General features: G+C 64.3%; 55 protein-coding genes (2 of these 55 cut by a window edge). 29 read left to right on the top strand and 26 right to left on the bottom strand.

What is annotated here, in order from left to right:
• Positions 1-1,027, top strand: the 3' portion of a protein-coding gene (locus ACV1FX_RS06075; protein ID WP_473116648.1) for a PepSY domain-containing protein. It extends 422 nt beyond the left edge of the window; the window shows 1,027 of its 1,449 coding nt (coding positions 423-1,449); its start codon lies off the left edge, out of view; its stop codon occupies positions 1,025-1,027.
• Positions 1,028-1,033: 6 nt separating this feature from the next.
• On the opposite strand, the gene ACV1FX_RS06080 is transcribed toward ACV1FX_RS06075, so the two are convergent.
• Together ACV1FX_RS06080 and ACV1FX_RS06085 are read right to left on the bottom strand one after the other, a co-directional pair.
• Entirely contained in the window at positions 1,034-1,687 is a 654-nt protein-coding gene (locus ACV1FX_RS06080; RefSeq protein ID WP_473116649.1) for an alpha/beta hydrolase, read from the bottom strand.
• On the bottom strand, positions 1,687-2,625 hold the full coding sequence (locus ACV1FX_RS06085; RefSeq protein ID WP_473116650.1) for a ring-cleaving dioxygenase: 939 nt from the start codon (positions 2,623-2,625) through the stop codon (positions 1,687-1,689). The genes ACV1FX_RS06080 and ACV1FX_RS06085 overlap by 1 nt, the downstream gene beginning before the upstream one ends.
• A gap of 132 nt (positions 2,626-2,757) precedes the next feature.
• On the opposite strand from ACV1FX_RS06085, the gene ACV1FX_RS06090 reads away from it, so the two are divergent.
• Both ACV1FX_RS06090 and ACV1FX_RS06095 read left to right on the top strand, forming a co-directional pair.
• Positions 2,758-3,642 (top strand): LysR family transcriptional regulator, encoded by an 885-nt coding sequence (locus tag ACV1FX_RS06090; protein ID WP_473116651.1) that lies wholly within the window; start codon positions 2,758-2,760, stop codon positions 3,640-3,642.
• A 391-nt stretch (positions 3,643-4,033) separates the two neighbouring features.
• Positions 4,034-4,696: a response regulator transcription factor gene (locus ACV1FX_RS06095; protein WP_473116652.1), complete on the top strand. Its 663-nt coding sequence runs from the start codon at positions 4,034-4,036 to the stop codon at positions 4,694-4,696.
• 16 nt (positions 4,697-4,712) lie between these two features.
• Here ACV1FX_RS06095 and ACV1FX_RS06100 read toward each other — a convergent pair whose 3' ends face one another.
• The 6 genes from ACV1FX_RS06100 to ACV1FX_RS06125 all read right to left on the bottom strand — a co-directional run bounded on the left by ACV1FX_RS06100 (position 4,713) and on the right by ACV1FX_RS06125 (position 11,604).
• Positions 4,713-5,087: a response regulator transcription factor gene (locus ACV1FX_RS06100; protein WP_473116653.1), complete on the bottom strand. Its 375-nt coding sequence runs from the start codon at positions 5,085-5,087 to the stop codon at positions 4,713-4,715.
• A gap of 155 nt (positions 5,088-5,242) precedes the next feature.
• A complete protein-coding gene (locus ACV1FX_RS06105; protein ID WP_473116654.1) occupies positions 5,243-7,195 on the bottom strand; it encodes an alpha/beta hydrolase domain-containing protein in 1,953 nt (650 codons plus the stop codon).
• Positions 7,196-7,276: 81 nt separating this feature from the next.
• Entirely contained in the window at positions 7,277-7,960 is a 684-nt protein-coding gene (locus tag ACV1FX_RS06110; RefSeq protein WP_473116655.1) for an SDR family NAD(P)-dependent oxidoreductase, read from the bottom strand.
• Between the two features lies 1 nt (position 7,961).
• The gene (locus ACV1FX_RS06115; RefSeq protein ID WP_473116656.1) at positions 7,962-9,152 is read right to left on the bottom strand and encodes a sialidase family protein; all 1,191 of its coding nucleotides are present in this window, start codon (positions 9,150-9,152) and stop codon (positions 7,962-7,964) included.
• On the bottom strand, positions 9,149-10,585 hold the full coding sequence (locus ACV1FX_RS06120) for a sodium:solute symporter family protein (protein WP_473116657.1): 1,437 nt from the start codon (positions 10,583-10,585) through the stop codon (positions 9,149-9,151). Before ACV1FX_RS06120 ends, ACV1FX_RS06115 begins: the two co-directional genes overlap by 4 nt.
• 221 nt (positions 10,586-10,806) lie before the next feature.
• Positions 10,807-11,604 (bottom strand): IclR family transcriptional regulator, encoded by a 798-nt coding sequence (locus tag ACV1FX_RS06125; RefSeq protein ID WP_473116658.1) that lies wholly within the window; start codon positions 11,602-11,604, stop codon positions 10,807-10,809.
• A gap of 229 nt (positions 11,605-11,833) precedes the next feature.
• On the opposite strand from ACV1FX_RS06125, the gene ACV1FX_RS06130 reads away from it, so the two are divergent.
• The 10 genes from ACV1FX_RS06130 to ACV1FX_RS06175 all read left to right on the top strand — a co-directional run bounded on the left by ACV1FX_RS06130 (position 11,834) and on the right by ACV1FX_RS06175 (position 22,385).
• On the top strand, positions 11,834-12,736 hold the full coding sequence (locus ACV1FX_RS06130; protein WP_473116659.1) for a dihydrodipicolinate synthase family protein: 903 nt from the start codon (positions 11,834-11,836) through the stop codon (positions 12,734-12,736).
• Positions 12,733-13,878 (top strand): four-carbon acid sugar kinase family protein, encoded by a 1,146-nt coding sequence (locus tag ACV1FX_RS06135; protein WP_473116660.1) that lies wholly within the window; start codon positions 12,733-12,735, stop codon positions 13,876-13,878. Before ACV1FX_RS06130 ends, ACV1FX_RS06135 begins: the two co-directional genes overlap by 4 nt.
• Positions 13,875-14,906 (top strand): 4-hydroxythreonine-4-phosphate dehydrogenase PdxA, encoded by a 1,032-nt coding sequence (gene pdxA, locus ACV1FX_RS06140; protein ID WP_473116661.1) that lies wholly within the window; start codon positions 13,875-13,877, stop codon positions 14,904-14,906. The genes ACV1FX_RS06135 and pdxA overlap by 4 nt, the downstream gene beginning before the upstream one ends.
• Before the next feature lie 16 nt (positions 14,907-14,922).
• Positions 14,923-16,053 (top strand): iron-containing alcohol dehydrogenase, encoded by a 1,131-nt coding sequence (locus ACV1FX_RS06145; RefSeq protein ID WP_473116662.1) that lies wholly within the window; start codon positions 14,923-14,925, stop codon positions 16,051-16,053.
• A 147-nt stretch (positions 16,054-16,200) separates the two neighbouring features.
• A complete protein-coding gene (locus ACV1FX_RS06150) occupies positions 16,201-17,373 on the top strand; it encodes an ROK family transcriptional regulator (protein WP_473116663.1) in 1,173 nt (390 codons plus the stop codon).
• Positions 17,374-17,432: 59 nt separating this feature from the next.
• Complete coding sequence (locus ACV1FX_RS06155) at positions 17,433-18,719, top strand: ABC transporter substrate-binding protein (RefSeq protein ID WP_473116664.1); 1,287 nt, start codon at positions 17,433-17,435, stop codon at positions 18,717-18,719.
• The gene (locus ACV1FX_RS06160; RefSeq protein WP_473116665.1) at positions 18,716-19,645 is read left to right on the top strand and encodes a carbohydrate ABC transporter permease; all 930 of its coding nucleotides are present in this window, start codon (positions 18,716-18,718) and stop codon (positions 19,643-19,645) included. Before ACV1FX_RS06155 ends, ACV1FX_RS06160 begins: the two co-directional genes overlap by 4 nt.
• Positions 19,638-20,495, top strand: a complete 858-nt coding sequence (locus ACV1FX_RS06165; RefSeq protein ID WP_473116666.1) for a carbohydrate ABC transporter permease — start codon at positions 19,638-19,640, stop codon at positions 20,493-20,495. Before ACV1FX_RS06160 ends, ACV1FX_RS06165 begins: the two co-directional genes overlap by 8 nt.
• A gap of 10 nt (positions 20,496-20,505) precedes the next feature.
• Positions 20,506-21,621, top strand: coding sequence for an ABC transporter ATP-binding protein (locus ACV1FX_RS06170; RefSeq protein ID WP_473116667.1), 1,116 nt, complete (start codon positions 20,506-20,508; stop codon positions 21,619-21,621).
• Positions 21,618-22,385, top strand: a complete 768-nt coding sequence (locus tag ACV1FX_RS06175; RefSeq protein ID WP_473116668.1) for an SDR family NAD(P)-dependent oxidoreductase — start codon at positions 21,618-21,620, stop codon at positions 22,383-22,385. The genes ACV1FX_RS06170 and ACV1FX_RS06175 overlap by 4 nt, the downstream gene beginning before the upstream one ends.
• A 5-nt stretch (positions 22,386-22,390) precedes the next feature.
• Here ACV1FX_RS06175 and ACV1FX_RS06180 read toward each other — a convergent pair whose 3' ends face one another.
• From ACV1FX_RS06180 to ACV1FX_RS06235, 12 genes are all read right to left on the bottom strand, one after another.
• Positions 22,391-23,503: an ABC transporter permease gene (locus tag ACV1FX_RS06180; RefSeq protein ID WP_473116669.1), complete on the bottom strand. Its 1,113-nt coding sequence runs from the start codon at positions 23,501-23,503 to the stop codon at positions 22,391-22,393.
• A 2-nt stretch (positions 23,504-23,505) separates the two neighbouring features.
• Complete coding sequence (rbbA, locus tag ACV1FX_RS06185) at positions 23,506-26,289, bottom strand: ribosome-associated ATPase/putative transporter RbbA (protein ID WP_473116670.1); 2,784 nt, start codon at positions 26,287-26,289, stop codon at positions 23,506-23,508.
• Positions 26,286-27,356 carry an HlyD family secretion protein gene (locus ACV1FX_RS06190; RefSeq protein ID WP_473116671.1) on the bottom strand — a complete coding sequence of 357 codons (1,071 nt, stop codon included), beginning with the start codon at positions 27,354-27,356 and terminating at the stop codon, positions 26,286-26,288. Before ACV1FX_RS06190 ends, rbbA begins: the two co-directional genes overlap by 4 nt.
• 37 nt (positions 27,357-27,393) lie before the next feature.
• Positions 27,394-27,633, bottom strand: coding sequence for a hypothetical protein (locus ACV1FX_RS06195; protein ID WP_473116672.1), 240 nt, complete (start codon positions 27,631-27,633; stop codon positions 27,394-27,396).
• Positions 27,634-27,804: 171 nt separating this feature from the next.
• Positions 27,805-28,137 (bottom strand): twin-arginine translocation signal domain-containing protein, encoded by a 333-nt coding sequence (locus ACV1FX_RS06200; protein WP_473116673.1) that lies wholly within the window; start codon positions 28,135-28,137, stop codon positions 27,805-27,807.
• A 17-nt stretch (positions 28,138-28,154) separates the two neighbouring features.
• Positions 28,155-28,712, bottom strand: coding sequence for an HdeD family acid-resistance protein (locus tag ACV1FX_RS06205; RefSeq protein WP_473116674.1), 558 nt, complete (start codon positions 28,710-28,712; stop codon positions 28,155-28,157).
• A 156-nt stretch (positions 28,713-28,868) separates the two neighbouring features.
• Entirely contained in the window at positions 28,869-29,354 is a 486-nt protein-coding gene (locus ACV1FX_RS06210) for a DUF992 domain-containing protein (RefSeq protein WP_473116675.1), read from the bottom strand.
• Between the two features lies 1 nt (position 29,355).
• Positions 29,356-29,958 carry a hypothetical protein gene (locus ACV1FX_RS06215; protein WP_473116676.1) on the bottom strand — a complete coding sequence of 201 codons (603 nt, stop codon included), beginning with the start codon at positions 29,956-29,958 and terminating at the stop codon, positions 29,356-29,358.
• Positions 29,955-31,091 carry an AI-2E family transporter gene (locus ACV1FX_RS06220; protein ID WP_473116677.1) on the bottom strand — a complete coding sequence of 379 codons (1,137 nt, stop codon included), beginning with the start codon at positions 31,089-31,091 and terminating at the stop codon, positions 29,955-29,957. The genes ACV1FX_RS06215 and ACV1FX_RS06220 overlap by 4 nt, the downstream gene beginning before the upstream one ends.
• A 36-nt stretch (positions 31,092-31,127) precedes the next feature.
• Positions 31,128-31,361: a hypothetical protein gene (locus ACV1FX_RS06225; RefSeq protein ID WP_473116678.1), complete on the bottom strand. Its 234-nt coding sequence runs from the start codon at positions 31,359-31,361 to the stop codon at positions 31,128-31,130.
• 33 nt (positions 31,362-31,394) lie between these two features.
• Positions 31,395-32,834 carry a basic amino acid/polyamine antiporter gene (locus ACV1FX_RS06230; RefSeq protein ID WP_473116679.1) on the bottom strand — a complete coding sequence of 480 codons (1,440 nt, stop codon included), beginning with the start codon at positions 32,832-32,834 and terminating at the stop codon, positions 31,395-31,397.
• Positions 32,835-33,015: 181 nt separating this feature from the next.
• The gene (locus ACV1FX_RS06235) at positions 33,016-33,246 is read right to left on the bottom strand and encodes a DUF6894 family protein (protein ID WP_473116680.1); all 231 of its coding nucleotides are present in this window, start codon (positions 33,244-33,246) and stop codon (positions 33,016-33,018) included.
• A gap of 229 nt (positions 33,247-33,475) precedes the next feature.
• On the opposite strand from ACV1FX_RS06235, the gene ACV1FX_RS06240 reads away from it, so the two are divergent.
• Complete coding sequence (locus tag ACV1FX_RS06240) at positions 33,476-34,189, top strand: Bax inhibitor-1/YccA family protein (RefSeq protein WP_473116681.1); 714 nt, start codon at positions 33,476-33,478, stop codon at positions 34,187-34,189.
• Between the two features lie 13 nt (positions 34,190-34,202).
• Here ACV1FX_RS06240 and ACV1FX_RS06245 read toward each other — a convergent pair whose 3' ends face one another.
• Complete coding sequence (locus ACV1FX_RS06245; protein ID WP_473116682.1) at positions 34,203-34,706, bottom strand: DUF1269 domain-containing protein; 504 nt, start codon at positions 34,704-34,706, stop codon at positions 34,203-34,205.
• A gap of 295 nt (positions 34,707-35,001) precedes the next feature.
• Between ACV1FX_RS06245 and ACV1FX_RS06250 the strand changes: the two genes are divergently transcribed.
• From ACV1FX_RS06250 to ACV1FX_RS06270, 5 genes are all read left to right on the top strand, one after another.
• Entirely contained in the window at positions 35,002-36,435 is a 1,434-nt protein-coding gene (locus ACV1FX_RS06250; RefSeq protein ID WP_473116683.1) for a basic amino acid/polyamine antiporter, read from the top strand.
• A gap of 41 nt (positions 36,436-36,476) precedes the next feature.
• Positions 36,477-37,739: an arginine deiminase gene (arcA, locus tag ACV1FX_RS06255; RefSeq protein WP_473116684.1), complete on the top strand. Its 1,263-nt coding sequence runs from the start codon at positions 36,477-36,479 to the stop codon at positions 37,737-37,739.
• A 351-nt stretch (positions 37,740-38,090) separates the two neighbouring features.
• Positions 38,091-38,900, top strand: a complete 810-nt coding sequence (locus ACV1FX_RS06260; RefSeq protein ID WP_473116685.1) for a sensor histidine kinase — start codon at positions 38,091-38,093, stop codon at positions 38,898-38,900.
• A 92-nt stretch (positions 38,901-38,992) separates the two neighbouring features.
• Complete coding sequence (locus tag ACV1FX_RS06265; RefSeq protein ID WP_473116686.1) at positions 38,993-39,622, top strand: response regulator; 630 nt, start codon at positions 38,993-38,995, stop codon at positions 39,620-39,622.
• Between the two features lie 159 nt (positions 39,623-39,781).
• On the top strand, positions 39,782-40,417 hold the full coding sequence (locus ACV1FX_RS06270; RefSeq protein ID WP_473116687.1) for a response regulator: 636 nt from the start codon (positions 39,782-39,784) through the stop codon (positions 40,415-40,417).
• 10 nt (positions 40,418-40,427) lie between these two features.
• Here the strand turns inward: ACV1FX_RS06270 and ACV1FX_RS06275 are convergent, their stop codons facing one another.
• On the bottom strand, positions 40,428-40,709 hold the full coding sequence (locus ACV1FX_RS06275; protein WP_473116688.1) for a hypothetical protein: 282 nt from the start codon (positions 40,707-40,709) through the stop codon (positions 40,428-40,430).
• Positions 40,710-40,890: 181 nt separating this feature from the next.
• Entirely contained in the window at positions 40,891-41,184 is a 294-nt protein-coding gene (locus ACV1FX_RS06280) for a hypothetical protein (RefSeq protein WP_473116689.1), read from the bottom strand.
• Here ACV1FX_RS06280 and amaB point away from each other — a divergent pair.
• The 3 genes from amaB to lhpI all read left to right on the top strand — a co-directional run bounded on the left by amaB (position 41,174) and on the right by lhpI (position 45,161).
• Positions 41,174-42,739, top strand: a complete 1,566-nt coding sequence (amaB, locus tag ACV1FX_RS06285) for an L-piperidine-6-carboxylate dehydrogenase (protein ID WP_473116690.1) — start codon at positions 41,174-41,176, stop codon at positions 42,737-42,739. The two genes, ACV1FX_RS06280 and amaB, sit on opposite strands and share 11 nt — an antisense overlap.
• 6 nt (positions 42,740-42,745) lie before the next feature.
• On the top strand, positions 42,746-44,029 hold the full coding sequence (locus ACV1FX_RS06290) for an NAD(P)/FAD-dependent oxidoreductase (protein ID WP_473116691.1): 1,284 nt from the start codon (positions 42,746-42,748) through the stop codon (positions 44,027-44,029).
• Positions 44,030-44,207: 178 nt separating this feature from the next.
• Positions 44,208-45,161, top strand: coding sequence for a bifunctional Delta(1)-pyrroline-2-carboxylate/Delta(1)-piperideine-2-carboxylate reductase (gene lhpI, locus ACV1FX_RS06295; protein WP_473116835.1), 954 nt, complete (start codon positions 44,208-44,210; stop codon positions 45,159-45,161).
• 5 nt (positions 45,162-45,166) lie between these two features.
• On the opposite strand, the gene ACV1FX_RS06300 is transcribed toward lhpI, so the two are convergent.
• From ACV1FX_RS06300 to ACV1FX_RS06310, 3 genes are read right to left on the bottom strand one after another with little or no spacing between them, the layout of a single operon-like run.
• Positions 45,167-46,195: a class II aldolase/adducin family protein gene (locus ACV1FX_RS06300; protein WP_473116692.1), complete on the bottom strand. Its 1,029-nt coding sequence runs from the start codon at positions 46,193-46,195 to the stop codon at positions 45,167-45,169.
• A gap of 9 nt (positions 46,196-46,204) precedes the next feature.
• The gene (locus ACV1FX_RS06305; RefSeq protein ID WP_473116693.1) at positions 46,205-47,074 is read right to left on the bottom strand and encodes a TIGR01459 family HAD-type hydrolase; all 870 of its coding nucleotides are present in this window, start codon (positions 47,072-47,074) and stop codon (positions 46,205-46,207) included.
• On the bottom strand, positions 47,071-48,351 hold the full coding sequence (locus ACV1FX_RS06310; RefSeq protein WP_473116694.1) for an FGGY-family carbohydrate kinase: 1,281 nt from the start codon (positions 48,349-48,351) through the stop codon (positions 47,071-47,073). The genes ACV1FX_RS06305 and ACV1FX_RS06310 overlap by 4 nt, the downstream gene beginning before the upstream one ends.
• A 162-nt stretch (positions 48,352-48,513) precedes the next feature.
• Between ACV1FX_RS06310 and ACV1FX_RS06315 the strand changes: the two genes are divergently transcribed.
• The 7 genes from ACV1FX_RS06315 to ACV1FX_RS06345 form a co-directional block, all read left to right on the top strand.
• Positions 48,514-49,524: a sugar-binding transcriptional regulator gene (locus ACV1FX_RS06315; protein WP_473116836.1), complete on the top strand. Its 1,011-nt coding sequence runs from the start codon at positions 48,514-48,516 to the stop codon at positions 49,522-49,524.
• 22 nt (positions 49,525-49,546) lie between these two features.
• Complete coding sequence (locus ACV1FX_RS06320; RefSeq protein ID WP_473116695.1) at positions 49,547-50,986, top strand: extracellular solute-binding protein; 1,440 nt, start codon at positions 49,547-49,549, stop codon at positions 50,984-50,986.
• Positions 50,987-51,116: 130 nt separating this feature from the next.
• Positions 51,117-52,043, top strand: a complete 927-nt coding sequence (locus tag ACV1FX_RS06325; protein WP_473116837.1) for a carbohydrate ABC transporter permease — start codon at positions 51,117-51,119, stop codon at positions 52,041-52,043.
• Positions 52,044-52,059: 16 nt separating this feature from the next.
• Positions 52,060-52,917 (top strand): carbohydrate ABC transporter permease, encoded by an 858-nt coding sequence (locus ACV1FX_RS06330; protein ID WP_473116696.1) that lies wholly within the window; start codon positions 52,060-52,062, stop codon positions 52,915-52,917.
• Between the two features lie 3 nt (positions 52,918-52,920).
• Positions 52,921-54,027: an ABC transporter ATP-binding protein gene (locus tag ACV1FX_RS06335; protein WP_473116697.1), complete on the top strand. Its 1,107-nt coding sequence runs from the start codon at positions 52,921-52,923 to the stop codon at positions 54,025-54,027.
• Between the two features lie 19 nt (positions 54,028-54,046).
• Entirely contained in the window at positions 54,047-55,156 is a 1,110-nt protein-coding gene (locus tag ACV1FX_RS06340) for an ABC transporter ATP-binding protein (RefSeq protein WP_473116838.1), read from the top strand.
• Positions 55,157-55,158: 2 nt separating this feature from the next.
• Positions 55,159-56,419, top strand: the 5' portion of a protein-coding gene (locus ACV1FX_RS06345) for an FGGY family carbohydrate kinase (RefSeq protein WP_473116698.1). It continues 320 nt past the right edge of the window; only the first 1,261 of its 1,581 coding nucleotides appear in the window; the start codon lies at positions 55,159-55,161; its stop codon lies beyond the right edge, outside the window.

Below are 56,419 nucleotides of genomic sequence, written 5' to 3' on the forward strand. Positions count from 1 at the left end.
GAGCGTGCCCAATGGCTTCGACCGGCATCGGCCGCTATTTCGGGTGGCACTCGCCGATGCCGATGGCACGGAGCTTTACGTATCGTCGGTGACAGGCGAGATCGTCCTGGATACGACGCGGCGCGAGCGTGGGTGGAATCTGGTCGGCAGCGTCGTGCACTGGATCTATCCCACCGGCTTGAGGAGCAAGTGGGCGCTCTGGGACAGGGTGGTCTGGACACTCGCGCTGTTCGCGCTGATCGCGGCTGTGCTCGGCGCAGTGCTGGGAATCGCGCGGCTTAAGCTTCGCGGCGGCCGAATGCAGTCGCCTTATCGCGGCTGGCATGTCCTGCATCACGTCATCGGATTATTGGCGACGACCTTCGTGCTGACCTGGGTCTTCAGCGGCTGGCTGTCCATGGATCACGGACGCTTGTTCTCGCGCGGGCAGTTGACGCAGGCCGAAGCCAATGTCGCGGCTGCAGCGCTCGATGGGCCCGCGCTAGCGGCGGTGAATTGGCCGCCGATCCCGCCATCGGCTCGCGAGGTCGAGTGGTTCGCCTTTAACGGCAGAGTCTACCGGCGCGACCGGGTCGGCGTCGGTGAGCAGATCCTGGTCAGGGCAGAGGACTCGAGGTGGGACGAGCAACAGCCATTCTTGAATGCTCGCGATATCTCAGGATTGACCGAGCGTCTTGCGGCCGGATGCGACGTTCCAACGCTGGTCGACGGAAACGATGATTATCCTGCATCGCCCGCGCTGCCGGGTGCGCCCGTCTATCGCACGAGATGCGGCGGCGTTTGGTTTGATATCGACGGTTCGAACGGCGTGGTGCTGCAGAAGCTGGATTCGTCGCGACGTGCTTATCGCTGGCTCTACAGTGCGCTGCACACGCTGGACTTTCCGAGCCTGCTGGCGCATCCGCAACTGCGCAGCGCGCTGATCGTCGGATTGTGTGCCCTCGGATTCCTGTTCTCGCTTACCGGCATTGTCATCGGTTGGCGCCGATTGCGTTACACAATCGGCGCCAACATGTCGCGGCAGTAACGCGCCTCAGGCGTCCGCGGCCTGATTATGTCGTGGTCTGCCTGACAATGCTTCGTCCGACAGCCAGTCGCGCGCCAGATTGACGTCGAGCTGGGAGAGCTGATGTCCGACCGGCAAGACGCGCTCCTCGACGCGCGCGCCTGATGTGGCGAGCGTCCTGGCAAGGCCGTTCACATTACCGGGCGGAACGATCGGATCGTGCTGACCGGAGAGTAGCAACACCGACCTGGCCGCCAGGTCGGCCTGCGGCGGCTTTGCCAATGGTGCCATCGCGCGCAGTAGCACGGCACCGCCCAGGGCTTGCGGCCGAAGCAGCAGCATGGCGGCGGCGATGTTGGCGCCGTTGGAATAGCCGAGCGCCACCGGGGCCGCGATGCCGTACTCGTTGCGCGCGGCATCGACGAAGTCGGCAAGCTCATGCGCGCGGCGCACGACGTCGGTCTCGTCGAACACGCCCTCGGCAAGACGCCGGAAGAAGCGCGGAGCGCCGCCTTCGAGCACTTTCCCCCGTACCGAGAGCAGCGCGCGATCGGGGGCGACCATGCGGCCGAGCGGGATTAGGTCGTTCTCGTCGCCGCCGGTGCCGTGCAGGAGCAGCAGCGGCGCGAGATCGCGCCGCGTGCCTCTCTCGAAGCGGTGCATGAAAGAGAGCTTGCTCATCACGCCGCCTTCTCATCGTCCAGCGGGGCCAGCACGCCTTCGATGTCCTTGCGGTGTGGCTCCAGGAAGGCCGGTAGCTTCAGGGCCTCGCCCAGCGTTGCGACCGGCTCGTCCACGGCGAAGCCGGGGATGTCCGTCGCGATCTCGAACAGGATGCCGCCGGGCTCGCGGAAGTAGATCGAGCGGAAGTAGTTGCGGTCCTTCTGCTCGGTCGGGTGCATGCCGTGCTCGTTCACGAGCTTGCGTGCCATCTGCTCTTGCGCGGCGTCGTCGGCGGCGCGGAACGCAATATGATGCACCGAGCCGCGACCCATGCGGCCGGGCAGAAAGCCCTTGGCCTCGTAGATGTCGACGACGCCACCGACTGCATTCGGTGAACGATAGCGGCTGATCGAACCCTCGCGACCGGCGGCCTCGAAGCCGAGCACATTGGTCAGGATGGCGCCCGTCTTTGCGGCGTCATCCAGCAACAGCGTCACGCCGTGAAAGCCGCGGATCGCGTGCTCGGCCGGGATATCGCCCTGACTCCAGGCGCGCTCGTTCTCGGTGCCGGGCACGCGGACCAAAGCGAGGCTCATGCCGTCAGGGTCGGTGAAGGACAGCACGCTCTCGCCAAAGCGCTTCTCCAGTGCCTCGTGCGCGACGCCCCTCTCGATGAAGCGGTGGGTCCAGTAGCCGATCGAGCGTGCGGGCACGCGAAAGGCGGTCTGCTGGGTTTGCCCGACGCCACCGCGGCCTGGTGCGGCGTGCTCCCATGGGAAGAAGGTGAGGATGGTGCCGGGCGTGCCGCTCTCGTCGCCGTAATAGAAATGATAGGTACCGGGATCATCGAAATTCACGGTCTTCTTGACCAGCCGGAGGCCCAGAAGGTCTCGATAGAACTTCAAGTTCCTCCGTGGGTTACCGGAAATCGCGGTGACGTGGTGAAGGCCGGCCATAGCTTGTCTCCATTTCGTGTGGGCCCGTAGGCTCGTCATGACGGAAATATTGTTCTGCGCTGTTTCAAAGACAATCTGGCCTTTCATGGCATCACTGTCTATGAATTGGAGACAATTGGTCGGTGGGCGGAAATGGACAAGCTGGCAAGCCTGCGAGCCTTCGCGAAGGTGGTCGAGCTCGGCAGCTTTTCTGAAGCGGGTCGCGCGCTGCGATTGTCGCGCTCCGCGGTGAGCAAATATGTCGGCGAGCTCGAGGACGAGCTTGGCGTGCAGCTCTTGAACCGCACCACGCGCCGCGTCAGCCCGACCGAAAACGGCCAGGCCTATTTCGAGCGCGTCCTTGGCATCATCGGCGAGCTCGAGGCCGCGGACCAGGCCGTCACCCAGTCGCAGGCGGCACCGCGGGGATTACTGCGGGTCAATGCGCCGATGTCGTTCGGTACGCTTCGGCTCGGGCCGGCCATCGCCGACTTCATGCAGCGCTATCCCGAGCTTCGCATCCAGCTCGTGCTGAGCGACGAGAATGTTGATCCGCTCCAGGATGGTCTCGACGTCACGTTGCGGATTGCCGACCTGGAGTCGTCGAGCCTGATCGCACGCAAGATCGTACTGATCGCCCGCGTGATCTGTGCTTCACCCGATTACTTCCAAAGGCACGGCGTGCCTTCACATCCCAACGATCTGCGCGACCACAACTGCCTCACCTACGGATTCCTCTCCACCGGCAACCAGTGGAAGCTGTCAGGCAAGGACGGTGATCACTGGATCCAGCCGTCCTGGACGCTATGCGTCAACAATGCTGAAGTGCTGCGCGATGCCGCGGTGGCCGGGCGGGGCATCGCCTTGCTTCCAGTCTTTATCGGCGAGGACGCATTGCAGACGGGACGGCTGCGGACCTGTCTGGATGACTATCATGCCCCGCCGCTGGCACTCTACGCGCTCTATCCGCCGACACGCCATCTCGCACTCAAGGTGCGTCTGTTCATCGATTTTCTGGTGGAGCGGTTCGAGGGCTGATGCGCCGGACGGCTTTCGGTGCAACGCAGCAGAGCGGCGGCCGCGTGCTAACGTTTGCTTGACGCGCGCTGACGTTGTCCGCGCTTGTCGCCGCCAGAAGCTGCGTTCGTTGCGGCCGGCTACACGCCGGCGAGCAGGACGATCGCGGCCATCAGCAGGGCAACGCCGAGCGCCGGGAAGACGAGTGATGTAGTTTCGCTGTTCATGCTGCTAACTTACTGAATCTATTTCGCTTCGCCAGCTATACGATGGCATAGTCGAAAGCACTGAATGGTTCAGTCTGATCGACCGGGAGGTCGGGGATGGAGTGCCGTGCGGGCTGATCGGCCGCTTCCCTCGTCTTGGAGTGGCCGCTACACTCCTCGGTCGAAGCACGTGTCAAGGTGCGCTTGTGGCGGAGCCCAAGGACAAGGATCAACCCGCGACAGTGGTCGTGATCGACGACGATCCGAGCATAAGGCAATCGCTTGGGAATTTGCTGCGGTCGGCCGGATTTCGCGTTAGTCTGATGGGCTCGGTCAGCGAGTTTCTGGATGTGGGGGCGCCGGAAGGACCGACCTGCCTGGTGCTCGATGTCCGTCTCCCGGGGCAGAGCGGACTCGAATTGCAGCGCGAGCTCGGTGCCGGCAAGCGGCAGTTGCCGATCATCTTCATCACCGGCCACGCCGATATCCCGATGTCCGTTCAGGCGATGAAGGGCGGCGCAATCGAATTCCTGACGAAGCCATTTCGCGAGCAGGACCTGCTGGATGCGATTCAGCTTGGCCATGCCCGCGACCGGGCATGGCTCGAGCAGGAGAAGATCGCCGCCGAGCTGAAGGCCCGTTTCGAAACGTTGACGCCGCGGGAGCGCGAAGTCATGGCGCTAGTGGTGAGTGGGCGGCTGAACAAGCAGATCGCGGCGGAGCTCGGCCTCAGCGAGATCACCGTCAAGGTTCATCGCGGCCAGGTGATGCGAAAGATGCATGCGAAATCGCTGCCCGAGCTGTCGCGCATGGCCGACCGGATTTCGCCTGCGTCGAGCAAGCCGAACGGCAGCGGTAAGGTGGCCTGAGGGACAGCAGGCCACATCACGCCAGGGCGTTGCGAATGGCGCCGAGCAGGTCGTTCTCGTTGAATGGCTTGGTAAGCAGGCAATGCACGCCATTTTGCCGGGCGCGAGCCCGCACATGGTCGCTCGGATAGGCGGTTATCAGGATCGTCGGGATATTATGTCCACGCCGCAGCAGCGTCTGGTGCAGATCAAGCCCGCTCATCTTCGGCATGTTGGCGTCGACGACCAAACACCCAACCTGGTCCATCTCGGCAAAGCGCAGAAATTCCTCTGCGGATGCAAAGACCTCCGCGGAAACGCCAATCGAACGCAGCAAGCCACCAACCGCGGTACGGACCGAGTTGTCGTCGTCTACGATCGCGACGAGCTGTCCTGCACGCTGTACCTGCACGATCGCACCCCGAAAATGGGTAATCGCGAGACGACAATGATGATCTCGCATAAGACCGTTGACGCGAGCTTAGGTCCAACGACCAACCGCGGCGAGTATACCAATGTATACTCGGCAGCCGCCGGCTTGCTGGCGCAGCACTCGCGCAGGAAGCGCTAAGGTGCGAGCCGTGCCAGCGTGCCGGCTTGTGCTGCGGCGACGGCATCGGCCGCATCCTCGGGAAGGAGCAGGCGGTCGTCGACCATGCGCGCAGTCGCTGCCTTGACCGCGGCCACATAGGCATCGGGCGTGGGATAGAGCTCCTCGATGGAGGGGCGGGGATCGCCGGCGGCAACGCGCTCTGCGCGCGTGCCGGCAAAGGCGAGCGTACTACCCATCTGCGTACACAGCGTCTGCGCGCCATCCGCTCCGGCAATCGCATTCCATCCCGTGTAGGTCGCGCGGGCCGCAGCAAGCAGCGGCAGCCGGACGCCGGCCAGCGCGTTGCCATCAGCAGCGGCGCGCGGCAGATAGAGCGGGTATTCCCCACGTACCTTCGGCAACGGAGCTGCCTGTTCGATCGCCTCCGCGCGCGCGTATTGGGCACGATAGCCAAGGCCGGGGATAGGCACCGGATAGACATCGCCGGCTGCTACGAGCGTATTCTGTGCGAGTGTCGGATAGCGGCTTGCGGGCGGTGGAATGCCTTCCGTGATCCATGCGCGCAGATCGGTCAGCAGCGCGCGGAAGGCCGGACCGCCATAGACGGGATTGAGCGGCAGCGCGCAGGTCGGCCTGTGGGTGACGACGGCGCTCGCGACGTTGCCGTGCGGGCTGCCGGCGACCATGTAGAGCCGCACCTCGGGCGGCGGCTCCAGATTGTGTCCGCGCGTGTCGGTGACGAGCAAGCTCGCTTCGGACCCCCAGAACTCGAACTCGGAGTCGATCTGCATGATGCGCGGACAGGTGTTGGTGAGACTGCAGCGGAGCAACAGCCCGTCGCGCCGGCCGGTGAACGCATCCTCGGTCACGGCATAGGTGAAGGGAAAACGCAGCACGGGATAGAGCCGATCGAACTCAGGCCCGGGATTACGCCCCGGCTCGGCAAAACGGTCATTGGTGAAGCTGCGCCGGGCGCCCGGGATGATCGGCATCATGGCCTCGAACACGAGACGTCCGGCTTCGTCCTCGTTCATCCCAAAATAAAGCACGTCGCGAAGCACGCGGCCGGACTGCGAGATGCCGAGCCCGATCGCTCGCGAGATGCCGCTCTGGCCATCGGCCGCGAGCGGATTGGCCGGGCCGCGCTCGCGCCGCAGGAAGGCGGTGACGTCGCGGATTGCCGCAAGACCCATGCCGATCATCTTGGGATCGCGTGCCGTGTAAGTCAGCTCGTACAGCGCATCCGGCATCTGGTCGGCCGGGCGCGTGATCTCGATCGTCGTGTCGTCGATGAAGCTGAACTTGAGCTCCGGGGGAGTTTGCCGGGGATCATCGGCGCGGGCATGCACCGACAATCGCGCGCTTGACCTGTCCGCAACGGGATAGCTCAACGTCGCGCGATGCGGGCTTGTCGTGTCGCCAAAACTCCACTCCGCGCGGACCGGCCCGGTGATCCCGGCGATTACCGGAACCTGGATCCCCAGCATGCCGGCGCCTGTGGGCGCATCCGCCTGCCAGCCGGCCCAGACCAGCGTATAGCCCTGCGACAGCAAGAAGCCGCGGCCGGCGTCGTCGGCTTGATCGAGGCGGATGCTTCCCTGGATCGAACTGTTGTCGAACCAGGCCGATATCAGCCTGCGCCCACGGTTCGGTATTTCGAACAGCAGAACGCCGTTCGGGTGCGCGGGACGGAGAATGACGACATCGCTGGTGGCCTCGACCTTGCCTTCTGCATTGCGCGGCGCGCGATCGAGATCGGTGATGACGGCGTTGCGGGGATTGGCCGGATCGAGTGCGATGGTGGCACTCGCCGTGATCTTCTCGACCTGACCGGCGGCGCCAAAGCTGCGGCCTTGCAGCGCAGAAGTGCTGCGATCGAGGATGTTGAAGCGCGTGACCTCTGCGTGGGCCGGCGCAGAGAAGGCGAGCGCGATCAGTCCGCTCAAAAGAGCAGCGTGCCGTACCATGTCGTGTCTCCTCCCAGAGTCAGGACATGATGAGTAGAGCGCGGCAGGCGCGATCTGGCAAGCCGCGCACGAGCGTTGCGTTCAGAGCGAGCTGCCGCCGCAGATGACGAGTTGCTGCCCGGTGATCGCACCGGCTTCCGCCGAGAGCAGGAACGCCACGCTGGCCGCGACTTCCTCGGGGCGAATGAAACGGCCGATCGGCGGCAGCTTGGGTGCCACATCGGCGTGCGTCGGATCCTTCAGCATGGGCGTTTCGGTTGCGGCGGGCGCAACGACGTTCACCGTGATGCCGCGAGGCGCGAGCTCGGCTGCCCATGAACGTGCGAGCGCGACCAGCGCCGCTTTCGTCGCAGCATATTGCCCCCGGCCGGATGCGCCGGATGCGGTCCGGCTGCCGATGAACACGATACGTCCACCCTCGGGCAGGCGCGGCGCCAGCGCATTGGCGAGGCGCTCGGCGACATCGACGTGCAGCCGCCACATCGCGGCGGCGGCGTCATGATTGAGTGAGCCGAGTTGGCCGACCTTGAGGACGCCCGCGGCGTGAACGAGCGCCGTCGGGGCAATGCCGGCCACAGCAGATGCAATGGCGTCGACATTGCCAAAATCCAGCGACAGATGATCGAACGCCGGGTGGTCGATTGGCGCGGGCCGGCGACTGACGCCGGTGACGCGCCAGCCATCGCGGAGGAGACGCTCGACGATCGCAGCTCCAATCCCGGAGCTTGCACCCGTCACGAGCGCGTGAGGCTTCTCGCCCACCATTCTAGTCCCCGGCCGCGCGCGTCGCCCATGGCTCGGTCACGCGAACGTGCTTGATCGCTCGCCGATGGTAGGTGAAGGCCATGTGAAGCGCGCCGTCGGCGGTCTGCTTGATCGAGGGATATGACAGTTCGCGGTTGGTCTGGTCGCGCGAATTGTTGGTCATGCAATAGCCGTCGCCGGTCTCGACGTCGCGTTTGGTCCAGCTCCGTCCGCCGTCGCTCGATACGGCGAGCGTCATCGGTGCCCTCGGCGCGCCCCAGAATGCGGTGCGTCCGTCCGTCTTGGCGTCACCGGCGATCACCGGCGGCAATTCGTCCTCGATCTCGTCGTAGAGCGATAGACGGCGCTCGGTGGCGGCGTTCGCACTGGAGTCATTGAAGACGAGCGCGAGATGTCCGTCGGCAAGCCGCGTGAACTGTATCGAGGATTTGTTGTTCGGGAGGATGGTCGCGACCGGCGCCGACCAGGTGCTGCCGTGATCGCTGGATCGGCTCTGATAGATATTGTCGGCCCAGCGGCTGCGGAACAGTGCGAGCAGCGAGCCATCGTCAAGGCGTTCGATGCACATGTGCACGCAGCCGCGGCTTCCCGGAACGTCCACCTCCCGCCAGGTCGCGCCGGCGTCCGAGGAAATCTTCACAGCGCTGGTGTCCTCGTCGCCGTTCCATTTCCGTCCCGGCGTGCTGTGACAATAGAAGACCGGCAGGAGCCAGTCGCCGTTGTCGAGCACCACGATCGGCTGGCGGATGAAGGTGCCGCGGCCGCGCTGCTCGGCAAACAACGTTTCGATCGGGCCCCAGGTCCGGCCATGGTCGCGCGACAGTCGCCTGCGAACGAAGGCAGTGTCCTGGTTTCCGGCCAGCTGCGCCGTCCACATCAGCCACAGCGTGCCATCAGGGGCAGGGAACAGCACCGGATTCTGCTCGGAACGCCTGGAATCGTCAGACAGCTTCTCGGCCGCCGACCACTGCGTCGCGCCATTGGCAAGGCGCGAGAAATAGACCGAGATGTCGGACATGCCTTCCTGCGTGCCGCCGAACCAGACGCAGCCGAGGTCGCCGTTCGCAAGCGGCATCAGATTTGCCGCGTGGTTCTGCACACAGGGCGATGGAATGAAGGCGTCGTACCTATCAGGATCGCCGGCTGCCCGGCGCACGATACCGTCCGCTGCGATCTCGGTGTCGGCGATCATGTTGAAGTCCTTTCTGCGAGAGCGTTGCCTTGTGCGGCCGTCGGGACGGCGCGCGCAGTGGGCGCGGGGCCGAGGACGAGACGCTCGACCGCCATCACGACGAGCGGTGTCGCCGCTGCAATGTACATGTTGTCGATGCCGAAGGGATTTCCGAGCAGATACCAGACCGTCGTCGAGATTGCTGCGCCGATCAGGCCCGCGGTCGCGCCGCGGTTGCTGGCAAACAGCGGCAGATAGAAGCCCATCATGGCGACGATCGTGATCGACAGCCTGAGCGCGCGGGTGAAGAACGACAGCTTGAGGATCTCGGGAACGAAGAACACGAACACCAGCGGCAAGATGCCGATCACGATGGAGAATACGCGGGTCATCTTCAACTCGCGCTCCGGCGTCGGCTGCCAGTAGGGAACATAGAAGTCACGCACCACGAGCGAGGCGATCGCGAGCGCGACGGTGCAGACGCTGACGAAGATCGAGGCGACCAGCGAGGTCGTCACGAAAGCGGAGGCCAGCGGCGGCATCTTCTCCAGGAACACCGGCAGGGCGTAGAGGCTGTTCATGTCGGGGTAGAGGAATTTTGCCGCGACGCCGATCAGGGCAAGGAGAAAGCCGAGCGGGAGACAGAACGCCGCCGCGTAGAAGGTTGCCTTGCGGGCGTCGTCAGCGCTCGGCGTCGAGGAGATCGCCTGCACGATGAACTGTGTCGAGAAGATCGCGCCGACCGTGCCGAAGGTCCAGGCGAAGATGGTCGTGAAGCCGATCTTGCCGTCCCAGCTGAAGTAATAGGCCGGCAGTTTCGCCTGGATCGGCGCGATCCCGCCGGTCAAGGACATTGCGACCGCGAAGATGATGAGGATGCCGACGACCTTGATCGCACTGTGCAGGATCGTGACCCATGCCACGCCCTTCAAGCCGCCGAACACGTAATAGAACGTAGAGACCACGGCTATGATGCACATCGCAACGGGCAGGCTGATATGCAGTGAGGTGGCGATGGCCGCTGCGCCGCTGATATAGTTGCCGACGTTCACGAGCAGCAGCGCATAGATCATGATCACCGACACGGTGAGCATGGTCGACTTGCCATATTTCTGCGCGATCGCGGCCGAGATCGTGTATTCGCCGGAATTGTAGAGCTTCTTCACCATCAAGAACCCGAACAGAAGGAAGCCGATCGAGGCCCCGAGCACGGCCCATCCGGCGGCCATCCCCGACTGGAACGCTTCCTGCGCCGTACCGACGGTCGACTTGGCGCCGACGAATTCGGACATCATCAGCACGCCGACGACGACGGCGGGCATGGCGCGCGCGCCGGTCATGAACTGATCGCTCGTCCTGCTGCGCAGTTTGATCGTGAGCCACGACGTGAAGGCGATGTAGGCGGCGATCATCGCGACGATGAGCGTGCTCTCTCCATTGAGGATGGCTTGCATCAGTGGTGTTTCCTCTGGTGACGCGGACGCGGTGTTGTGGAGCCCGCTGTGTCCGGTTTCGTCCGATCCTGTTTGATCGGAATGCGAACAAATGTTGTTGGTCGCTATTAGACCTGCCCGGACACCTTCCGTCAAGCGCACGCGTTGATGCGGTGGTGGGCGCACGCCGCCGCGCAATCATTGCGGCAGCGGGCTCAGTTGGTTCCCGATTGAAAGGAGGATCAGCCGCTCATCTGGACCGCGTTGGTCAAGAGCTTGGCGACCCGCAGCACTTCCGGCAGCGCCGATTTCTCGAACGTCTTGATGTCGATGCGGCTCGCGTCGACAGTAAGACTGATACCGGCCACGATGGATTTGTCGGGGCCGAATACGGGTGCGGCGAGGGTGCGCAGGCCATAGGCGTTTTCGCCGTCCGAGACGGCATAGCCCTGCTTGCGCACCTGATCGAGCCGAGTGAGCAACGCCTTCAGGTCTGTCAGTGTGCGCTCCGACAATTTGATCCGCTCGGTGGCCTCAAGCCGCGCGATCTGCTCGTTCTTCGGCAGGCCCGCAAGCATGACGTGGCCGAGCGCGGCGGCATAGGCCTTGATGCGGCTGCCCGGCCTGCGATCGATCTTGTGGCGGTCGAGGCCCGCGCTAACGCGCGCGAGGTAGACGACGTCGCTGCCATCGAGAACGCCGAGCGAGGCGGCGTCACCCAGCGCCGGGACCAGCTCGCGCAGCAGCGGTTCGGCCTGGCCACGCAAATTCCCGGCGGAGAGCGCGGTGTAGCCGAGATCGAGGCATTTCAGGCTGAGACGATAATGACGCGTCGCCTCATTGGCATGGAGGTAGCCGAGCTTGACCAGCGTCTGCACCAGGCGGAACGCCGTGCCACGGTCCATCTCGGCGCGCTCGGCAATCTCGGTGATCGTCAGTTCGAACTCTTCGGCCGAAAAACTCTTCAGCACTGCGAAGGCCTTGGCCACCGAGTTCACGAAATTCTTGGGATTGTCGGCTGGTGATGTGGTCTTGGCCAATGTTCGCTTCCCCTCGTCTGACGTCCGGCGGAAAGAGTTGGAACTCCCCGCGAATCCGCGCTCTACTTCGGCCGGTCCGGCGAGCAGGGAAGCCATTCCGAATGGAAAGGCATGCACTGCTCGCTTGACGGCCGCGGCTGCGAAGTCTAATCACCTCCCCAAGGTTTGACAACAATTGTTCGGATTCCGATCAGTCGATCGGCCGGATGCCAATGGAGGAGTTCTCGCCGTGAACGTTCAGCCCAAAGGCGTGTTTTGCGCGGCCTTGACGCCGCTGGATGCCGATCTTGCGCCGGATCATGGCGTCTTCGTCGAGCATTGTCGCCATCTGCTGAGCGAAGGTTGTGACGGCATTGCCTTGCTGGGCACGACCGGCGAAGCGAACTCGTTTTCGGCGAGCGAGCGCAAGGCGCTGATCGAGAGCGTCGTCGGCGCGGGTATCGCTCCAACAAAACTGCTGCCGGGCACCGGTGTGCCGGCGTTGACCGAAACCGTCGAGCTGACGCGCCATGCCCTCTCGCTCGGTGTCACCACCGTGGTGATGCTGCCGCCGTTCTACTACAAGGACATTACGGACGAGGGCTTATATGCCTCCTATAGCGAGGTCATTCAGCGTGTCGCCGACGCCAGACTCAAGGTCGTGCTCTATCACATCCCCCAGATGTCGCATCAGCCGATCCCGCACGCGGTGATCGCACGGTTGCGCGCGGCCTATCCGGACGTCATCGTCGGCATCAAGGACTCTTCGGGCGACTTCGCCAACATGACGTCGATGATCGAGAAATTCCCGGGCTTCGCGGTGCTCGCGGGCGCCGATCCGCTGTTGCTGCCGCTCCTGAAGAAAGGCGGCGCGGGCTGCATTACCGCGACCTCGAACCTGGTTGCGCGCGATCTTGCCTACGTGTTCCGTCACTATGATGACGACGACGCCACGCTCGAGGCGGCGCAGAACCGGATCATCAAGGCGCGCGAGCGCGTGTCGGTATTCCCGCAGATCGCCTCGCTGAAGACCCTGCTGGCGCAAGAGACCGGGCACGCCGGCTGGCGCCGGCTGCGGCCGCCGCTGCTGCCATTGTCGCAGGAGAATGCCGACAAGCTGCTGGCCACAGGGCTCGTCAAGGAGCAGGTGTGAGGCCGTCGCTCCGCCTTCTCGCCGATGATCTGACCGGTGCGCTGGATACGGCCGCCGAGTTCGTCGGCGTGTGCGGACCGCTTCAAGTGACCTGGGCGCAAGTGACTTGGGCGCAAGTGACTTGGGCAGAGGCGCTGCCTTCGCAGCTTCCTGCCTGCCTCGCGGTTGATACCGGCACGCGCGAGCGCGACAAGGCCGAGAGCGCTGCGATTGTCGAGCGCCTGGCGCCGTTGCTGCGCAATGGGGCGATCGCCTACAAAAAGGTCGACAGCCTGTTGCGCGGTGCCTGGGCTGCCGAGCTCGGGGCCTGCCTGAGATCGGGGCCGTGGAGGTCCTGCATCGTGGCTCCCGCTTTTGCCTATCAGGGACGTCGCACCTATGGCGGCCAGCAATATGCGCGCGCGCATGACGGGACCTGGTCTGCGGTCGGTGACAACCTGCTGGCGCAGCTCGCGGCCGAAGGCCTCGACGCGCAGACCGGTCGGTTCGACGCCGATCTGCCTGACGGCATCAGCGTCTTCGACGCAGAGAGCGAGGATGATCTCGATCGCATCGTTGCAATCGGCCGCCGCGCGTCGCATCCGGTCCTGTGGTGCGGTAGCGGTGGGCTCGCCGGTGCGCTCGCACGCGGCAGCGATGCGTCCGCGCCGTCGGTCTTGCGCAGGCCGGTCCTGGGGCTGTTCGGATCGGACCAGCCTGCGACGGCTGCACAGCTTGCGGCTTGCGGTGAGGCCGTCGTTGCGCTTGCTGAAGCTGGCGAAGACAATGCCGGACTGGTTCGCCCCAAGCTCGCTGCGGAAGGCGTTGCGCTGGTGAAGTTCGACCTCGCGTCCGGTCTGTCCCGCGGTGAGGCGGCGCGTCGCATAGCATGCGGACTCACGTTGCTGACGACGGCGCTCGAGCCGCCGGGCACCCTGATCGTCGCGGGCGGCGAGACCTTGCGGGCATTGTGCCTTGCGCTGGGCGCAAACGCGCTCGAGGTGACCGGCCGCATCATGCCGGGCCTGCCATGCTCGATCATTCGTGGTGGCCGCTGGGACGGCGTCGCGGTGATCTCGAAATCAGGCGCCTTCGGCGCGCCGAACTTGTGGCGAAAGCTGCTGGAAGACAATCGACTGATCAGCGAAAGACACGACACATGACCCATCCGCATCTCGCCATCACCATGGGCGATCCCGCCGGGATCGGTCCGGAAATCATCATCAAGGCCTGCGAGAAGCTGCGGTCGCGGATCGAAGCCGGCGATCTCCGGCTGTTGATCATCGGCAGTGGCGCAGCGTTGAAGAATGCTGCCACGCAACTCGCCGCGAAACTCGACATCCCCGAGGTGCGTTCGTCGGACAAGGACTGGCCGAACCTGTGCTTTCTCCAGGCCGATGATGAAGGCGAGCCGATCAGGCCCGGCGTGCTGACGGCTGACGGCGGCCGCTTCGCGTTCAAGGCGGTAGAGCAGGGCGTGCGCCTGACACAGGGCGGGCGGGTCGGCGGGATCGTCACCGCGCCGTTGAACAAGGAAGCGCTCAACAAGGCGGGTTTCCATTATCCCGGACACACCGAGATGCTGGCCGAACTCACCGGCGTCAAGGGCTCCGTGATGATGCTCGCCCATGGCAACATGCGCGTCAGCCATGTCTCGACCCATGTCGCGCTTCAGGACGTGCCGAAGCGGCTGACGCCGGAACGGCTGCGCTATGTCATCGATCTGACCGACAAGGCGCTGCGCGGCCTCGGCCTGGAAAAGCCGAAGATTGCCGTTGCCGCGCTCAATCCGCACGCCGGCGAGGGCGGATTGTTCGGCCGCCAGGACATTGACGTGTCGGAGCCGACCATCGCGAAGGCCGTTGCCGACGGGCTCAACATCGTCGGGCCTGTACCGGGCGATACCGTGTTCGTGAAACTGCGTGCCGGCCAGTACGACGCCGTGATCGCGATGTATCACGACCAGGGACATATCCCGGTCAAGCTGCTCGGCTTCGAGGTCGATCCTGCCACCGGCCGCTGGCAGGAGCTGTCCGGAGTCAACATCACGCTCGGGCTGCCGATCATCCGTACCTCTGTCGACCACGGCACCGCCTTCGACATCGCCGGCAAGGGCATCGCCAATGAGCGCAGCCTGATCGAGGCGATCGAATATGCCGAACGTCTTGCCGCCAGCGCGACGCGCGCGTGAGCCCGGGAAGAGATCCATGACCAACCTGTCCGCACCGATCGAAATCATCCGCCCCGAAGTCATCGAGTTTGGATCCGGCACCATTGCCGCAGTGGCGCGGTTTGCAGGCGGGAAGGGCGTGCGGCGTCCGCTCGTCGTCGCCGATGCCTTTAATGCCGCGCGCGTCGACCTGCTCGCGTTGCCGGGCGAGGTGACCGTGTTCGGCGAGGTGAAGCCGGAGCCGGACGTTCCCAATCTGGAGAAGGCGCTCAGCGCCGCTCGCGCAGCGCGACCGGATCTCGTGATTGGCTTCGGCGGCGGCAGCGCGATGGATCTCGCCAAGCTCGTCGCGGTGCTCTGCACCGGCGAGCAGAAGCTCGCCGATGTCGTTGGTCCGGACAAGGTCGCGGGCCGCAGCGTGGCGCTGGTTCAAGTGCCGACGACTTCGGGCACCGGCAGCGAGGGCGGCATCCGCGCGCTGGTCACGGATCCCGCAACCCGCAACAAGCTCGCGGTGCAGAGCCGCTTCATGCTGGCCGACCTTGCCGTCGTCGATCCCGATCTCACCATGACCGTTCCGCCGCAGGTCACCGCTGCGACCGGCGTCGATGCGCTCGCGCATTGCACTGAAGCCTTCACGAGCCGCAAGGCGCATCCGACCATCGATCTCTACGCGCTCGAAGGCATCCGCCTCGTCGGCCGCTATCTCGGCCGTGCAGTCAAGGACGGCGCAGACCGCGAGGCGAGGGCCGCGCTGTCATTGGCGTCGCTCTATGGCGGCTTCTGCCTGGGGCCGGTGAACACCACGGCCGGCCATGCGGTCGCTTATCCGCTCGGCACCCGCCATCACGTCGCGCATGGCCTCGCCTGCGCGGTGATCTTCCCGCATACGCTGGCGTTCAACATGCCGGCGGTGGAAGCGAAGACGGAAGCCGTGCTGGAGGCGCTCGGTGCGCCGGCGACCAGGAATCCTGCGGCTGCGTTCGAGGCGGCCTACAGGTTCGGTGCGGATCTCGGCATCGAGATGAAATTGTCCGCGCTCGGCGTGCCCGCAGATGACCTGGGCGCCATGGCCGACGAAGCTCACGCCATCCGCCGCCTTCTCGACAACAATCCGCGCGATCTTGGCCGCGATGCAATCCTCAAGATGTACCAGACGGCATTCTGACCGCTCCGTCGAACGACGAGATGGTTGCGCGAAACTTTGCTGCCTCGCACAACACTAAGTCGAACGTCTAGCCAGCAGGCGCCTTGACAGTCGAAACGCTCCGCGCGCACATTCTTACACTAAGTAAGAATAACGACAGGGACGGAAATGTCGGAGCAGCCGAGAAGTCGGCGGCAGACGCGTGCGGCCATTCTTGGGCACCTGCTCAAGTCGGGCGGCATGTTTCGGCCACCTCTGGCGAGGGCGGTGCGCCTGTCCGAGGCGAGCCTGTCCCGTATCCTGATTGACCTGAAGGCGGAAGGCCTGATCGAAGAAGTGAGGCGACCTGCGCCTTACATCGGCGGCCCGACCGGCCTGGTTTCCCTCGACAGGTCGGTGGCACTGGCGGCTTTCGAACTGACCACTCAGCGGCTGAGCGTCGGAGTCGGCACGCTTTCGGGCGAGCTGGGCTATGTCGAGCGGCTGCCGTTGCCGAGGACGCTGACGGTCGACACCGTCGGCAGGGTCTTTCGCGACGCGCTGGATTTGCTCCGTAACTGGACGCGACGGCGAGGGGTCGATCTCGCACAGATCGGCGTTTCGGTTCCCGGCCTCGGCCGGCTGAACGAGCTGCACAATCCGATCATTCCCTGTGACATCGCACTCGTTCGCCACATGTTCAGCGAGACGTTCGCGGACGCAACTATCGAGTTCGCGAACTCGGTCGTGGCGCATGCGATGTTTCATCGCTGCCGCACCGAAGATTATCCGTTTGCAGACGCTCATCTGTTCGTGTTCGTCGGCCAGGGGGTCGCGGGCGCTTGGGTCGATGATGCGATCGAAGCCACGGCCTCGATGCCGGTCGAGCTCGGCCACATGGTATTCGGCGAAGGCGGTCCGCAATGCCGATGCGGCCATCATGGCTGTGTCGAGGCCTATACCTCGCTTCCGGCGCTGGCGGACCTTCTAGGTATCAACGAGTGCGACTTGCTGCAGCTCGGCGATGCCTGGGCGAATGCGATCCCGTCTCCTGCGCGCGTGCGCCAGGAGTTGCGGCGACGGCTGTTTCGGCTCGGCCTTGCGATCGGAAATACGCTGAACGTGAAGCCCAGTCCCGGTGTCGTCATCAGTGGCTGGCCGTCCCTTCTCGACGAGACTGACCGCAAGGCTGTGGTCGAGGGAATCGATGCCAGCCTGCTCGGCGGACGCAAGCTTGCGGAGGTATCGATCGCTTTCGTGCCGCCATCGAACGGCAACGATCCGAATGCGGCGCTCGCCTTTGCCGCCTGTTGTCTGGCCTGCCGCGGCGGTATGCCGGTCTCGACGACGGAGGCTGCCTGAAATGTCTTGAACCGCGACTTGCTCGCGCAAAAAAAGTTCACACCCGGGAGGAACTCGCTATGCCGATCACAACAACAAGGCGTCGTCTGCTCGCTGGATCCGCGGCCGCACTCGCGCTGCCGGCGTTCGCTCGCGCGCAAAATGCGGTCAAGCCGCGACTGACCGTCATCTCGCAATGGTCCGCAGGCAGCGATGGCGCGGCCATCACGGCGCTCGGCAAAAAATTCGAGGAGAAGGGCGGGGTTTGGCAGCACTCGCCCGTCCCCGGATTCACCACGGACATGATGAACAAGCTGCGCGCTCAGATCATCGCCGGCGACCCACCGGCCTGCTCGCAGCTCAAGGGCCCCGAGATTGCCGCCTGGTCGAAGATTGCTCCGACCGTCGATCTCGACGCCGTGGTCGCGGCTGCCGGCTACGAGAAGGTCGTCGCGCCGGATCTTGCAAAGCTGCACAAGCCGGCCGGCAAGTGGATTGCACTCCCGTTGCAGATCTACAGCACAAATATGCTGTTTCTCTCCAAGCGCGGAATGGACAAGGCCAAGGCGGACAAGGTCCCCGTCACCTGGGCTGACTTCAACGACCTTGCCGAGAAAATGAAGTCGGCCGGAATGGCCTACCCCATCGCCAATGGCGGCACCCGCGCCGACGATGGGCAGAAATTCGAGGCGTCCCTGGCCGGCATCAGTCCGACGGCATACCGCGCCGCCTGCATGAATCTCGACAAGAAGGCGCTGGAGGGCCCCGAGATGAAGGCAGCGTTCGCACAAACGCGCAAGATCTCCGACTGGTGTGACCCCAATGTCGGCGCCCAACCCTATGCCAACAATTTGAAGCGCTTCGTCGACGGCGACATGGGCATGTTGATCATGGGCGGCTGGGCGCAGGGCGTGTTGAAAAACGCCGGCTTCAAGTTTGACGACTACGTCATCACGCCCGGCCCCAGTGACAACAACAAGCCGGTCTTCCTGCTAAATGCCGATGCCTTCATCTTCTGGCAGCGCAAGGAGGCCGATCTTCAGGCCGGCCAGATGTTGATGGCGCAGCTCGTCATGGATCCGGCGATCCAGACCATGTACTCGCAGATCACGGGATCGATCCCCGTGCGTACCGATGTCGATCTGTCCGGTGAGGGCTGGTCGGACGGTCAACGACGGACCGCTGCTGCTCTGAAAGACGCCGTCGCGAGCAACCAGGCCGTCCTGAGCCTCGCGCACAACATGGCGCAGGAAAACGGCCTGACAGCCGCGATGATCGACGTGATCACAGAGTATGTGAAGAACAGGACGATCACGCCGGAGCAGGCAGTCACCCGCCTCGCCGACGCCGTCGAGGGCTCACGTTGACCGACGCCGTCTCGACAGCAACGCGACCGGGCCGGCCGGCGAGCTCCGAAATGGTGCGCCGGCTGCCCGAATATCTGATGATCTGGGTGCCGCTGCTGTTGTCCGCTGCGCATCTCATTTCGTTTTCGATCTGGACGATCTGGATTTCGTTCACGCCATCCACGCTTGTTCCGGTCGCGGGCTGGGTGGGCTTGCGCAACTACACGGCTGTCCTGGCGTCGCGGAACTGGCAGATCGCCTTCGACAATCTGCTGCTGTTTGGCAGCGCTTTCGTGCTGCTGAGTTTAGTGACCGGGCTCATCCTTGCGATCCTCCTTGATCAGCGGATTCGCGGCGAGAACGTGCTGCGATCGATCTTCCTGTATCCCCTTGCATTGTCGTTCGTCGTCACCGGCACTGTCTGGAGTTGGCTGCTCAATCCCGGCATCGGAATCGAGAAGCTCGTCCATGACCTCGGTTGGACCTCCTTCCACTTCGACTGGGTGGTGAACCGCGACATGGCGATCTGGACGATCGTGATCGCGGCGATCTGGCAATCGTCGGGCTTCGCCATGGCGCTCTTCCTTGCCGGCCTTCGGTCTGTCGATGCAGACATCATCAAGGCCGCCCAGATCGACGGCGCCGGGCCGATCCGAACCTACCTGCGCGTCATTTTGCCGACGCTGTGGCCGATCACCATCACCGTCATCGTCGTCCAGTTGCAGTTCGCGATTTCGGCCTTCGACCTCGTTCGCGCGCTTACCAACGGCGGGCCCGGGATCGCGACCCAGCTGCCGGCCCTTGTCGTCTACGATCTCATGTTCCAGCGCAGTCAGCTCGGCCGGGGTGCCGCGGCGGCGGTGCTCATGTTGCTGATTCTTCTCGCGGTGCTGCTGCCGTATGCGGCGTGGCGTTATTACCAGCGCCGGCGGGTGACGCATGCGTGACCGAGCCTTCGCGCCGAGCCGAATTTTGATCTATTTCCTCGTTTGCCTGATGGCTGCAGCTTGTCTCGCGCCGCTGGCTGTCGTCGTGCTGAACTCGCTCCGTACCAACGAGGAGATCGCGCAGGCCTCGATGATCGGCTGGCCGAAACAATGGGCCTGGAGCAACTACGCCGCCGCCTGGAGCGGTTTCTGCGTCGCCGAGACCTGCGCCGGCATCCGGCCGTACATGCTGAACTCCGCGCTCGTCACGATTCCTGCGACGATCTTCTCAACCATGCTCGGTGCGGTTGCCGGTTACGCCGTGTCGCTCTGGCGTTTTCGCGGCGATAGCTGGATCTACGGCATCGTGACCCTGGGCCTCTTCCTTCCCCAGCAGATGCGCTTGCTTCCCTGGACCATCGTGCTGCGGGACATCGGCCTCATCAACACGCTGACGGGCCTCGTGCTGATTCATACGATCCAGGGGCTCTCCTTCACCACGCTGTTCTGCCGAAACTACTACATTGCCATCCCACATGAACTAATCAGGGCCGCGCGCATCGATGGCGCCGGGTTCTTTCGCATCTTCTGGCGCATCATTCTGCCGCTCTCGTCTCCCATCCTGATCGTTACCGTGATCTGGCAGTTCACGCACATCTGGAACGAGTTCCTCTATGGCGTGACATTCACGACCGGCCAGCAACAGCCCGTCACGGCAGCTCTCATCGCGCTATCTGCCGCGATCGCGGATATCCCGCAGCACGGCGTGCAGAGCGCTGCCGTGATCATCGCAGCGCTACCCACTTTGTTGATCTACCTCCTCGGCGGCCGCTACTTCGTGCGCGGCCTTACCGCCGGAGCCGTGAAATGATAGGATTGTCATGGCAGCACTAAGCATTCGCGCCTTGTCGAAGCGCTACGCCAATCTGGAGGTGCTGAAAGGCATCGACCTCGACATCGAGAGCGGTGAGTTCACCGTGCTGGTCGGACCATCGGGCTGTGGCAAGTCCACGCTGCTCAATATCGTGGCCGGGCTCGATCGCGCCAGTGCGGGCACGATCGAGATCGGCGGCCGGGTCGTCAACGACATTCCGCCGAAGGACCGCGACATCGCCATGGTGTTCCAGTCCTATGCGCTCTATCCGTCGATGACGGTGCGCCAGAACATCACTTTCGGCATGGAATGCCGTCACGTCGCGCGAGCTGAGCAGGAGAAGGCGCTCGCCAATGTCGCGCGCCTCCTGCAGATCGAGCCGCTGCTCGGCCGCAAGCCGTCGCAACTGTCCGGTGGCCAGCGCCAGCGCGTGGCGATGGGCCGGGCGCTGGTGCGCGATCCCCTGCTATTCCTGTTCGACGAGCCGCTCTCCAATCTCGATGCCAAGCTGCGCGTCGAGATGCGGATGGAGATCAAGCGGCTGCATCAGCGCATCGGCGCCACCATCGTCTACGTCACCCACGACCAGATCGAGGCGATGACGATGGCAACGCGGATCGCCGTCATGCACCAGGGCGAGGTGCAGCAATTCGCGGATCCCGACACCGTCTACCGCTATCCAGCCAATCTGTTCGTGGCGCGCTTCATGGGTTCGCCGCCGATGAACACGATGAATGCTAGGCTCGAAGCCGAAGATGGCGGGCCGGTGGTCGTGATCGGTGCGGGGCGGCCGGACGAGGCGCGCCTGCGGCTGCAAGGATATGACGCCGCTGCCTCCTTCGTCGGCCGAGACATCGTGGTCGGGATCCGGCCGGAATGCATCGCCGAGGGAAGTCGCGGTTTCTCCAATGGCGCCGGCGCGCCTGTCGTCGTCAATGCGCCGGTCGAGATGGTCGAGCCGACCGGCGCGGAAACCATCGTATTGTTGCGGCTCGGTGGCGAGTCTGCATTGGCGCGGATCGCGCCCGACATCCGGCCGGTGCCCGGTGAGCACGCCGCCTTCGCGCTCGACACGCGCCGCATCTGCCTGTTTGACCCCGAGACGGAGCGGCTGATCGCATGACCGAGACGAGTTATCCTGGCCTTGCGGGCCGCGTGGTGTTGATCACCGGAGGCGCCAGCGGCATCGGCGCGGCCTTCGTGCGCGCTTTCGCGGCGCAAAGGGCCCGTGTCGCGTTCCTCGACGTCGACACCGATGCCGGCGAAGCGCTGGTGCGAGAGATGGCAGGCGCAGGCGGCTCAGCTCCGCTGTTCGTGCCATGCGACTTGCTGGATATCGAGGCGTTGCGCGAGGCGATGGCGAAGATCCGCGGCCTGCTCGGCGATGCCGCGGTACTGGTCAACAATGCGGCCAACGACCAACGACAGGTGCTGTCCGAGGTCACCCCGGCCGAATTCGACTGGATGATCGGCGTCAATCTCAAGCACGTCTTCTTCGCCGCGCAGGCCGTCGTGCCGCAGATGCAGGCCCGGGGCGGTGGTTCGATCATCAACATGTCGTCGATCGCATGGATGCGCGGCGCGCCGGCTCTGCCGGTTTACGCCGCAGCCAAGGCCGCGATCGTCGGCTTCACAAGTTCGCTCGCCCGGCTCGTCGGCCCCGACCGAATTCGCGTCAACGCGATTGCGCCCGGCATGGTGATCACGGAGCGTCAGCGGCGGCTCTGGTATCCGAACGAGCAGGCAATCGCCGAACTTCGGACGCGGCAGGCCATTCCTGACGCAGTGACACCCGAGGATATCGCGCGGATGGCGCTGTTTCTGGCGTCGGACGACAGCCAGCGCATTACGCGCCAGTGTTTTCAGGTCGATGGCGGCCTCGGCTAGGCCGCTCAGCGCAGGAATTGCCGGAAGCGGCGAAGTGACACGAAGAACAGGATCCCGCCGATCGCCAGCAAGGCCGCGAATTGCGGCCAGACGACCGTCAGTCCCGCGCCACGGAACAGGACAGCCTGCGCGAGGATGACGAAATGGGTATTCGGTGCGGCGAGCATGATATCCTGGATGATCTGGGGCATGCTCTCGCGCGGCGTCGTCGCGCCCGACAGCATCTGAAGCGGCATCAGCACCAGCATCAGGAGCAGACCGAATTGCGGCATGGTGCCGGCGGATGTGGCCAGAAAAATGCCCATGCTGGTGGTGGCGAAGAGGTAGAGCGCCGTACCGAACAGGAACAGCGGGACCGAGCCGCCGATCCGGACCGCGAGCAATCCCTGCACGATGAAGATGAGCGCGACGCTGGCGGCGATGAGAACGACGAGCCCCATCGACCAGATCTTGCTTGCCATCACCTCGAACGGCGTCACCGGCATCACCAGGAGATGCTCTATGGTGCCATGCTCGCGCTCGCGGATCAGCGCCGCACCGGTCAGGATGATCGAGAGCATCGTGACCGAGGAGATGACGTTGTTGATCGCGCCGAACCAGCCTTTGTTGAGCTCTGGATTGAAGCGCGCGCGCAACGCAAGATCGATTGGCAGCGGCGCGGCCGAACGGTATCGGGACAGGAACTCGCTGACCTCGTCGCTGACGATGGATTGGATGTAACCGCTTCCCGCAAAAGCCTGCGACATGCGCGTTGCATCCACGTTGAGCTGGATGGCGGGCGATCGCTGCGCCAGCAGGTCACGCTGGAAGTTGGGCGGGATGTTGAGAGCGAAGGTGTCGAGGCCGGCGTCCATGCGGGACATCATGTCCGAGAGCGGGATCAGCCGCGGAACCGTGAAATAGGGCGGACTGAACGCGGTGATAATGCGGGTAGCAGCCGGCGACCTGTCTCCGTCGACAATGGCCAGCGCCGCCTGGTTCAGCGTCTCCGGCTGCGCCCTGGACGAGGTATAGATCGAGACCGTGAAGGCATAGACGATCAGCCCCAGCATCATCGGATCGCGCAACAGACCGCGCAGTTCCTTGACGCCGAGCTGGACGATATTGCCTGCGCGCATGGCTAGTTCGCCTGTTTCTTCAGAAGCAGCACGCCGAGTCCGAACAGCACGGGGATGGTGATGGCGAGCGCCAGGAACGGTCCCGAAAGATCGCCGAAGTCGAGCCCCTTGGAGAAGGTGCCGCGCGTGATGGTGACGAAATGGGCCGTCGGGTAGATCCGTCCGATGATCGCGCCCGCACCCTGGAGCGATGACACCGGATCGACCAGACCCGAATATTGCGTGGCCGGAATCATGGTGAGCAGCGCGGTCGCGAAGATCGCCGCAATCTGGCTCGTCATGAACGAGGAGATCACGAGCCCCATCGCCGTCGTGATGACGACGTAGAGGAGGGCGGCTGCGGTGAAGGCCAGGAAGCTGCCCCTGAAGGGAACGCCGAACGCGAACACGGCGAAGGCGGTCAGCAGGAAGAAGTTCAACATGGCAAGCGCGACGTACGGCAGCTGCTTGCCGAGCAGAAACTCGATCCGGGTCACCGGCGTGACGTAAAAGTTGATGATCGATCCGAGCTCCTTCTCCCGCACGACGCTCAGTGTCGCCAGGATCGCCGGGATGATCAGGAGCAGGATCGGAATCACGGCCGGCGCCATCGCGACGATGCTCCTGATATCGGGATTGTAGAGGAAGCGGACCTCGAGCTGAAAGTCGCCGGTTGTTGCGGCATTGCCCAGGAGCTGCCGGGTCCGCTGCGCCAGCCAGGTCGCGTGCATCGCCTGTACATAACTGCGCACCGTCTCCGCCCGCGAAGGCATCGCGCCGTCAACCCAGGCGCCGATCTGGACGTCGCTGCCGCGCGCGACGTCGCGTCCGAACCCGGGCGGAATTTCGATGGCAAGGCTCAACTCGCCGTTGCGCATGCGGCGGTCGAGGTCGTCATAATCGGTGATCGGCGCGAGCTCGGTGAAATAGCGGGACCCTGCGATCTGCAGGACGTAGTCGCGGCTGATGGTGGTGTCGTCGCGGTCTATGACGGCGAAGGAAAGATTCTCGACGTCCATGTTGATGCCGTAGCCCATCACGAACATCAGGATGAGGCTGCCGAGAACGGCAAGCGTGGCGCGGATCGGATCACGCCTGAGCTCGAGCGCCTCCCGTTGCGTGTAGGCAAACATACGTCGGGGATCGAAGAAGCTCAAGGCGCCGTGCATGGCACCGTGCGTCTTGGCTGCGGCAGGTTCGGGGGAGACATGCGGCGTGGCGCGTGCCTCACGCGCGTCTGTTGCGGCGATCGCTTCCTTCAGGTAGGCGACGAAGGCTTCCTCCAGGTTGCCGCCGCCGCGACGCTCTGCGATCCGCGCCGGCGTGTCGCTGATCATCACCTTGCCGGCATGCATCAGCGAGATGCGGTCGCAGCGCTCCGCCTCATTCATGAAATGGGTGGACACGAAGATCGTGACATTGTCGCGCCGCGACAGGTCGGACAGGATCTGCCAGAAGCCATCGCGCGCGACCGGATCGACGCCGGATGTCGGCTCGTCCAGGATCAGGATGTCGGGCGTGTGGATCATGGCGACCGCGAGTGACAGACGCTGGCGCACACCGAGCGGCAGCGCATCGGGCAATGCGTCGATGACGTCGGTGAGGTCGAAGTCTTCGACCATCCGGCGGACGCGATCTTCGATGGTGTCAGGCGCGAGGCGGAACAGGCGGGCGTGCAGCTCCAGGTTCTGGCGGATCGTCAGCTCGGAATAGAGCGAAAAGGCCTGCGACATGTAGCCGACGCGCCGCCGGACATCCATGTCGTTGGGATCGACTTCGTGCCCGAACAGCCTGGCTTCGCCTTCGCTGGCGGGCAGCAGCCCCGTCAGCACCTTCATCGTCGTGGTCTTGCCGCAGCCGTTCGAGCCGAGGAACCCAAAGATCTCGCCGCGAGCGATGCGGAAGCTCACATGATCGACGGCCGTGAAATCGCCGAACCGGACAGTCAGTTGTTCGGCCTCGATCGCGATGTCGTCGTCATGGTCGCTCGCGCGCGGCGGGATCACCACCTCCTTGTAACCCCGTCGTTGCTCTTCGGGGAGCAGGGCGATGAAGGCGGCATCGAGATTGTCGGCGCCGGTCTGTTGCAGCAGCTCCGCCGGGGTGCCGGTCGCCAGCAGCCGCCCGTCATTCATCGCAACGAGCCAGTCGAAGCGCGCGGCTTCTTCCATATAGGCGGTTGCGACGACGACGCTCATGCCGGGGCGATCCTTTCGGATGGTCTCGATCAGTTCCCAGAACTGCCGGCGCGAGAGCGGGTCGACGCCCGTGGTGGGCTCGTCGAGGATCAGGAGGTCGGGATCGTGGATCAGCGCGCAGTAGAGACCGAGCTTCTGCTTCATGCCGCCGGACAGCTTGCCGGCGGGCCGGTCTGCGAAGGGAGCAAGGCCGGTGTCTCGCAGGAGCTGCCGAATGCGTTCCTCGCGCTCGCGCCGGTCGTGCCCGAACAGACGGCCGAAGAAGTCGACATTCTCGAAGACGGAGAGGGTGGGGTAGAGGTTCTTGCCAAGGCCTTGCGGCATATAGGCGATCTGCGGGCAGGTCCGTCGCCGATGCGCAGCGTCGGCCATGTCGCCGCCGAGCACGTGGACGCGGCCTGCCTGGATCGCGCGAGCCCCGGCGATGAGCGAAAGCAGACTGGACTTGCCGACACCGTCAGGTCCGATCAATCCAACCATGCGGCCTGCGGGAATGTCGAGCGTGATGTCGTCCAGTGCGCGAGTCTTGTCGTAGGACAGCCCGACCGCCTCCAGGTGCATGACCGGCGCTGAAGAAGCCGACTGATCGCCGTTCGACGCGGCGCTCATTTGACCAGATGTTCCGTCAATTGCGCCGGCCACTCGGCGTTCTGGTCGAGCCGGACGAAGGCGCGGCCGGGCAAGCCTGTCTTGACCTGCTCGATATTTCTCCGCAGCAGGTCCGGCGAGATATGCGCACGGACGCGGAACATCAGCTTCTGGCGCTCCTCCTCGGTCTCGACGGTCTTCGGCGTGAACTGGGCAACGCTGGCGACGAAGGTCGCCTTGGCGGGAATCACCCATTGCGGCGCGGCGTCGAGGACGAGGCGGACCTCCGAGCCGATCGCGACGCGGCCGGCCTGTGCCGTTGGGAGAAAGAAGGTCATGTAGACGTCGCCGAGGTCGACGAGATTGAGCACGCGTCCGCCGGCGGAGAGCACTTCGCCGGGCTGGGCGACGCGGAATTGCACGCGTCCATCGCGCGGCGCGCGCAGCGTCGAGTCGTTGAGGTCGGCCTTGATGCTCTCGATGGCGGCCTTTGCCGCCTCGACGGCAGCCTCGGCATCGACGACTTGGGCTTCCGCGGCGCTGATCGCGGCCTCCGAGCCGGCGAGCTGGGCCTCCGACGCAGCGACGGCTGCGCGTGCGCCGTTGGCGGCTGCCCTGTCATCGTCGAGCACCTGCTGGGATACGGCGTTGGTCCTGATCAATGTTTCGGAGCGTTGCAGCTTTCGATCGGCCGCATCGAACTCGGCGCTGCGCTGGCTAATCACGGCGGTCGCCGTCTTCTTCTCGGCCTCGCGCTGGGTCACGAGACTCTTGGCCGTGTCGATCCCGATCGTGGCGCGGCGCAGTTGCGCCTGGGCCTGGCGATACTGCGCCTCAAGTTGGGCGGTATCCATTTGTGCCAGCTTCTGTCCGGCCGAAACCAGATCACCCTCCCTCACCAGGATGTCCCTGATGCGTCCCGGGGTCTTGGTCGCAATATCGATTTCGACCGCCTCGATGCGGCCGTTGCCGCTGGCAAATCCACTTGGAAGGCTGTCGCCCTCCAGCTTCTGCCAGGCAAGGTAGCCGCCCACGCCCAGAACCACGACAAGGAGGGCGATCAGCCAGCGTTTTCGATTGCGCGTCATGGTCGAGCGGGGTCAGCGGTTCACCGGGGGGCCGTGCTCACTCCCGCGGCGTGCGGTTGCTGCGTGCAGGCTCGTCGTAGCCTTTGCGGCGGCTGTAGAACATCAGCGCGATCAGGCCGCAGCCGGACACCAGGATCATGATCGCGGCGCCGGCCAGAATGATGTTGCCGTAGAGCGGCATGGGCGTTGCCTGCCATACCGACACGCAGTACCAGGCGGCTACAATGAGAAGGATGGCCAGCACGGCGGCAAGGAGCCATTGGTTCTTGGTGTGCACGGTGTCCTCCATCGCTTGGTTACGGGCCTGCGAGAGGCGGGCTCCAAAGCGCGATGAGATGAGGATGAATCGTCATCGCGCTTCAGCTTATTGTCTGAGCATGATCTCCCCGCAAACGCGTTCCGCCTTTGTCGCGAGGGAAAACCGCTTCTCACGTTTCCGGATCATGCTCTAGCGCCACCGCCATCCGCACTGACGACGGCCGCGATGCCACCAGCAGACCCAGCGGCGCCTGCGCCGCGGCGGCGGTGGCGGCGGCCGTCCCCAACCGGGCGAGCCCCAGCCGGGTCCACCTCCCCAACCGGGCCCGCCTCCCCAGCCGGGTCCGGGGCCCCACTGCGCTTGCGTCACGAGATCGGATGGCGTCCCGGCCTGCCCGAGATCGGGAGCGATCGGCATGGCTTCCGCAGTTTCGATCAAGCGAACGCCGATGGCGCCGATCGCTGCCACGGCAACGGCATTCTGGGCAAAGCCAAGGAAAGCACGGCGGGTGGGAGCGTTCATCATCTTCTCCTCTCTTGTCACGCAGTTCGCCGCACGGATTGCAGCGCGTAGAGCAGCCACGCCAAGCCGTGCGAAATGAGGTCGACGCCCAGCAGGAAACCGAGGGCCCAGGCACTGATGTCGGGGAATCCGAGCAGGATCACGAGACCTGCGAGCGTTGCAAAGGCGCCGGAGATGAGCATCATCCATCCATTCTGATGCCAATGCGCGAAACTCAGCACGCAGCGAATGGCGCCTGAGGCGAACAGTATCGCGCCGAGGAAATAGGTCAGGATAAGAGCGCCTGACACAGGCTGGCTGAGCAGCAGGAAACCGAGCACCAGATAGAGCGCGCCAAGCAGCACCTGCCACAGGAAGCCGCCCCATCCCCTGGTCCAGAAGGCGTGCATGATCTCGAACGCGCCGGCCGCGATCGCGATCACGCCGATCAGCTTGATGCTGATGAGGGTCGCGAGCACGACGTCACCGAGAGCAAAGAGACCGGTGGCGATCAGCACGATGCCAAGGAGCGCGCAGACCCAGAACGGGGGCGGAACGAGACCCTCGATCTCGGTTCGGCTGTCATAGGCTGTCATGCCATGCTCCTCATCGGCAATGGCTCGATCGACACGCCCGGATGCTAGCTTGGAACCCGCAACGCCGACATCCGACGAAACCCTGAGCAGTGGTGCGGGAATATTCTCATTTGCACCGCGGGGCTGCGATCGCGCGCGAGAGGTGCCGGCGCATCGCTATCGCCGTCCTCTCGGCCCCAACGTCAGATTGGTGACGCCGGCTGCGAAATTAAGTCCGATCGATCGCTCGATGGAGAGCGGCTGCAGCATGACGCTGCGCCGTGAGCCGCCGATCAGGACGTTGGCGCCGAGGCCGGGCCCCAGTGCGAGATTGCCGCTCGCGCCCACATAGTTGCCGCGCAGGGTGCCGGGGCCGACGCGCGAGTTCTTGGCGAGCACAGCCCAGGAGAGTGTGCCTGCGCTGGTCACGCCTATATCAAGGCCCACGCGCCGGATCCGACCCTCATAGATGTACTGCCGGGCCGGGTTTCGCGCATAGAACACGCAGCGCAGCGTCTGCGCCGATCCGAGCACCAGCCCGACGCGCGGATTGCTGAAGCACAGGAGCCGTCCGACCCTGAAGGTTTCCGCGCGCGCGGGAAGGGTGAGCGTGCATAGCAGCACCGATACGCCGATCACTGCAACGATCCGTGTCATTCGCATGTCAGGTCTCCATGTGCGTCTTGGTATCGGCGGGCGCAGTCCTCGGCCGCCGATCCTGGCGAAGCCAGAAGGTAAGGCCGAGGCCGATGAGGAGCACGGCGCCCAGCAGGAAGAAGAAGAAGGACTGCTTGAGCCAGGATATCGCCGGAACGGCCAAGCCCATCGCCACGCCGAGGAAGGCAATTTGCAGCGACAGAAGACTGACGCCCGCCAGGAATGTTCCGAGCGCGAGCAACGTCAGCAAAACAAGGCCGGTTGCCGGTGTCGGAAGCAATTGCTGCACGCCCGACACCAGGATGATGTTCATCGTAAGCAGGACGGCGATCCAGTGCAGCGCCTGTGTCCAGATCAACCGCAACCTGGCTTCCTTGCCCTCGACATCCGGCCATTTGGTGATGACACAGACGACGCCGATGGCGAGTGCCAGGAACTCCCAGTAACCGACCAGGGGCTGGTGCGAGACATTGGTGTAGGCCACGCCCGCGACGGCCAGCACCAATGCCACGACATAGGGAAGCTGCTGCCACAGGAAATGGGCCATGCCCGAATAGGCTTCGTCGCTCCCGGCCTGCTGTGTATCCATCTCGCGCTCAGTGTCGTTCATGGGTCACCCACGCGTGATTTGCCGTTGCCCAGCGCCAGTCTGGGGCCATCGCCGAGATAGTCCTCGACATAGAATCTGACGATCGCGACCCGGCCGATGGCGACCAGCGGCATCGCCAGCGCGATTCCCATGACTCCGAACAGCGCGCCCAACAGGACGATCGCGACCAGGGTCCATGCCGGCGGGATCTCGACGGCCTGGCGCTGGATCAGCGGGCCGATCACGTAGCCTTCGACCGACTGGATGATGGTGTAGACGACGACGGCCCAGATCAGAAGCGAGCCGCCGAGAGGCATCGCGACGAGCGCAATCGGAATGGCGGCAACGATAGGCCCGAGATACGGGATGAAGTTCGACAACCCGGCCTGGAGCCCAAGCACGAAGGGACCGGGCAGGCCGATGAGGTAGAGCGCGATCCAGACGCACAGCGTCATCAGGATGATGCGGATGAGCTGTCCGACGAACCAGAGCCGCATGACGCTGCCCATCTCGTCCATCACCTCGCGCGTTCGTGCCCGATAGGACGGTTTCACCAGCATCACCAGGCTTTCGCGATGGCTGGTTGGATCGAATGCAAAGAGGATTCCGAGGAACAGGATCACGAGCGTGGCAGTCAGCACGCTCGAGGCGCCGCCCAGCACGAACTGGGCGTGGCTGAGGAGCCGGCCCTGATCGGAGAACAGCCATTGCGCGAAATCCCGGCCCCATTCCGGGCCGAGCAGATCGACGCCGTACGACAACAGATGCTCCTGGAGGATGTCGAGCTGGGCGTCCATCACCTTGAGCAATATGCGCGTCTGCTCCGGCAGCTTGCGCGCACCCCAAACGAGACCAAGTCCCGACAGGGCGGTGAGGAACAGAAGCACGAGCGTCAATCGCCAGACCCGCTTGAGCGGGAGGGCGGGCGCGAGCGCCCGCGCGGCGGCGTCCAGGAGGGCCGCAAACAGCACGCCAGCGAAGACGACGAGGAGGCTCGAAACGGATTGCCATGCCAGGAACAGTGCGACGCATGCAGCAAGGAGGGTGAGCCCCGTCGTGAGCAGGCTGCGCCGGCCGTCGCCGCCGGTGGGGTCGGCTTCGTCGCGCCGCACCACCTCGCGCAGCCTGTCCTGTCCGATCCGGGTGTCGCTCATCGATCGACCAATTTGCAGGCGTTCGAACCTTCGTTGCTAGGTGCGAACCCGGCGACTGCCATAGTGCGGATGCGTGCCGCCGCGATGGCGCCAATAGCGGTGTTTCGTCGGGTTGGTGTTGGTATTGGGTGTGGCGGTGGGCGCCGCTGCACCGGTATCCTTCGGCGCGGCTGCGCCCTTGGTGTCGGATTGCGACAAAGACGGGGTCGAAGGTGCAATCGCTGCCGCCAGTCCAAGGATCAGACCGGCGCAAAGGGCTCGGATGTTCATGTTCGCCTCCATTGACGATTCAAACGAGCGAGTTCAGATCGAGATAGCTCCGACGGTCAGCGCATAGATGCCGGCGCATGCCGCGACCACCAGCGCTGCGAATGTGATGGCTTCGAATGGCCTGAAGGTCGTTTCCTTGCGCTCGCGTTTTGCGAGAAAGAAGAGCACCGTTCCCGGTGCGTACAGGATCGACGACAGCAGCAGAAACTTGGGACCGCCCGCATAGATCATGCCGGCGGCATAAAGTGTCGCGACGGCCGAGCGGACCCAGTCGACGGTGCGGGCGCGCTCGCCTGCATCATAGGTCTCGCCGAGAGAGGCGAGCTTCAGTCCATATGCGGCAACGAAGAAATATGGGATCAGCGTCATCGCGCTGGTCATCTTGAGCGCAAGCGTGAAGGCATATTCCGCAAACCAGGTGACCAGCAGGAATGCCTGGATGACGCAGTTGGTGAGCCAGAGTGCGCCCGCTGGGACCTGGTGCGCGTTCACGCTGCCGAGGAAGGAGGGCATGGTGCGGTTCAGCGCCGCCGAATGCAGCACTTCGGCCGCCAGCAGCGACCATGACAGGTAGTTTCCGAGGATCGAGATCAGGAGTCCGACGCTGATGAAGATGCTGCCCCAGCGGCCGACCATCGCCTCCATCACGCCGGCCATCGACGGCGTCGGAAGCGCTGCCAGCGTCTCGCGCGGCAGCACGCCGTAGGAGAGCAGCGTCACGAGGACGAGCAGGCTCAGCACGATGAGGAAGCCCGTGACGGTCGCAACCCCGATGTCGGAGCGGTCCCTGGCATAGCGTGAGTATACGCTTGCGCCCTCGATCCCGACGAAGACGAAGACGGTGAGCAGCATCGTGCCGCGGACCTGCGTGAAGACGTCCGCGAGAGCTGGCTCGTCCGTTCCCCAGAAGCTTTGTGACAGCCGTTCGGCGTCTACCGCGAAGAGTGCCACGATGATAAACGCCAGGATCGGGACGATCTTGGCGTAGGTTGCAATCGTGTTGAGGGTGGTCGCGCCCTTGATGCCGCGCAGCACCAGCACATGCACGCCCCACAGCAGCACCGATGCCGTCGCGATTGCTGTCGGCGTCGTGCCGTCGCCGAACACGGGAAAGAACTGCCCGAGCGTGGCCTTGATCAGGATGAGACAGGTGACATCGGCAAGACAGCAGCCGATCCAATAGCCGGCGGCGCAGGCAAAGCCGATGTAATCGCCGAATCCGGCCCTGGCGTAAGCGTAGATGCCGGCGTCGAGCTCCGGCTTGCGGCGTGCGAGCGCCTGGAACACCAGCGCCAGCATCAGCATGCCCGTACCGGCGATGATCCAGGCGATGATCGCTCCGAGTACGCCCGTGGCGCGGCCAAAGGATGCGGGCAACGCGAAGATGCCCGACCCTACCATCGACCCGACCACGAGCGCGGTGAGCGCGCTGCGCGAAAGCGTCTGAGCGGCCTCGTGCGACGAAGGAGCCATGACGGGGAATGGCCTCCCGATTGGAATGACCGGGCACGACGGTCCGCGTGAATCGCGGGATGTCGGCCGGTCCTCAGACCTGCGACCTTAGAGGCGGCTTTCCCGCCCGCACATCAGGGATTCTCTGTAGAGGGCGATGGCCGTAAATCGGCATCGCCGGCTTCTTCGCGAAGTGCTGCTGTCAGGCTTCGATGACCTGCGTGGCCGAGGGGCGGTCGGAACTCGATGGCCAACCGGGGGGCGCCGCCTGCGCCACAAAGACGAAGCTCGACGTAAAGAACTCGCCTGTCCTGGCGAGTTCGGTTGCAAGCCGTCTCGCGTGCTCCAGTGCAGCATCCTGGTCGGCGTGCTCGCATCCGATCCGGTCGGGGAAGAGGCCATATCTGTCGACGATATGAAAGAAGTAACGCATGCGGCATGCATTAGGCTGGCGCGTGGACGGCTTCCAGTGACAAACCCGTAAGGCGCCTCCGCCAAAGGAATGACGAGCGGCCTGGAGGATTGCGCTACCGCAAGATCGAGGCGGCCTGTCCGGACTAGGGGAATCCTATCCGGGATCCTCGGGTGTTCAGCCGATATCAGGGGCCTGCGCACCGGAATAGCATGATCTCGTGTCCCCGACGCGCGAGAGGAGGAAAGCGATGTCGAATTATGATCAGAACCTGGCGGCCCAAGGCCAGGCAGGCGGCAGCGCGATTGCGTTTGACGTCGGACTGCGCGACTACATGTTGCGGATCTACAATCACATGGCTGCCGGTGTCGGCGTGACCGCGGTTGCGGCGTGGCTGACCTATCAGCTGGTCGATCCCGCCTGGCTGCAAAGCCCGGTGATGTGGGTCTTCATCCTGGCGCCGCTCGCGCTGGTGTTCTTCCTGGGATCGCGCATCAATACGCTATCGGTGTCGACGGCGAGGACGCTGTTTTTCGTCTATGCTGCCCTCGTCGGCATATCGCTCTCGATCCTGCTCCATATCTACACCAGCGCTTCGATCACACGCGTGTTCTTCATCACCGCGGCGACCTTCGGTGCTCTCAGCCTGTTCGGATATACGACGAGGCGCGACCTGTCCGGGGTCGGCACCTTCCTGTTCATGGGCCTGATCGGCATCATCATCGCAAGCCTGGTCAACCTCTTCCTGAGGTCGACCGGGCTCGACTGGCTGATCTCGATCGTCGGCGTCGGCGTCTTTGCAGGCCTCACCGCCTATGACACGCAACGCATCAAGGCGATGTACGACAGCACGGACGATGAGACGTCGGCAGGCCGCAAGTCCGTGATATCGGCGCTGTCGCTCTATCTCAACTTCATCAACCTGTTCATGATGCTGCTTCGCCTTCTCGGCAATCGCCGCTGAGGGGGAGGCGGCATCAAGCCGCCGGCCGCTCCGCTGCGCTGGCGAGTGCGTCGCGCAGCATCTTTTCCTTGCTCTCGTCCAGCGAGGTCTTCAGCACGACGCCGCCGGCGTCCTTGATCTCCTTTAGCACCTTGTCCGCCGTCATCTGTTTGATCAGGATGAAGAGGGCCGCATTACCGGGGTTGAGATTGGCGGACAGCGACTTCATGAAGGCGTCGTCGATGCCGAAGTCGGATAGCGCGCCGCCTAACGCGCCGGACGCCGCCCCGACCGCAACGCCGAGGATCGGGTTCAGGAACAGCACGCCGATCAACAGCCCCCAGAAGCTTCCCGTCATCGCCCCGACGGCCGTCGTGTTGACGAGCTGGTTGAGCTTGATACCGCCGGAATCGGTCTTTACGGCGATCACGGCGTCGCTGATGGTGATGAGGTACTCCTTCTGCAGTTTGAGCAGCCGCTGACGCACTTCCTCGGCTTTTGCCTCGGTCGGGTACACGATCGCGACGAGATCGGACATCGAAACCTCCTTGAGCTTTGTCGGCTGGGCGGGATGCTGCTGATGGTGCACTCCGGCGCGAAGGTAGTCCGCGCGTGCTATGCACGGCATCGGAGAAAACCCTGGGCCCCAAGGATGAATATTCCGATGCGCGAGGGGGCGCGTGCGAGGGGACCGGTGAGGTGCCCGGCGAGGAGGGAAATCCTGATCCATGACTAGGTAATCACCCGATATTCCCTGCGAGTTCAAAGGCGCATCGTCGGAAGTGCCGACTAGAGCCGATTGGCAAGAACGCTGCGGACCGCGCGAGGCCGCCATGACCACGATGTCATCGACCCAGAAGCTTTCGCTATTCGCGCTGACCGCGATGGTGGTCGGCTCGATGGTCGGCTCGGGCATCTTCTCGTTGCCGCGCACCTTCGGTATCGCAACCGGCCCGTTCGGAGCCATCTTTGCCTGGTGCATCGCCGGCGGCGGCATGTATACGCTGGCCCGCGTCTTCCAGTCGCTGGCCGAACGCAAGCCCGATCTCGACGCCGGCGTCTATGCTTACGCGAAGGCCGGATTTGGCGACTATCCGGGTTTCCTCTCGGCGCTCGGCTATTGGTCCGGGAGCTGCATCGGCAACGTGTCCTACTGGGTGCTGATCAAGTCGACGCTCGGCGCGTTCTTCCCCGTGTTCGGCGATGGCAACACCGTCACCGCGATCATCGTCGCCTCCATCGGCATCTGGTTGTTCCACTTCATGATCTTACGCGGCGTGCAGCAGGCGACCGCGATCAACACCATCGTCACCATCGCCAAGATCGTACCGATCCTGGTCTTCATCGCGATCCTGATCTTCGCCTTCAAGGCGGACATGTTCCGCGCCAACTTCTGGGGCGGCGAGGGCATGCCGGACAAGAGCCTGTTCGAGCAGATCCGGGCGACCATGCTGGTCACGGTGTTCGTCTTCCTCGGCATTGAGGGCGCCAGCGTCTATTCGCGCTATGCCAAGGAGCGTGCCCATGTTGGCGCCGCAACGATCCTTGGCTTCGTGATCGTGACCAGCCTGATGGTGTTCGTCACCATGCTGCCCTATGCCGTGCTCCCGCGCGCCGAGATCGCGGACATGCGACAGCCGTCAATGGCGACGGTGCTGGAGGCGGTCGTCGGGCACTGGGGCGCCGTCTTCGTCAGCATTGGGCTGCTGGTGTCGGTGTTGGGCGCCTATCTCGCCTGGTCTCTGATCTGCGCCGAGGTGCTCTCCGCCGCGGGCCGCACGCGGGACATGCCGGCGGTGTTCGGCACGGAGAACGCGAACAAGGTGCCGGCCGCGGCGCTGTGGTTGACGAACGTGGTCGTCCAGCTCTTCGTCATCAGCACCTATTGGTCGCGCGATGCCTTCGCATTCATGCTCAATCTGACGAGCGTCATGAACCTCATTCCGTTTTTCCTGGTCGCGGCCTACGGCCTCTTGCTGGTCAGGCGGGGCGAGACCTATGAGAAGCGCCCGGATCAGCGCAGGCGCGACCTGATCTTCACCGGCATCGCCGTCGTCTACACGCTCTTCCTGATCTATGCGGCGGGGATGAAATACCTGCTGCTCGCCGCCATTCTCTACGCGCCCGGTACCGTCTTGTATTTCTGGGCTCGTCTGGAGCAGAAGGCAAAGATCTTCAAGCCGGTCGAGTGGATCATTTTCATCGTGGCCGTGATCGGCGCCGTGATCGGGATTCACGGATTGGCCACCGGCTACATCACCATCTAGGCAAGATCATCCAAGAAGACCCTCCAAGCAAGGCAGTTGCCATGGCAAAGCAAGCTTCGGACTCCTCCACTGCTTTCGGCGTGCATTCTGAGGTCGGACAATTGCGCAAGGTGATGGTCTGCTCGCCGGGCCGCGCCCATCAGCGCCTCACGCCATCCAATAAAGACGCGCTGCTGTTCGACGACGTGTTGTGGGTCGACAACGCCAAGCGCGATCATTTCGATTTCGTGCAGAAGATGCGCGACCGCGGCATCGACGTGGTCGAGATGCACAACTTGCTCACCGAGACGGTCGCGATCCCTGAGGCCAGGAAATGGATTCTCGACAACCAGGTCGTTCCCGACCAGGTCGGGCCGGATCTCGTCGACGACCTGCGCGCCTATCTGGAAAGCCTGAAGCCCCGTGACCTCGCCGAAACCCTGATCGGCGGCGTTTCCACCCACGATTTTCCGGATGCCCATGGCGGCGAGGCGTTGCGGCTCATTCGCGAGGCAGCCGGCATGACCGAGTATTTGCTGCCGCCGCTGCCGAATACGCTGTACACGCGGGATACGACCTGCTGGATCTATGGCGGCGTCACCCTCAATTCGCTCTATTGGCCGGCGCGACACGAAGAGCCGATCCTCGCCACGGCGATCTACAAGTTCCATCCGGATTTTGCTGGCAAGGTCAACGTCTGGTGGGGTGATCCGACCCGGGATCATGGCCTTGCCACGCTGGAAGGCGGCGACGTGATGCCGATCGGCAAAGGCAACGTGCTGATCGGCCTCAGCGAGCGCACCTCGCGGCAGGCGATCAGCCAGGTTGCCGCGGCCCTGTTCAAGAAGAAGGCGGCCGAGCGCGTGATCGTGGCCGTGATGCCGAAGCTGCGCGCAGCGATGCATCTCGATACGGTATTTACCTTCGCCGATCGCGACTGTGTGCTGATCTATCCCGACATCGTCGATACCATCAGGGCCTTCTCGTACCGGCCCGCCGACAACGCGGCCGGCATCGAGCTGCACAAGGACGACAAGCCGTTCGTGCAGGTCATTGCGGAAGCGCTGGGCCTGAAGAAGTTGCGCGTCGTTGAGACCGGCGGCAGCGCCTATATGCGCGAGCGCACGCAGTGGGACAGTGGCGCCAATCTGGTTTGCGCGTCCCCGGGCGTTGTGTTCGCCTATGACCGCAACACCTACGCCAATACCCTGCTGCGCAAGGAGGGAATCGAGGTCATCACCATCGTCGGCGCGGAGCTCGGCCGCGGCCGTGGCGGCGGTCATTGCATGACCTGTCCGATCACGCGAGACGCGGTGGACTACTAGAGGCCTTAGGCGCTCAGACTAGACGGTGAGAGGGCTGAGCACGTCGTGCCGCGACGGCTCCACGGTCGCGCCCGAGCGCAGGGTTCGCGGCGATTTGGCACGAATCGCATAGCCATGCGCGCGGAACCTCATCTCACATATTCGGGATTACAATCCGCATTGATTACTACTTGCTAGTGTACCCCGCCCGGCGGTGTATAATCGCCAATGCCCGAGGGCGCGGGTTCTTGATCCCAGAGATCATCATCCGGCGTTGCGTCGACGGGCAGGGAGCACTCTCGCGTTCGGGAACATTGAAGACTCGGCATCGAGCGTCGACGCCGGGAGCCGCTCCAATAGTGAGTGCGTACCATGAAGCTACATGGCCCCCACACTTGCGAGTCGAACCGGACCGGCGCCGGGAAATGGCTGCCGATCGGTCCGGAAGATGGGCTGGCCGACGTGCATTCGAACGTCAGCCTGGTGTCCCTTCAGGAGTGCATCCAACAGCGGATCGCGTCCGATCTTCACGATTCGACGTGCCAGCATTTGATCGCGGCGAGCCTTGGCCTGATGCGTCTGCGTACCAGCCTGAGCGACCCGGCCGGTGCTGCGCGGCTATGCGACGAGATCGACGCCTCGATCGACGAGGCGCTGCGGGAGATCCGAGCCTTCGCTTACCTGCTGCATCCGCAAAATCTGACCGTCGACGGTTTGAAAGCGACGATCGAGCGCTATTCGCGCGGGTTTGCCGCGCGGACGTCCCTGCATGTCACGACCAGGATTTCGTCGGATATCGATCGCTTGTCGCGTGACAAGCAGCATGCGCTGCTCCGGGTCATCCAGGAGGCGCTCACGAACGTCTTTCGTCATGCGAAGGCGACAGAGGTGAAGATCGCCGTCGCCTCGAGCGGCAGTCATTTCCAACTGACCGTCAGCGACAACGGGCGGGGCTTTCCGGTTGACCGCGCAAGGTCCGGCACCAAGGCCGTGATGGGTGTCGGCATTCCGGCCATGCGGGCCAGATTGCAGCAGATCGGGGGCACGCTCCATATCCAATCCGATACGGCGACGCGACATTCCGGCACCACATTGCTGGCGGTGTTGCCGCGCGATTTCGTCGAAAGCAAACGCAACAGGAAGACCACAACAGTCGCGAGGGTCCACGCAGGCACGTCGTGAAAAGAAAACTGATCACCGGTGGTGGCCGAAATCATCCGTCGCGCCTGGCGCCCAAGGCTGCCACCGTGTCAAAAAACTTGGAGTGCGCTGCCATGAAACGGTTTCTGATCGCCGACGACCACGAGGCGGTGCGATCTGGCCTGCGGGCCGTGCTCGAACAGCGGGCGGATTGGGAGGTGGTCGCTGAAGCCAATGACGGCAGCAAGGCCGTTGCCGCAGCAATCGCCAATCAGCCCCATGTCGCCATTGTCGATTTTTCCATGCCGCGCATGACGGGGGTCGAGGTCGCGCGGCGGATCAGGGAATACCCGCTTCAGACCGAGGTGCTGATCTTCACGGTGCACAATTCCAGCCTGCTCGCGCAGGAAGCGTTCCAGGCCGGTGCGCGCGCATTTCTGCTGAAGTCCGACGCCAACAAGCTGCTGCTGGCGGCGGTCGAGGCGCTTCTGGCGCACAAGCCGTTCTGCACCAGGAGCTGTCAGAACGATCTGGATGGCGGGCTGAGTCCCGGCATCGACAGCCGGCAGGCGCTCACCCCGCGGGAGCAGCTCGTCGTCAAGCTGGTTGCGGAGGGCTACAGCAACAAGGGGATCAGCTCCATCCTGGACCTCAGCGTCAAGACGACGGAGGCGCACCGGGCGGCCGCGATGCGCAAGCTCGACGTGAATTCGACAGCCGGGCTGGTCCGCTACGCGGTGCGGGCCGGGCTGATCGAGGTATGAGGCCCGAGGTATGAGGCCCTTGAGTACAATCGCCGAGGGATTTCAGGGTTTTGTGGGATAACCCGCTGGATCGCGACCGCTATGATCGCTCGATCTTTCTGCCGGTCGCTTCCATCGATCGCCCGATGGGCCCGCGGGCCGGCATACGGGAACGACGTCGTGAAGCGCATCGTGATTGCGGATGATCATGAAGTCGTGCGCTCCGGGCTGCGGGCGATCGTCGAAACCCGCTCCAACTGGATCGTCAGCGGGGAGGCCACCAATGGCGAGCAGGCGGTCGCATTGGCGCTGGAGACGCGGCCCGATATCGTGATCGTCGATTATTCGATGCCGCTCATGAACGGACTGGAGGTCAGCCGTCGCCTCAAATCGCTGCGTGTACGCACCGAAGTGCTGATTCTGACGATGCACGAGAACGAGGAGCTGCTGACCGAAGCCATCCTGGCGGGAGTTCGGGGGTTCCTGTTCAAGTCGGATGCCAGGAACCACCTGATTTCCGCCATCGAGGCGCTGCTCGACGGCAGGCCCTACTTCACCAGCCTGCTGCTGGAGAAGCTGCTCCACGACTACCAGCTCAACAAGCAGAACAAGTCGGCCATGCTGCTCACGTCGCGCGAGCAGAGCGTGGTTCAGCTGATTGCCGAAGGACACACCAACAGGTCCATCAGCACCATCCTGAAGTTGAGCGTGAAGACCGTGGAGACGCACCGCGCATCGGCGATGCGCAAGCTCGGGATGTCGTCGACGGCTGAACTGGTCCGCTATGCCATTCGCAAGAGGCTGGTCGCGCCGTGAAGGCCGACGATCAGCAGCCTCGACAGATCGCCAGCTTGCTGTCGAGGTCGCTCTCTTCGCGTGTGGGCCCAAGGTCGCTCGCGCGAGACGGATCCTCTTCCCGTTTGACCTGTCGCTCGGCGGGCAGAGGTGCATAGTCCAAAAGGTGCGAGCTGGATGTCAGGGTCGGCGGGACCGCCGGATTGGCTGGCGCCGCCAAACCTCCGCCGTGCGCGCTGCCTTTTGCATACGCTGCCGCCGCTGCGACCAGAACAAGGATCACCATTGCGACGTGGATCGTGGCTTTCTGCATGTTAGCCTCCGTTCGACCTGCCTGGTCTCAACGACGGCGCGGCGCAAACTATCCGGCTGACGGTTCACGCGGGTAGACACATGGGTGTGAATTTCAGCCCGCGTCGATGAATTTTCGTTAAGGCCGACATCAAGCGTTGTGCGTCGTGATGCTCGAACGGCAAAAATCGACGGAGGATGGCTCACTTATTCGGTTTTGGAATGACCTGTTGAGCAATCGTCGTTTGACGGCCTTGAAAAGGCAGGAATACTTCGGCAGGTTCATGCAAATCCCGCATGACTCCTTGTGGCGCTTCCTTGGGTGGGCAGCAATGGGTTTCCAACGGCTGCGCGGCATGGCCGAGCTCTGGCCTGATGAGAATTAGCCATTGACCAGCAGCCACTTCAGTTCGATCAAGAGCCATCGCGCGCAGCCAGGCACAGCGGCCGCGCGTCCAAATCAACGCCGACTTCGGAAAGCCTGTCATGTCCGTCAAATCCGCTCCTCAGACCCAAGCTCATACCGCCGATCTTGCCGCTGAGGTCGACAGGCTCCTCACCGACATCGGCGTGAGCCGCGCCAGCTACACCGAGGGCACGCTTACCGTGCAGACGCCGATCACCGGCAAGGTCGTCGGGAAGGTCAGGGAAGTCAGCGCGGCCGATGCTGCCGCGCTGATTGCGAAGGCGCATGCGGCCTTCCAGGTCTGGCGGCTCGTGCCGGCACCGAAACGCGGTGAGCTGGTCCGGCTGTTCGGCGAAGAACTGCGCGCCAACAAGCAGGCTTTGGGTCGGCTGGTGTCGATCGAGGTCGGCAAGATCGTGTCCGAGGGGCTCGGCGAGGTCCAGGAGATGATCGACATCTGCGACTTTGCCGTCGGGCTGTCCCGCCAGCTCTACGGTCTGACCATCGCCACCGAGCGCGGCGAGCACCGGATGATGGAGAGCTGGCACCCGCTCGGCGTGACCGGCATCATCTCCGCGTTCAATTTCCCGGTCGCCGTCTGGGCATGGAACGCGGCGCTGGCGCTCGTCTGCGGCAACAGCGTCGTCTGGAAGCCGTCCGAGAAAACCCCGCTGACGGCGTTGGCGACCCAGGCGCTGTTCGACCGCGCGCTGGCGCGCTTTGCCAAGGAAGGCGGCGCTGCGCCAGAGGGGCTTGCGGCGCTGCTGATTGGCGGCCGCGACCTCGGCGAGCTGCTTGTCGACCATGCGAAGGTGCCGCTGGTGTCGGCCACGGGCTCGACCGCGATGGGCCGCGCCGTTGGACCGCGGCTCGCCAAGCGGTTCGCGCGCGCGATTCTCGAGCTTGGCGGCAACAATGCGGCCATCGTTGCGCCGACGGCCGATCTCGACCTGACACTGCGCGGCGTTGCCTTTGCCGCAATGGGAACCGCCGGCCAGCGTTGCACGACGCTGCGGCGCCTCTTCGTCCATGAGAGCGTGTATGACAGCTTCGTTCCGCGGCTGAAGCGGGCCTATGCATCTGTTGCGGTCGGCAATCCCCTGGAAGGCGGCACGCTGGTTGGTCCGCTGATCGACGGCGCGGCCTATCGAGCGATGCAAGCTGCGCTCGAGGCCGCGAAGGGGGCAGGGGCTGTCATTCACGGCGGCGAGCGCATCGCCGTCGAGGGAGCCACGGATGCGCACTACGTTCGTCCCGCGCTGGTCGAGATTTCTGCGCAGACGGGGCCGGTGGAGCAGGAGACCTTCGCGCCCATTCTCTATGTGTTGAAATACAGCGATCTCGATGCCGTGCTCGAACTGCACAATGCCGTTCCGCAAGGGCTATCATCGTCGATCTTCACCAATGATTTGCGCGAAGCCGAGACGTTCCTGTCGGCGCGCGGCTCCGATTGCGGCATCGCCAACGTCAATATCGGCCCGTCCGGTGCCGAGATCGGCGGCGCGTTCGGCGGCGAGAAGGAGACCGGCGGCGGACGCGAATCCGGGTCCGATGCGTGGAAGGCCTATATGCGCCGGGCCACGAACACCATCAATTATGGCCGTACGCTCCCGCTGGCCCAGGGCGTCAAGTTCGACGTGGTGTGAGACCTGATGCAGGATGATCCCCGATCGCATGGCCTTTGGGCACTGACGGCGCCGGCTGCGCCTGAGACCAGGCCGCTCGCGGGCGATCTGGATGTCGACGTCGTCGTCATCGGCGGCGGATACACCGGCATCTCCTCTGCGCTTCATCTCGCCGAGGCAGGCACGCGCGTCGTCGTGCTCGAAGCATCCGAAGTCGGGTTCGGGGGCTCGGGGCGCAATGTCGGTCTCGTCAATGCAGGCATGTGGGTCATGCCTGATACTCTCACCGCGACGCTGGGGCAGAGCTTTGGTGAGCGCCTGATCGATCTTCTCGGTCATGGACCCCGCAGGGTGTTCGATCTGATCGAAAAACACGGTATCGATTGCGAGCCGGAGCGCGCGGGCACGCTGCATTGCGCCGTCGGCAGCAAGGGCCTGGCCGAGATCGAGGCCCGCGCGGAGCAATGGCAGCGGCGCGGCGCGCCCGTCGAGGTGCTCAACGCCGCGGAGACGCGCCGGAAAATCGGCGGTGGCAGCTTCGCCGGCGCGCTGCTGGACAAGCGCGCCGGCACCATTCAGCCGCTCGCCTATGTCCGCGGCTTGGCCTGCGTCGCGCTCGGGGCGGGCGCGAAGATATTCACCCAAAGTCCCGTTCTCGCGGCGCGCGAGGACGGCTCGCGCTGGAGGATCGAAACGAAATCAGGATCGGTCCGCGCGGATTGGGTGATCGTCGCCACCGATGCCTACGCGCAGGGACCGTGGTCGCAGGTTCGGCAGGAGCAGGTTCATCTGCCGTACTTCAATTTCGCGACCGAGCCCTTGTCGGACAATCTGAAGGCGTCGATCCTGCCGGAACGGCAGGGCGCCTGGGACACCAAGCAGGTGCTCTCCTCGTTCCGCTTCGATCGCGCGTGCCGGCTGGTATTTGGCAGCGTTGGTGCGCTCGAGGGAAGCGGTGCTGCCATCCACCGGGCGTGGGCGATTCGTTCGCTGCGAAAATTGTTTCCGCAGCTTGCCGACATCAGGTTCGAGGCTGGCTGGTTCGGCATGATCGGCATGACCTCGGACAATCTGCCGCGCTTTCACAAGCTGGACCGCAACGTCATTGCCTTCAGCGGCTACAATGGCCGGGGCATCGCGCCGGGCACGGTGTTTGGCGGTGTGCTGGCATCCTACGTGCTCGGCCATGTCGCTGAAAAAGACCTTCCGCTGCCGGTCGCCATTTGCGAGGAGCCGCGCTTTCGCCTCGCGCAGGAGGCTCTCTACCGCGCCGGATCCCAACTCGTTCATCTGACCGAAGCGCGGCTCTAAAGCGCGACGAGATTGGGATGAACCGTCATCGCGCTTTGGGCTATTGTTTGAGCGTGATCTCCGCGCAAGCGCGTTCCGCGTTCGTCGCGAGGGAAAACCGCTTCGCACTTTGCGCTAACGCGGCCCTTCGGGTCCGGATCATGCTTTACGCCGTCGAACCAAGAAAGAGGATGCCTTGCTGCGCTACTACACCGCTGCCGAGGTCGAGGCCGGCCTTGACTACGCCAGACTGATCGACGCGCTGACCGAATCCTTCCGACGTGGTGGCGAGGCGATGCCGGTTCGGCAGAGTTACGACGTTGGAACGTCCGATGCGTCCGGTCGTCTTCTGACCATGCCGGCCTGGGAGAGAGGCAAGGCTCTCGGGGTCAAGCTCGTGACGGTATTCCCTGAGAATGCGTCCCGCGGCCTGGGCGCGGTGTCGTCGCTCTACACGCTCTTCGACGGCGCGACCGGTCAGCCGCGTGCGCTGATCGATGGCGAGGCACTGACCAACCGGCGGACCGTCGCAGCATCCGCGCTTGCCTCGCGCTATCTCTCGCGCCCGAGCAGCAAGACTCTGCTCGTCATTGGCACGGGTCGCATTGCGGCCTGCCTGCCCGCTGCGCATCGCGCCGCGCGACCGATCGAGCGCGTGCTCGTTTGGGGCCGCAATCCGCAGCGCGCGCAGGCCTTTGCAGGCGAGTTCTCGCGGCAAGGGTTCGCCGCTGATGCGGTCGCCGACCTGCCGGCGGCGTTGGCCGAGGCGGATATCGTCAGTTGCGCGACGACATCGGTCGAGCCCATCGTGCTGGGCCGAAACTTGAAGCCCGGCACCCATCTCGATCTCGTCGGCGCGTTCACGCCCAATATGCGTGAGAGCGACGACGAGGCCGTCTGCCGCAGCCGCGTCTTCGTCGACACCTATGGCGGCGCGCTCGCGGAAGCCGGCGATCTGCTCCAGCCGATCGCTGCCGGACGTTGGGACCCCGCCAGGATTTGCGGTGATCTGCATGAGTTGACCAGCGGTGCGCGGCCCGGCCGTCTGGAGGAGGGCGAGATCACCCTGTTCAAGTCAGTCGGCGCGGCGTCCGAGGATCTCGCAGCCGCCTCGCTCCTCGTCGGCGGATGGGAGTCCGGAATTCACGCCTGACCGGCTCAGCGATCGGCGGTCAATTGCTGGCGATAGCGCTCGGCGTCCCAATTCAGCAATGCATGCTCGTTCTCCGCTGAGAGATAGCGGACCTCTGCCGTCAGAGGCACACGGCAGGTCACCAGTCCGAGACAGGTCAGCATGGCCTCGGCGCCATCGCTTGCATCCTTGCGAATGATGCAGCCGAGGCCGGGAACGAGGAGCGCAACCGGAGGCGGATGCCGGTCCGTCCGGGCTTGCGACGTCAGGATGCCCAGATCCTCGCCATGGTCCAGCACGGGCAGGCCGGGACCGAGAAAGACGACATGGTCCGGATACAGCGAGCCGCTGGTTGCAATGGCCCGACTGAAGCGGTCGATCGCGACGCCGTGGCAGAGCGGGTCTTTTGGCGAACGATAATCCGTGCCGGCGCAGATCGAGCGGAGCGCCTCGTCATCGGCGGGTATTGCGCTGCGCGGAGCAAGTGCGAGCCGTCTCTCCACCTCATCCACGAGCGCTTCCGCGGCCGCACAGCTTTCGGCGCCGACCACCAGCCCGTGGTTGCCGAGGATCAGGATATCTGCGGCATCCTCCGCCAGAACATCATTCACGGCCTTTGCCAGCGGAAGTCCCGGATGATGGTAGTCGAGCCAGCGCCATGCCAATCCATCGAGGCGCCCGGCAAGCTCTCCGCGCGCGTCGGATCGCACCGCCCAGGCAATCGTGTTGACCGAATGGACATGCAACACGACCGGATGCGGCATGAGCGCGTGGAGCGAGGTCTCGATCGAGGCGCGCAGCTTGGTTTTGGCATCGGGAGCGAGAGGAATCTTTTCGTCGCCTTGCATGAGCGCGGCGCGTGCTGCCCCAAGCGACACCGGCACGAAGATGTCCTTGGCTTCCGCATCCGCAAGCCAGGTGCCCGATGCCTTCACCCATAGCACGTCGCCATCCTTGACCGAGGAGTTGCCGCCGGCACCCTGCACCAGCAGGATGTTGCGGCCGACGCGGGCCGACATGTCGCGGAGATCATCGAGTTGCGCAGGCGCACGCATCGCGGGGCCTCACCAGGTCAAATGATTCATCAGCCAGTTCGGCGTCGCACCTTCCGATCCCGCCAGCATGCGGATCGCCGCCGGCAGATCGGGCGCGCCAGCGAGTGCGTCCCGGTGCACGCCGGCCCCGAGGAGCAGGGTCAGCATTCCCTTGGCCCGTGCGCCTGCGACGTCGTGATCGAGGGAATCGCCGATCATCAGGACCCGTTTTGGATCGGGATGGCCGAGTTGCTCCAGCGCGGCCTCGAAGATCGGCGCGTGCGGCTTGCCGACGAATGCCACGGCGCCGCCAAGCTTCTCGTAGAACCGCGCCAGCGCGCCCGGCGCCGGGATCAACCCGTTTGCGCTGAACATGGTCAGATCAGGGTTGGCGCATAGCATCGGCAACCGCCGTGCTGCGGCGATGGCGAAGCGAGCGCGCCAGTGCTCGGGCTCGGCGACGTCGTCATCGAGCCCGGCCAGCAGAATGAAATCGGCGTTTTCGATCTCAGTCACGATCGCAAGATCGAGCCCGTCGACGACGGAATGATCGCCGCCGCGCGTGATGAGAAAACAGGAATGGCCGAGATCGGCGAACGGGGCGCGTGCGCGTTGAAGCAATCCCGCCCAGGTCACTTCGCCGGAGGTCAGGATGCCGTCATAGGCCGTCGGCGGCAGGCCGAGCCTTGCAAGCCGCTCTTCGTTGCTGCGCGCGCGCTTGCCGGAATTCGACAGCACCAGCACCCGCTTGCCCGCCGCCTTGAGCTTCGCCACGCACTCCCGCGCGGCCGGGAAGACGGTGCCGCCTTCATGAAGCGTACCCCATTGGTCGAGCAGCACGTGATCGAACCGGTCGGCGATCGTGCTCAACGCATCGATTTCGATGATGCCGGCTCTCATGTCGGGCTGCCTTGCAAGGCCAGCAGCGCAGCGCCATAGCTTGCCTCGGTTTGCTCGGCCGTCGTCACGGGAACACCGAGCGCGCGGTGCCTGATCTCGGTCCATGCCGCGTTCTTCGCACCACCGCCGATGCTGACGACGCGGCGCAGCCGCGGTGCTCCGAGCGCGGCGAGACGCTGATAGGCGAGGGCTTCGACCGAGGCGATGCCTTCGAGCAGGGCCTGGAAGAAACGATGATCTTCCGCCGGGCGCGGCGTGATGCGTGCGGCCAGTGTCGGATCGGCGATCGGAAAACGCTCGCCGGGTTTTGGCAAAGGATAGTAGTCCAGCCCGGTTGGTTCCTCCGGCCGCAGTTGCGGTGTCAGCCGTTCCATCTCTGCCGCCGAAAAATGCGTGAGCAGCGCGCCGCCACCGGAATTGGAGGCGCCGCCGGCGAGCCAGCGTTCGCCGAGCCGGTGCGAATAGACGCCCTGATCGGCTGCGAAGATCGGCTGCGTCGCGAGCAGCTTGACGACCAGCGTCGTGCCAAGCGAGGTCACGGCATCGCCGGGAGTATCGGCGCGCGTCGCAATGAAAGCGGCGACGCCGTCGGTGGTGCCGGCCGCGATGCGTGCCGTTTTCGACAGGCCGAGCTCAGAGGCGATCCCCGGATCGATCTCGGCAAACGGCGTCCCCGGAACCAGCACGCGCGGCAGGAGTGCGTGGGGCACGCCGAGCTCATCGAGCCAGGCCGGCCAGCTGCGCGTGACGGGATCATAGCCGAGCTTGAGGACGTTGTTCTCGTCGCTGATGCCGTGGCTTCCCGCCAGCCGGCCGGCGATCCAATCGGCCTGATGCACGGCAAAGCGCGCGCTGCTCGCTTCGCCGCCGCTCAACAAGTGAAGCAGTTTCGCCAAAGCGCTGCTGGCACCGTGAGCGCCGCTTTCCTTCGGCGCGACCGTTGCAATGCGCTGCGCTTCGTTTGCCGCGCGGGTGTCGTTGTACATCAGCCCCGGCGTGCAGGGATGGCCGGCCGCGTCGATCAGGAGCAGCGTGCCGGATGTGCCGTCAACGCAGATGCGCTCGACGGAGTCGAGATCGATGTTGCGTCCGAGCTTGCTGATCGCGGCCACCGTCGCGTGCCACCAGACTTCCGGATCCTGATCGATTGCATCACCGTCCTGTCGCGGCGGAGCCAGGGTGGCAGTCTCCATGCCCTGGATGTCGCCGCGCGCATCGACGGCGCAGGCGCGGACGCCGCTGGTTCCCACGTCGATGCCGAGGAACACGCCCGTCATGCGCTTTCGCCTCCCTTTCATACTGAGACCGTCGCCGGCTGCGATCACAATCGCGACCCGCGATTGCACTGCAGCACGTTTGGGGGATTGACGTCCCGGCCGGCCTCTGCAATTTTTTGCAAGTCGTGAAGAAATTTGCAAGCAGGCTTTTTCGCCGTGGTGATGCAACCGGACAGGCTGGCGACGATTGACGGCGAAGCGTCGCTCGCGACACGCGCGGCCTGGCTCTATTTCGCCGCCGGGCTGACCCAATCGGAGGTCGCCGACCGCCTCAACATCCAGAGCACCAAGGCGCATCGGCTGATCGCGCGCGCCAGCCGCGAAGGCATGATCCGCGTCTTCGTGGAAGGGCCGGTTGCCGAATGCGTGGCGCTAGAGAACTCGCTGGCCGAGCGCTACGGGCTCACCTTCTGCCGCGTCGCGCCCGATCTCGGCGAGGGCGATCTACCGCTGAAGGCGCTGGCCCTGGAGGGCGCGAGCTTCCTGCGGCAGCTCCTGGAGCGCGGCGAGCACAAGATCATCGGCGTCGGCCATGGCCGCACGCTTGCCGCGATGGTGGAGCAATTGCCGCAGACGCCGGCGCGCGGCGTGCAATTCGTGTCGCTGCTTGGCGGACTGACGCGGAAATTTGCCGCCAATCCGTTCGACGTCATCCATCGTCTCGCCGAGCGCACCGGCGCCGAAGCCTATCTTCTGCCGGTTCCCGTGTTCGCCAATTCCGTCGCCGACCGCGCAGTGCTGATGCAGCAATACGGCATTGCCGACGTGTTTGCGCTCGCCCGCAAGGCCTCGCTCCTCTTCGTCGGCATCGGCCAGATCCACGCCGAAGGCTTTCTGGTCTCAAGCGGCATGATCAAGCCGGACGAGGTCGTGGAATTGAAGCGCGATGGCGCCTGCGCTGATCTGCTCGGCCACTTCTTCAATGCCGACGGCGAGATGCTCGACATCGACCTCTCGGCGCGTGCCACCTCGATGGAGGCGGCCGATTTAAGGAAGCACCGCATCGTCGCCATCGGCGGCGGGCTGGCCAAGGTCACGGCGCTGCGCGCGGTTTTGCGCAGCGGCCTCCTGCACGGCCTCATCATCGATGAGGTGACAGCGCAGGCACTCGCTACCGACAAGCCGGAGGCAACATCCGGCAAAACCAAGAGCAAGAGTCGGAAGGGAAAGTAAACGCGCACCATGGGAGGTTACTATGTACGACCGCGAGAAGAATCTGTTCGATTCCTACGCCGGCAAACGTATCAGCCGGCGCGATCTACTGGACGGAGCCGCCAAGCTCGGCATTGCCGGCGCAGCGGCCAATGCAGGCTTCGCCTCCGCGATGTCGCGGGCGATGGCCGCTGACTTCAACTGGAAGGCCTTTAGCGGCAAGTCCGTCAAGCTGCTGTTGAACAAGCATCCCTACGTCGATGCCATGATCGGCGACCTCGAAGCGTTCAAGACGCTGACGGGCATGAACGTCACCTACGACATCTTCCCCGAGGACGTCTACTTCGACAAGGTGACGGCGGCGCTGTCCTCGAAATCGGATCAGTACGACGCCTTCATGACCGGCGCCTACATGACGTGGACCTATGGTCCGGCCGGCTGGATCGAAGACCTCAACACCTACATCAAGGATCCCGCCAAGACAAACCCGGCCTTCGCCTGGGACGATGTGCTGCCCGGCCTGCGGTCTTCGACCGCCTGGGACGGCGTTGCAGGCTCCGAGCTCGGTTCGGGCAAGGCCAAGCAGTGGTGCATCCCCTGGGGCTACGAGCTCAACAACATCACTTACAACCGCAATATCTTCAGCAAGGTCGGCGTCAAGCCGCCGACGAACCTCGACGAGATGCTCGAGGTGGCGGCGAAGATCACCAAGGATGCAGGCGGCCCCTACGGCGTCGGCGTCCGCGGTTCGCGCTCCTGGGCGACCATCCATCCCGGCTTCCTCTCGGCCTATTCGAACTTCGGCCAGAAGGACTTCGTGATGGAGGGCGGCAAGCTGAAGGCCGCGATGAACACCAAGGCGTCGAAGGACTTTCACGAGAAATGGGTCAAGATGATCCAGACCTCGGGCCCGAAGAACTGGTCGACCTACACCTGGTATCAGGTCGGTACCGACCTCGGCGCGGGCGCGTCCGGCATGATCTTCGACGCCGACATTCTCGGCTACTTCATGAACGGCGGCGACAACAAGGAGAAGGGCAATCTCGGCTACGCGCCGTTTGCCGCCAATCCGGCCGCAAAGGCGCCGACGCCGAACGTCTGGATCTGGTCGCTCGCATTGTCGAGCTTCTCCAAGCAGAAGGATGCGGCCTGGCTGTTCATGCAATGGGCGGCCTCCGTCGAGCACGATCTGTTCGGCGCCCGCAAGATGGACTTCGTCAATCCGGTGCGTGCCTCGGTCTGGAAGGATTCGGAGTTCCGTGACCGCATCGCGAAATCCTATCCCGGCTATCTGGAGCAGCACGACGTCTCGGCCCCGGGCGCCAAGATCTACTTCACGGCGCAGCCACTGTTCTTCGACCTGACCACCGAATGGGCGGCCTCGCTCCAGAAGATGGTCGCCAAGGAGATCAGCGTCGACGAAGGGCTGGACAAGCTCGCCGACAGCATCAATCGCCAGCTTAAACAAGCAGGTCTTGGATGAGCTTGCCTCGGTTGACGCCTTTCGTGGTGTCTTGATTCCTCCGCGCCACGACAACCCGCCGGTTCGGAACGCCTACCCGATCCGGGCCGGCGGTGTTGCAGTGATTATGTGATCTCGTATCATCATGAGCATGGTTCAACTCCTTCAGACCTCCGTGCTTCCGCGCCGCACCACGAGGCTGCGCGGGCGCATGCTGCCCTACCTGCTGAGCCTGCCGGCTCTGCTCGTCTGCATCGCCATCCTCGTGCCGTTCGTGACGGCCGCCGTATATTCACTCCAGCGCTACCGGCTGAACCTGCCTTACCTGCGCGGCTTCATCGGGGTCGACAATTACATCGACTTCCTCTCCGACCCCGCGTTCTGGAATACGCTGCGCATCTCGCTGGTCTATACCGCCTTGACGGTGGTGCTCGAGCTTCTGCTCGGCCTTGGCATCGCCCTGCTTCTGCGGAAGCCGACGCGTTTCCACAATGCGGTGTCGATCATGCTGCTGCTGCCGCTCATGACGGCGCCCGCGATTGCCGCGTTGATGTGGAAGCTGATGACCAATCCGGGCTTTGGCATCCTGTCTTATCTCATCAGCCTGTTCGGCGTGCACGACTTCAAATGGGCGTCGGACCCCTCGAGTGCGCTGTTCACGGTCGTGCTTGTCGACGTCTGGGTCTACACGCCCTTCATCATGATCCTGCTGCTCGCCGGCCTGCGCTCGCTGCCACGCCAGCCGTTCGAGGCCGCGGCGCTCGATGGCGTTCCGGCAAGCTTCGTGTTCTTCCGCATCACGCTGCCGATGCTCGCGCCCTACATCATCACGGCCTCGCTGTTCCGCCTGCTCGATTCCATCCAGCAGTTCGACATCATCTACGCGATGACGCAGGGCGGGCCCGGCGACCGGTTGATGGTGTTCCAGGTCCAGGCCTACCTCGAATTCTTCCAGTACACCAATGTCGGCCGCTCGGCGGCGCTGCTGATGATCCTGTGGCTGATCACCAACATCCTGTCGAACATCTTCATCAAGAACTGGCTGCGGCTGCGCGCACGCGCCCACGGTCACGCGTAAGGGCGAGGAGGCGGCAATGGATCATTCCAGTCTCGCAGGTCGCATCTTCCGGGGCGTGGCGCTGGCGCTGGTGCTCGTCTTCTTCATGTTCCCGATCGCCTGGATCTTCATGATGTCGTTCCAGACGAATGAGCAGATTCTGCGCATTCCGCCGCACATCCTGTTCGAGCCGACGCTTTCCAACTATCAGGCCCTGATCTCGGGCCAGCTCCGTACCACGGCCGGCAATCTCGAGATCTCCTTCATGCGCAACCTCATGAACAGCTTCGTGCTGTCGAGCGCGGCGGTACTCCTGGCCTTGCTGCTCGGTGTGCCCGCGGCCTATGCCTTTGCGCGGTTCAAGTTCCGTCTGGGCGAGAGCATCGCATTCACGCTGCTGTCGTTCCGCTTTGCGCCGCCTCTGCTCGTGCTGCTGCCGCTGTCGCTGTACTACCAGCAGCTCGGGCTTAGCGACACCTATTTCGGCATCGTCTGGGTCTATCAGCTCATCGCGCTTCCCCTGATCCTGTGGATCGTGCGCGGCTATTTCGAGGACATCAGCCCGGACATCGAGCACGCCTATCGACTCGCCGGCCATTCCTGGCGCGAGGCCTTTACCCGCATTGCGGTGCCGCTCGCCGGTCCCGGCATCGCGGCCGCGGGTCTGCTCTCCTTCATCTTCTGCTGGAACAATTTCGTCTTCGCGCTGATCCTGGCTTCCGCCGACAAGCAGCCGGTGACCGTGGGCGCGCTGGCCTTCGTCACGGCCTCCGGCATTCAGTACGGCCAGATCGCGGCTGCCATCGTCCTCTCGGTGACGCCGACGCTACTGCTCGCACTCTATGCGCAGCGCTATCTGGTCGAGGGGCTCTCGCTCGGCGCGGTGAAGGGCTGACACATGGCACGTCTCGAACTCAATTCCGTTGGCAAGGCTTTCGGCGCGGTGCGCTGCGCCGACAACCTGTCGCTGGCGGTCGAGCCCGGCGAGATCGTCGCGGTGTTCGGCCCCTCGGGCAGCGGCAAGACCGTGCTGTTGCGCATGATCGCGGGCATGTTCGAGCCCGACGAGGGAGACATCATGGTCGGCGGCCGCTCCATCGTCGGCGCGCCGCCGGAGCAGCGCGGCATCGGCATGGCTTTCCAGAACTTTGCGCTGTTCCCGCACATGAGCGCGCAGGACAACATCGCGAGCGGTCTGCGGGCCAAGGCCAAGGGCGGGGAGCTGGCCTCGCGGGTGTCGTCGATCAGCCGGTTATTGAAGATCGAGCATGTGCTCGGCCACATGCCCCGCGAATTGTCCAACGGGCAAAAGCAGCGCACGGCGCTGGCGCGTGCGCTGATCGGCAATCCGGAGGTGCTGCTGCTGGACGATCCCTTGCGCAACGTCGATGCCAAGCTGCGCTACGAGATGCGCCTGGAACTGCCGAGCCTGCTCCGCCGGAGCTCGGCATCGGTGCTCTACGTGACCCAGGACTATCGCGAGGCGATGGCGATTGCGGACCGCATCGCGGTGCTGATCGAGGGTCGTCTCGTTCAGGTCGCACGCCCCGAAGAGATTTACGCTCGGCCGGCGTCGGTCGCGGTGGCGCGCCTGTTCGGTGATCCCAGCATCAATCTTGCCGAGGTCACGCCACACGCCGAGCAGGGCGCCCTGACGGCCGAAATTGCCGGAACCAAAGTCAGGCTCGATCCCGTGGATCAGCAGCCAGCCGATCTCAGCCAGTGTTGGCTCGGCGTTCGTCCCGATGATCTCGTCATTACCCGGACAGCGAGCGAGGACGCCGTTCCCGCGCGCATCGTCGCGGTCACGCCGATGCATGAAAGGGCCGTGCTGCTGCTGCGCTTTGCCGATGGCTCTGAATGGCTCGCTGCATTGCCGCCGGATTCGCCGATGGCGAGCGCCGACGACGGCGTCTTCGTCCGCTTTGCGCCGGAGGCGGCACTGTTGTTCGATCGTGCGACCGGGCTCCGGGTTGGTTTGCCGCACCGGCGCCAGGCGGCGTGAGGGAAGCGGACCCATGGCCATGCTCGAAATCAAAAATGTCGACAAGGTCTACAGCAGCCGCGGCAAGCCGCCGGTGCACGCCGTGCGCGCGCTCGACATGGAGGTGAAGAAGGGCGAGATCGTTGCCCTCTTGGGGTCGTCCGGCTGCGGCAAAACCTCGACCTTGCGGATGATCGCAGGCTTCGAGAGCGTGACCTCGGGCGCGATCGCGCTTTCGCAGCGGCGGATCGACGAACTGCCGCCGGCGAAGCGCAAGGTGGCGATGGCCTTCGAGGGCTATTCGCTCTATCCGCCGCTGACGGTACGCGAGAACATCGCCTTTGCGCTCAAGGCACAGCAGCTTTCGCGCAGCGAAATATCGCGTCGGGTCGAGGCGATCGCGCGGCTGGTCGAGATCGAGGATATTCTCGACAGCTTTCCGCGCGCGATCTCGGGAGGGCAGCAGCAGCGTGTGTCGCTGGCGCGTGCCCTGGTGCGGGATGCCGACCTCTATCTGCTCGACGAGCCCATGGGCCAGCTCGAACCGCAACTCCGCGCAGTGCTGCGCGGGCGGATCAAGGGCCTTTTGGCCGAGCGCGGCATGACGGCGATCTTCGTCACCCACGACCAGACCGAGGCGAGCGCGCTGGCCGATCGCATCGCGGTGATGGAGGACGGCGTACTTCAGCAATTCGCCAGCGAAAAGGAACTGAAGAACCGTCCGGCCAATCTCTTTGTAGCCAGCTTCATCGGCGAGCCGCCGATGAATCTGCTGGAGACGGATATCGCACCCACCGATGGTGGCTTCCGCCTGTCGGTTGGCTCCGACATCGCGTTCGCGATTCCAGGTGATGCGTTCGATCAGGCGGCGCGGCAGGCGCTCGCGCAGACCAGGCGGCTCCGGGTCGGCATCCGGCCGCAGAAGGTCGCGGTCGGCACGGGCGATGTCCGCGTGCGCGTCGTGTCCAATCAATGGCTCGGCGACCAGTCGCATGTCGCCGGCGAGTGTGCCGGCCATCTCCTGATCGCGGTGACGCCGAACCGGATCGCGGCGCGGCCGGGGGATGTCATTCCGTTCGCGCTGGAGCCGCGCCATCTTCACATCTTCGGGGCCGACGGCACCTGCATTCGTCACGCGGAGGGGGGCTGACCATGCAGACCTTGCCGCAGCGCGATGTGATCATCGGCGTCGATGCAGGCACGTCTCTGATCAAGACCGTGGCGTTCACACGCGACGGGCGGCAGCTCGGCGATTTCTCCCTGCCCAATACATACACGACCTCGCCCGGCGGCCACGTTGAGCAGGACATGTCGCGGACCTGGACCGACACCGTCGCCGCATTGCGCGGGCTGGTGGCGGCCGCGCCGGATATTTCCCAGCGTCTGGCGGCCATCGCCGTCACGGGGCAGGGTGATGGCACCTGGCTGATCGACGATGACGGCCGCCCGGTCGCGCCCGCGCTGCTCTGGCTGGATTCCCGCGCCGCCAGCCTCGTCGAAGGGATCCGCTCCAGCGAGCGCAATGCCGCGCTCTATCGGCGCACCGGCTCCGGGCTCAACGCCTGCCAGCAGGGGCCGCAACTCGCCTGGCTGCAAGCGCATGCGCCAGAGACGTTGTCCCGGGCCAGGACGGCCTTTCACTGCAAGGATTGGCTCTACTTCCTGCTCACCGGCCAGCGTGCGACCGATCCGTCGGAATCGACTTTCACCTGTGGCGATTTCCGCAAGCGCCGCTTCGATGCGGAGACGGCGCGGCTGATCGGCATCGCCGATTGCGCGGCCCTGTTTCCCGAAGTCGTCGACGGGGTCACGACGACGCATGCGCTGGGTGCGGCTGCTGCGATCGAGACCGGACTTCCCGAGGGCGTGCCGGTCTCGCTCGGCTATGTCGACGTGATCTGCAACGCGCTCGGCGCGGGCCTCTACGATCCTTCACCCGATGTCGGCTGCACCATCATCGGCTCCACCGGCATGCACATGCGGCTCGCCACCAGTGCCGAGGCGGTGACGCTGAACGCCGAGGCGACCGGCTACACCATGCCGTTCCCGGTCGCCGGCCACTACACCCAGATGCAGTCCAACATGGCGGCAACGCTGAACATCGACTGGCTGCTCGATCTTGCGCGTGATCTTTTCGCCGCCGAGGGCGTGGTGCGGTCGCGTGCTGATCTTATCCGCCGCCTGGATGAGAACGTATTGACGGCGAAGGCCGGCGAGCTCTTGTTCCACCCCTTCATCTCCGATGCCGGCGAGCGCGGGCCATTCGTTGCGCATGAGGCTTGCGCACAACTGATCGGTCTGCGGTCGCGTCATGGCTATTGGGACTTGATGCGTGCCGTGATGGAAGGGCTCGCCTTCGCCGCTCGCGATTGCTATGCCGCGATGGGAGCGTTGCCGGGCGAGGTGCGGATCA

The organism is Bradyrhizobium ingae (genome assembly GCF_055791185.1).

What these genes read in the sequence shown, in the direction of transcription:
- ACV1FX_RS06315 (WP_473116836.1), top strand. Translation starts at nt 48,514, where the DNA reads ATGCAACCGGACAGGCTGGCGACGATTGACGGCGAAGCGTCGCTCGCG.
- ACV1FX_RS06310 (WP_473116694.1), bottom strand. Translation starts at nt 48,351, where the DNA reads ATGACGGGCGTGTTCCTCGGCATCGACGTGGGAACCAGCGGCGTCCGC.
- ACV1FX_RS06090 (WP_473116651.1), top strand. Translation starts at nt 2,758, where the DNA reads ATGGACAAGCTGGCAAGCCTGCGAGCCTTCGCGAAGGTGGTCGAGCTC.
- ACV1FX_RS06175 (WP_473116668.1), top strand. Translation starts at nt 21,618, where the DNA reads ATGACCGAGACGAGTTATCCTGGCCTTGCGGGCCGCGTGGTGTTGATC.
- ACV1FX_RS06320 (WP_473116695.1), top strand. Translation starts at nt 49,547, where the DNA reads ATGTACGACCGCGAGAAGAATCTGTTCGATTCCTACGCCGGCAAACGT.
- ACV1FX_RS06335 (WP_473116697.1), top strand. Translation starts at nt 52,921, where the DNA reads ATGGCACGTCTCGAACTCAATTCCGTTGGCAAGGCTTTCGGCGCGGTG.
- pdxA (WP_473116661.1), top strand. Translation starts at nt 13,875, where the DNA reads ATGACCCATCCGCATCTCGCCATCACCATGGGCGATCCCGCCGGGATC.
- ACV1FX_RS06230 (WP_473116679.1), bottom strand. Translation starts at nt 32,834, where the DNA reads ATGGCTCCTTCGTCGCACGAGGCCGCTCAGACGCTTTCGCGCAGCGCG.
- ACV1FX_RS06240 (WP_473116681.1), top strand. Translation starts at nt 33,476, where the DNA reads ATGTCGAATTATGATCAGAACCTGGCGGCCCAAGGCCAGGCAGGCGGC.
- ACV1FX_RS06225 (WP_473116678.1), bottom strand. Translation starts at nt 31,361, where the DNA reads ATGAACATCCGAGCCCTTTGCGCCGGTCTGATCCTTGGACTGGCGGCA.
- ACV1FX_RS06190 (WP_473116671.1), bottom strand. Translation starts at nt 27,356, where the DNA reads ATGACGCGCAATCGAAAACGCTGGCTGATCGCCCTCCTTGTCGTGGTT.
- ACV1FX_RS06150 (WP_473116663.1), top strand. Translation starts at nt 16,201, where the DNA reads ATGTCGGAGCAGCCGAGAAGTCGGCGGCAGACGCGTGCGGCCATTCTT.
- ACV1FX_RS06180 (WP_473116669.1), bottom strand. Translation starts at nt 23,503, where the DNA reads ATGCGCGCAGGCAATATCGTCCAGCTCGGCGTCAAGGAACTGCGCGGT.
- ACV1FX_RS06275 (WP_473116688.1), bottom strand. Translation starts at nt 40,709, where the DNA reads ATGCAGAAAGCCACGATCCACGTCGCAATGGTGATCCTTGTTCTGGTC.
- amaB (WP_473116690.1), top strand. Translation starts at nt 41,174, where the DNA reads ATGTCCGTCAAATCCGCTCCTCAGACCCAAGCTCATACCGCCGATCTT.
- ACV1FX_RS06170 (WP_473116667.1), top strand. Translation starts at nt 20,506, where the DNA reads ATGGCAGCACTAAGCATTCGCGCCTTGTCGAAGCGCTACGCCAATCTG.
- ACV1FX_RS06305 (WP_473116693.1), bottom strand. Translation starts at nt 47,074, where the DNA reads ATGAGAGCCGGCATCATCGAAATCGATGCGTTGAGCACGATCGCCGAC.
- ACV1FX_RS06105 (WP_473116654.1), bottom strand. Translation starts at nt 7,195, where the DNA reads ATGGTACGGCACGCTGCTCTTTTGAGCGGACTGATCGCGCTCGCCTTC.
- ACV1FX_RS06215 (WP_473116676.1), bottom strand. Translation starts at nt 29,958, where the DNA reads ATGAACGACACTGAGCGCGAGATGGATACACAGCAGGCCGGGAGCGAC.
- ACV1FX_RS06110 (WP_473116655.1), bottom strand. Translation starts at nt 7,960, where the DNA reads ATGGTGGGCGAGAAGCCTCACGCGCTCGTGACGGGTGCAAGCTCCGGG.
- ACV1FX_RS06260 (WP_473116685.1), top strand. Translation starts at nt 38,091, where the DNA reads ATGAAGCTACATGGCCCCCACACTTGCGAGTCGAACCGGACCGGCGCC.
- rbbA (WP_473116670.1), bottom strand. Translation starts at nt 26,289, where the DNA reads ATGAGCGCCGCGTCGAACGGCGATCAGTCGGCTTCTTCAGCGCCGGTC.
- ACV1FX_RS06325 (WP_473116837.1), top strand. Translation starts at nt 51,117, where the DNA reads ATGGTTCAACTCCTTCAGACCTCCGTGCTTCCGCGCCGCACCACGAGG.
- ACV1FX_RS06300 (WP_473116692.1), bottom strand. Translation starts at nt 46,195, where the DNA reads ATGCGTGCGCCTGCGCAACTCGATGATCTCCGCGACATGTCGGCCCGC.
- ACV1FX_RS06250 (WP_473116683.1), top strand. Translation starts at nt 35,002, where the DNA reads ATGACCACGATGTCATCGACCCAGAAGCTTTCGCTATTCGCGCTGACC.
- ACV1FX_RS06080 (WP_473116649.1), bottom strand. Translation starts at nt 1,687, where the DNA reads ATGAGCAAGCTCTCTTTCATGCACCGCTTCGAGAGAGGCACGCGGCGC.
- ACV1FX_RS06340 (WP_473116838.1), top strand. Translation starts at nt 54,047, where the DNA reads ATGCTCGAAATCAAAAATGTCGACAAGGTCTACAGCAGCCGCGGCAAG.
- ACV1FX_RS06155 (WP_473116664.1), top strand. Translation starts at nt 17,433, where the DNA reads ATGCCGATCACAACAACAAGGCGTCGTCTGCTCGCTGGATCCGCGGCC.
- ACV1FX_RS06330 (WP_473116696.1), top strand. Translation starts at nt 52,060, where the DNA reads ATGGATCATTCCAGTCTCGCAGGTCGCATCTTCCGGGGCGTGGCGCTG.
- ACV1FX_RS06145 (WP_473116662.1), top strand. Translation starts at nt 14,923, where the DNA reads ATGACCAACCTGTCCGCACCGATCGAAATCATCCGCCCCGAAGTCATC.
- ACV1FX_RS06220 (WP_473116677.1), bottom strand. Translation starts at nt 31,091, where the DNA reads ATGAGCGACACCCGGATCGGACAGGACAGGCTGCGCGAGGTGGTGCGG.
- ACV1FX_RS06115 (WP_473116656.1), bottom strand. Translation starts at nt 9,152, where the DNA reads ATGATCGCCGACACCGAGATCGCAGCGGACGGTATCGTGCGCCGGGCA.
- ACV1FX_RS06120 (WP_473116657.1), bottom strand. Translation starts at nt 10,585, where the DNA reads ATGCAAGCCATCCTCAATGGAGAGAGCACGCTCATCGTCGCGATGATC.
- ACV1FX_RS06210 (WP_473116675.1), bottom strand. Translation starts at nt 29,354, where the DNA reads ATGCGAATGACACGGATCGTTGCAGTGATCGGCGTATCGGTGCTGCTA.
- ACV1FX_RS06290 (WP_473116691.1), top strand. Translation starts at nt 42,746, where the DNA reads ATGCAGGATGATCCCCGATCGCATGGCCTTTGGGCACTGACGGCGCCG.
- ACV1FX_RS06085 (WP_473116650.1), bottom strand. Translation starts at nt 2,625, where the DNA reads ATGGCCGGCCTTCACCACGTCACCGCGATTTCCGGTAACCCACGGAGG.
- ACV1FX_RS06165 (WP_473116666.1), top strand. Translation starts at nt 19,638, where the DNA reads ATGCGTGACCGAGCCTTCGCGCCGAGCCGAATTTTGATCTATTTCCTC.
- ACV1FX_RS06205 (WP_473116674.1), bottom strand. Translation starts at nt 28,712, where the DNA reads ATGACAGCCTATGACAGCCGAACCGAGATCGAGGGTCTCGTTCCGCCC.
- ACV1FX_RS06265 (WP_473116686.1), top strand. Translation starts at nt 38,993, where the DNA reads ATGAAACGGTTTCTGATCGCCGACGACCACGAGGCGGTGCGATCTGGC.
- ACV1FX_RS06245 (WP_473116682.1), bottom strand. Translation starts at nt 34,706, where the DNA reads ATGTCCGATCTCGTCGCGATCGTGTACCCGACCGAGGCAAAAGCCGAG.
- ACV1FX_RS06200 (WP_473116673.1), bottom strand. Translation starts at nt 28,137, where the DNA reads ATGAACGCTCCCACCCGCCGTGCTTTCCTTGGCTTTGCCCAGAATGCC.
- ACV1FX_RS06235 (WP_473116680.1), bottom strand. Translation starts at nt 33,246, where the DNA reads ATGCGTTACTTCTTTCATATCGTCGACAGATATGGCCTCTTCCCCGAC.
- arcA (WP_473116684.1), top strand. Translation starts at nt 36,477, where the DNA reads ATGGCAAAGCAAGCTTCGGACTCCTCCACTGCTTTCGGCGTGCATTCT.